Here is a 55,233-nt window from a genome sequence, read left to right as displayed (position 1 = left end):
GATCTTCCGCCACGCCCGCATCAGCCCGAACAAGCTCACGTCAGTCGCCGCAGCCATCCTCACCCTCATGATCTACACGTGAAAAAGGCTCCAGGTCAGCGAATTCCTTTTTTGCGGTGTCGCTGAGCCGGCCGAGGATATCGACGTCCTCGGTGTGCACGGCACGCAGCACCGGCTCCTTGAGGAAGTCGCCGTAGTAACTGCGCATCGTCCGGCTCGGCAGGATCTCCAGCGGATCGGACCGCATGCGGGTCAGGTGCTGCCGCTGGCTGCGCCATTTGACGTTGAGCACGACGGCCAGCAACAGCGAGTCCTTGGTCTTCCAGTGCAGATAGACCGTGCCCTTGCCGACCTTGGCCCGCCGGGCGATCTCGTCGATCGTCACCCGCCGGTATCCCCAGGCGAGCAGCAGCCCTCCGGCCACCTCCAGGATGCGCTGACCGCGTTCGGCCCGTTCCAAGTCCCCGCTCCTTCCCCGTTCGTGACCAGATTTCGAATCTGGTCACGGGGTCAAAGTACGGCCGGAACTGCCGGGTCGGTAGGCGGAATTCGGCCACGCGCGGGAGACGCCAAGGGAGTTGGGCGCCGAACCTGTACGGGGCCCGAACGGCCGGGGATCATGGCACCGTTCGCCGCACCCCGCGCCGACCGAACCGAGGCAGCGACGGGACCGACCCGAGGAGAACGCCGTGTTCACGTTGTTCGCCGAACTGTCCACGCCCTTGGTGGCCGACGCCTGCGTGCGGCTCGGCGTACCGCTGCGCGCCGCGCCGCCCGGAATCGGGGCCGTGGTTCCCGGCCACCGGGTCGCCGGACGCGCGCTGCCCGCCCGGCACTACGGGAGCGTCGACATCTTCCTGGAAGCGTTCACCGACTCCCGGCCCGGCGACGTCCTGGTCATCGACAACGGCGGCCGCCAGGACGAGGCGTGCGTAGGCGACTTGCTGGCCCTCGAAGCACGCGCCGCGGGGCTGGCCGGCGTGGTGGTCTGGGGGCTGCACCGGGACACCCCGGAACTGGTGGAGATCGGCCTGCCGGTGTTCAGCTACGGCCACCTGGCGCCGGGCCCGGTCCGACTCGCCGACCGGGAACCGGACGCCCTGGTCAGCGCGCGCTTCGGCCCCCACCGGGTCACCGCCGGGGACGCGGTCTTCGGTGACGACGACGGCGTGCTGTTCGTCCCCGCGGATCGCGCCGCGGCCGTGCTGGACACGGCCCGCACGATCTGGGAGACCGAGCGGGAACAGGCCCGCAAGATCCGCGCGGGCGAGCCCCTCCGTCGGCAGACCGCCTTCGATGACTACCTCGCCCGCCGCGCCGCCGACCCGAGCTACTCGTTCCGACAGCACCTCCGACGCATCGGCGGAGCCGTGGAGGAGTAGCCGACGGCCGGCCCTCAACCTCCGGCATGCGGCCGCGCTCCCCGTACGACCAGGGGTTGATTTCGCGCTACCACCCACGGGTTGACGTCAACGGCCGCCGGATCGCGGACAGTGGAATGCGTCGGGCACGGCGAGCGCACCCGCCCGACGCACTCATCCACCATCCGACGCCGAACGCCCCATGCCCGATGGAGGGAGCATCATGATCAACACCGAAGCGCGCCAAGCGATCCCCACAACATCGCCCGCGCCACTCACGCCAACAACGCTGCCCGCCCCAGCAATGCCGACCACACCGACCACACCGATCGCAGCATCAACATCGACCACATTTCACAACTCCACCCCATCCGACGGGACTTCACACCTCTCCCAGCGGCTCGCCCCCACCCACCCCACCGCTTCACCATCCCGAGCACGAACACCCGCGCATCCCGCACACCGTGCATCCGCGCCCACCTCCCCCACACGGAGCTTGGCCATGCGGGCGCCGCCGGACCGACGACGGTGAGACCTGGTAGGGATCAGCGGCCTGACAACACCGGGGTCTGTACGGCGGCCGAGGGGAGGTGACATGCCGCCGATGGCGTAATCGTCGGGTTGGCTGTTCGGGGGCGTCAGGCTGTGGACCTTGAGCACGGTCGTAACAGGAGTCCACGGCGGGAGCCCCTGTTGAACAGGTCGCGTGAATGGGTCGTTGAGCGGTGGCGCGGAAGACGAGGGTGACGGCGTTGACGAGTCCGGTCCCCGCGGCGCGGCGGGAGCCGCCGTCGTGAATCAGTCGGGCCGCCGCCGGCCGACCCAGCGGCTCTCCGGACTGGTGGACAGCAACGGCTTCGAGGCGCCGACGGTTCCCGCCTGGATGCGCTGGTTGCCCGCCCTCTACGTCCTGATCGTGTTGCTACTGGAGTTCGTGACGCCCACGCAGTGGGCGGTCAGCTCCCTGCTGATCGCCGTGCCGGTGCTCGCGGCCTTCACCCACGGCCCGGTAGGCGTCGCCGTGGTCACCGTCTTCGCCGTCGCCCTGGAGGGCGTGCTCGCGGGCACCCCGTGCTGCACGGGCCACAACATCCATCAACTGTGGGGGAATCACTATGTAGCGACGTATATCTCCACCCTCGTCGTGGGGATCATGGGCGTGGCGCTGGCCGGGTACCGGCGGAGGCAGCAGCGGCACCTGGTACGCGTCAACTCGGTGGCCGAGGCGCTGATGCGGACCCTGCTGCGGCCGGTTCCGCACCGGGTCGGCAAGGTGTTGGCGGCCGGTCTCTACCGGTCCGGAGAGATCGGCACCATGGTGGGCGGGGACCTCTACGACATCCGTGCCACGCAGGCCGGCGAGCGGGCCATCATCGGCGACGTCCGCGGCAAGGGGCTCCAGGCGGTTCGTACGGTCGCCGACATCCTCGGCAGCTTCCGCGAGGCGGCCTACGACCCCGGGGACCTGCTGGCGGTGGCCGCCCGGATGGAGCGGCGGTTGGCCCACGAGGCGGCGGAGATCCCCGACGACGAGCTCTTCGTGACCGCGGCCCTGATCGAGTACGACGCCCGGGCCCAGCAAGTGACGATCATCAACCACGGGCACATCGAGCCGGTGCTGATCTCGGGAGGGGAGGTGACCGCGCTTACCGGGCCGCCCGCCCTGCCGCTGGGACTGGGTGGGTTGTCCGCGGAGCCACCGGTGTCGTACACGCACCGCTTCGCCCGCGGCGATGTGCTGCTGCTCTGCACTGACGGGTTGATCGAGGCCCGGGACCACACCGGGGTGTTCTATCCGCTGCTGGATCGCCTCATCCAGCGGTTCGGTGGCCGGCCGGCCCCAGGGCCGGCCGATGTCATCGACTTCCTCAACGCCGATCTGCCCCGCCACACGCGCACCCTCCACGACGACGTGGCGATCCTCGCGATCGCACCGCGCGCCGAGGGGCCGGAGTAGTACTCGGGACTGTCGGTCGCCGGTGCGGTGGCAAAGGCCGCCGGTACGTCGATGGGGCGTCCCCGTCCCCAGAGAGCAAGGCGGGGTGGTGAGGAGAAGCGGGCACCAGGAGAGACGAGCGGAGGAGAGCGGGAGGGAGAGGGGGAGGGGGAGGAGGACAGGGCCGGGGGAGAGGAAGGGGAGATGGGGGCACAGGGCGGGTTCGGACTCGGGTCGCTTCCGGCCGCTGGGCGGAGGAACCTGGAAACGTAACAAGGGGGGTGCGAAGCAAGCTGTGAGGTGTCCGATGAGCACTCTCGAAGAACACATCGACATCGGTGTTCCGCTCGAAACGGCCTGGGATTGCCTGCATCGCGCGGAGAGCTATCCACGGTTCCTGAACGGCGTCCGGCAGGCCAGGCCGGAGGGCGAGCGACGGGCGCACCTGGACGTCGACGCGGGCGGCCGGGCGCAGGAGTTCGAGGTCGAGATCGTCGACCGGGAGATGGAGAACGTGATGACGTGGCAGACCACGAGCGGACCCGACCTGGCGGGGACGTTCTCGCTGCTGCCCATCGACCGGGGGCACACCCGGCTCCAGGCCCGGTTCGAGTACGACCCGGGCACGATCAAGGAGAGCTTCGGCGGGCCCCAGGGGTTCGCGCAGGCCGTCGCGATCGAGCGGGGCGTACGCAGCGATCTTCAGCAGTTCAAGGAACTGGTGGAAGCGGAGGGCAAGGCCAAGTGAGCGCGGAGTGAGGGAGGAGGGGGAGGGGGAACGGAAGCGGTCAACGTCGGCGGCGCTACTGGGTGTTCGCCGTCAGCAGCCGAACGAGAGGCCGGGCGGCGACGATGCGCGCCCTTGGCCGGGCGGCGTGCGGAGGCACGTGGCCGTAGGGACGCACGTGGCTGTGGTGACGCGCTCGTAGGGTCCGGGTTCGGTAGAGACAGACGTACTCATAGGGATGTGGCGTAGCGGCCGACGACGTCGTTGTAGAGGGGGCTTGGGCGTGGGTTTCGATCTGTGTTTCGACGTGGGGTCAGACGAGATGGCGTTCTGGCATGGGGTGTTCCACCCCGTCGAGTTCGAGGGTGCAGCGCGGTGCGATGGGGACGAGCCGGGGCTCGCGGATACGGACCCGGAAGATCCGGACGGGCTCGTCGGGGAGTTCGCCGGTCAGCAGGTTCAGGCCGGGGCCGTGTTCCCGCTGGTAGGCGACGACCTTGCCGTTGACCAGGAGTTCTATCTCGCCCTCGCGGCCGGGGCCGACGTTCACGGTGATCGAGTGGCCGCCCTGGTCGAGGTGGAAGTGGTGGCTGCGTCCCATGGTCCTCGCCTCCCGCGTCCGGGGCGGTGCGCATTCCGCGACGACGGTCGCCGCACGAGCGACCGCACCTCCAGATTAGTTCGGTGCCGGGGTGCGGGCCGGTGGGGAGGACCACCGCCGGTGGCGGGGCGGCGAGCGACAATTGTGGTGAGTGCCGCGCCGGGCGGTCCACGGAGCGCGGGGCGTGAGGCCCCGCCCGGAGGAACCAGTGCCCGGGCCGGCGGGAGACGGCGATGAACGGCTCGGTCCGGATCGGACGTGTGGTCGGGGTGCCGCTGCGGATGCACTGGAGCGTGCCCCTGCTGGTGGTGCTCTTCGCGTACGGCCTCGGGCGGCAGACGCTGCCGGTGATCGCCCCGGGACGTTCCGCTGTCGTCTATGCCCTGGCCGGGGTCGTCGGGGCCGCGTTGCTCACTGGCAGTCTGCTGCTGCACGAGACGGCGCATGCCGCGATCGCGCGGCGGAAGCAGATATCCGTCGAGGACGTGACCCTGTGGGCGCTGGGCGGGATGACCCGGATGGGGCGGCCGCAGACCGCGGCCGCGGCCTTCGCGGTCGCCATCAGCGGACCGCTCACCAGCCTGCTCATCGGGGGAATCGCGCTGGGGGCCGGCTTCGGGCTGCATGTGCTGTCGCTGTGGGCGGTGCCGGCGGTTGTGCTGGTGTGGCTGGGGTGGGCCAATGTGCTCCTGGGCGTGTTCAACCTGCTGCCGGCCGTCCCGCTCGACGGGGGGCGGGTGGTGCAGGCGCTGCTGTGGTGGCGCACCGGGGACCGGGATCGTGCGGACATCGCGGCGTCCCGGGGCGGCCAGGTGATGGGCGTACTGCTGGTGGCCGTCGGCTGGTTCGCGGTGTTGCGCGGGTTGCCGAGCGGGCTGTGGCTGGCCTTGATCGGGCTGTTCATCATGGTCGTCGCCGGGTCCGAACGGCGTCGGGCGGCGATGCAGACGGCGTTGCGCGGGGTGCGGGCGGCCGATGCCATGTCTGCTCCCGTGGTGACCGGGGCGGACTGGCTGACGGTGCAGCGGTTCATCGACGAGGTGGCCGTGACGACCGGACACTCCGTCGTCCCGCTGCTGGACTTCGAGGGGCGGCCGAGCGGCCTGGTGCAGGTCCGCAGGCTGGCGTCGATACCCGTCGCCCAGCGGGCGGAGCTGCGGGTTCGGGACGTGGCCATACCGATGTCCCAGTGTGCGGTGGCCGCGCCGGGCGATCTGCTGAGCGAGGCGATGGACCGGGTGACGCTGCGGACCGGGATGCGCATCCTGGTCGTGGACGCCGGGCATCTGGTGGGGATCATCACGGCGAAGGACGTGTCCCGGCTGATGCGGCGGCACACGCTGCGCGACGGCCGGACCGGGGCCGGGACCGGGTGAGGTCGATGTCCGGAGCACTGAGGGACGGAGCGTAACCGGCGGGGCACAACACGAGGGACCGGCGAGGGAGCGACGGCATGGACACTGCGGCGCAGTACATCACGGTGACGGCGCTCAGCCACCCCGGACTGATCCGGGAGCACAACGAGGACAGCCTGGTCGCGGGGCCGTGGACGCTGTGCGGCACGGTGACCGAGAACCCCCAGACGCTGATGTTCCCGCTGGGCAGCCCGGTGGTGGTGGCGGTCGCCGACGGCATCGGCGGGCAGCCGGGCGGCGAGGTCGCCAGCGCGCTGACCGTGGCGCATCTGGCGGCGCTGGGGCCGACGTTGGACAGCGAGGAGGCGGTGCGGGCGGCGGTGATCCGGTGCAACCGCGCGGTGTACGCGGCGGCCGAGCGGGACCGGGCACTGACCGGGATGGGGACCACGGTGGCCGGCACCGTCGTACTGCCCGAGGCTTTGTTGATCTTCAACGTGGGTGACAGTCGGGTCCTGGAAGCCGGGGAGGACGGGCTGCGGCAGGTGAGCGTGGACGACAGTCCGCCGCTACCGGCGGGGCAGCGGACCACGTCGCTGGTGACCCAGGCGATCGGGGGTGCCAGCCGCTTCGTCGCGGTCACCCCGCACGTCCGTACCGTGCCGCTGCTCACGGGCCGGCGCTACGTGGTGTGTACGGACGGGCTCACCGACCCGGTCCTGGAGGAGGAGATCGCCGCTGTGCTGCACGAACACGACGGCGGGCGGGCCGTCTTCGAGCTGTGGAAGGCGGCCATCGAGGCGGGCGCGCCGGACAACATCACGTTGGCGTTGGTCGGGGTCGGGGGGTGAGGGACCGGGCCGCGGAGGCTCAACGGGTCACCGCGCGTGGTCAGTTGACCGGCGAGGGTGTCCGATGATGCGCGGACCTCGGCCGGGTCGGAGCGCGCGGACGGGGTCCGCGTGGGGCGGTCGTGCACGGCTCCGCACCCCTTCCCCTTCCCCTTTCCCCTCCTCTTCTTCGCCCTCTTCCCTTTCCCTCGTGCCAACTCCCGTTTGCTCGCCTGTTGTTGGCCGGATTTCGACTCCGCCCAGCGCCCGGACTTCCGCTCCGAAGCGTCAGTCGAGGAGGCCCGCTCCGGCACGCCATCCGCGGGTCCCTGCCCCGCAGTGCCGTTGGGGGACGCCCGGCTCAACATGTCGCTCGGGCGCCCCGGTTCCGGATCGCAGGCATCTGGTCACCCGCTCTGACCTGAATCGTCACCGGCCGATGCCCGCCCCGAATTGCCACCCGACGGCCCCCGCCCCGGCCCGCCGTCCGGCCCGCCGCCCGATCCGCCCGTCCCCCGCCTCTCCCGAAGCGCCACCCGACGGGGGCTTAACCGCCGTAGCCGTGCGGGTGTTCACGCGTGGGCGCTGAGCACTCCGCCGTTGCTGAGCACCAGGTAGATGCCGTTGGCGACGGCCCCGTCGTCGTGCCCCTTCGTTTCCAGCGTGCCGTCCACCGAGCCCTCGTGGCCGATGATGTCGGCGCGGTAGTGCAGTTCGCCGACCTTCGTGACCTTGACGGTCCAGCCGCCCGCGACCTTGAAGGTGCCCGGCCCCTGGTGGCCGCCGCCCATCCAGGAGTGGACCTGACCGTCCAACGTGAGCACGACGAACATGTCGTTGGCGTCGAGCCCGGTGTCGCTGCCCTTCGTCTCCAGCGTGGCCAGGACCGAACCGCGGCTGACGATCTTGGCGCGGTATTGCTGGGCGCCGATCTTGTAGATCTCGGCCTTGCTACTGCCGTCCGCCAGCGGCTGGGTGCGGACCGGCGAGCCCGCCTTGGCCGTTGTGCCGTGCGAGCCGCCCGACCGCTTGCCCTCAGCGCCCGCCTTGGCCTCGGCCCGGGTGTCGGCCGTGGCGTCGGGGACCGCCGAGGCGTCGGCGCCCTGTGCTCCGGCGGCGGGGCCCGTGCCGTTGGACTCGGGGGCGGTGGTGTCGGTGCTCACGTGGGCCGCGGGCTTCGTGCCGCCGGCGTCCGAGCCGGAGCAGGCGGTGAGGGTAAGGGCGGCCGCCGCGGTCAGGGCCGCGGCGGCGATGCGCAGGGTGCGGCGACGAGCGGTGCGGACGGTGGTGTTGGAGTTCATTGCGGGTCCCCCGGGGTGGTCGGTGCCGTTGTCTCGTTGGTACGTCACCCACTCTGGCCAGGGCCGCTATCGCCAGGCTGACGCTCCGCTAACACCCGGCTAACCGCCGCTCATTGGACATTTGGGCGTATCGTCCGGGCGCGGTCTACCGCGGTAACAGCGGCGATGGTCAACGGCCGGCGGCCATCGGTGAGCAACCGGCGGGCCGAAGAACCGAGGGTCCCAGGGGCCGAACGACCCCACGGCCGAAGAGCCCGAGGGGCGAAGGGCCGAAGGAGACAGTGGACCAGGGAGTCAGGGAGTCAGGGAGTCAGAGAGTCAGAGAAAAGCCTCGACAGTAGCCCCCTAGCCCCGATCGCGGCGCAGTGCCGGCAATCCCAGTCGCCGCCCGGTGTCGTCGTCGAATTCCGCGCAGAAGGTACCGATTGTGTCCTCAAGGTGGGAGAAGGAGCGTGCCGCGAACAAAACCGGCTGATAGCTGGAAATGCGGTACTGCGTACTGGCTGTGGCACATGCGTCCAGTTCGCGCACTTCTCGCCCGTCGTGCGCCCCGATCTCGCCGTACGAGGAGAGCAGTGCCGCGCCGAAAGCCTTGGGTGCGCCGGATTCGCTGACCAACCCGAATTCGAGGGTGTACCAATACACCCGGCTCAGAATGTCCAGCGCCTCGTCGGTCCGGACCCGGTTCGCGGCCCGGCCGAACATCCGGTACAGCTCGGCGATGCGCGGTGACGACAGATGGATGCCGTGCCCGAACACGTCGTGCAGCACGTCCGGTTCGGGGGTGTAGAGGGGCGCGGCCGGATGGCGTACGAACTGCACCGCGTGGAAGTAGCCGTGCTCCATGGCCCCCAGGAACCGCTCGCTGGGTACCACCCCGCCGGCCAGCGTGAGCGCGAACCCGGTGCGCGCCGTCAATCCGGGCGTGATGTCCGCGTGCTGAGGGATCCCGTCGGCGGGGATCTCGGTGTCCGCGAGGGCGTCCAACACCGGCCGGCAGGCGTGCGCCTGGTGCTTCGGTAGCAGCGCGTCGTAGACGGTGCGCCAGGTCCGGTGCTCGTCGTCGGTGTACTCGACGCCCGGATACGGCGCCCCCACCGGGTGGTTGTCGGCGCGGGCCGCCAGGGCGTCCCGACGTCGTCGGTATTCCCGGTCGCGGCGCCCGGGGTGGTCGTCCGCGCGGCCCATTCGTCCCTCGGTGGAGACGGGGGTCCGTTTCCGTGGCGAAGTCATACCGCTGACCATGCCCAGGGGCCCGGCGGAGATCACCTCGGGCGGCGGACGGGGAGCGGGCGGGCGCTTCGCCTTCAATGTCTCAATGCATGACGGTGTTCGGCATCATTATTGCTTCGTTTCTTGACGATCGGGGCTTCGGTGACGTTCACTCAGCCATTCATGGGCCGAGTCAGGGCGGCCCCTGTGGAGGTACTTTTCATGAGGCCGAAGAAGACAATGGGCGCAGTGAATGTGACGAATGCAACAATGCGTCGCGGCGTCCTCGTCAGCGTGTTGACGCTTTCCCTCGCCGTGCCGCTGGCGGCCTGCGGAAACGATCATCAGGAACCGTCCCAGGGGAAGGACCACATCGGCCTCCTCCTTCCCGAGAACAAATCCACGCGCTACGAGAAATTCGATCACCGCATCATTTCCCGGCGCATCGCGGCGCTCTGCCTCCAATGCAAGGTGGACTACGGAAACGCCGAGTCCAGCGTCGACGCCCAACACTCCCAGTTCGACGACCTGGTGAAGAAGGGCGTCAAGGTCATCGTCCTGGACCCGGTCGACGCCCAGGCCGCCAAGGCGTGGGTGGACTCCGCCGCACGTCAGGGCGTGCAGGTCATCGCCTACGACCGACTCGCCGAGGGCAACGTGGCGGCGTATGTCTCCTACGACAACGACAAGATCGGCCGGCTCCAGGGCGAGGCAATTCTCGCCGCGCTCGGACCGCGTGCGGCGAGCGCCGATGTCGTCATGTTCAACGGCTCCCCGGACGACCCCAACGCCCCGGCCTTCAAGAGGGGCGCACACGCCGCCCTCGACGGCAAGGTGCACAAAATCGTCTACGAGAAGGACGTCCCCGAATGGTCCGAGGCGACCGCGAAGAAGGAGATGGCCGACGTCATCAACTCCCGTGGCCCGCGCGGCTTCGACGCGGTCTACTCGGCGAATGACGGCATGGCCGGCGGTATCGCCGAGGCGCTGAAGTCGGCCGGCGTGAAGAATGTCCCGCTGGGTGGCCAGGACGCCGAACTTCCCGCACTGCAGAGGCTGTTGGACGGCACCCAGGCGTTCACTGTTTACAAGGAAGTGCGGCCGGAGGCGGAGACCGCCGCGGAACTGGCCTTCCGGCTGCTGCGCGGCCAGAGCATCTCCACCCTCGCCTCCACCACCGCCGCGAACCACAGCAGGTCCGACATTCCGGCGAAGCTGTTCAAGGCCACCCTGGTCACCAAGGACAACCTCAAGGACACCGTCGTCCGGGACGGCGTGGTGCGCAGCGACCTGCTCTGCACCCCCGCCCTGGCCGCGCAGTGCGCCTCCGCCGGCATCGGCTGAGCCGCCTCGGGGCCGGTCGGCGCGCACCGACCCGGCCGGCCCCGGGCGCACCGGTCACGCCGAGCGGTCCGCCCCGTCGATCCACGCGTACGCCGCCCGCGCGGTGAACTCCCGCTGCCCACCGGGGAACATCAACCCCGCGCCGGCGAAGGCCGGATCGCCGACGCTCCCGGACACGTAGGGCACCGCGATGCACCGCATCCCGGCCCGCCGCGCCGCCAACACCCCGGGCGCGGCGTCCTCCACCACCACGCACGCTGCGGGTTCGGCCCCCAGCCGGCGCGCGGCCTCCAGGAACACGTCGGGCGCGGGCTTGCCGTGCGGCACCTCCTCCGCCGACACCACCGTGGTCAACAGCGCGTCCAGCCCCGTCCCGGCCAGCACGGCCTCGATCGCGGCCCGCGACGAGCCGGACGCCACCGCCATCGGATGCCCGGCCCCGGCCAGTCGCACCACCAGCTCCCGCATCTGCGGGAACACGTCCGTGCCGGCCCGGGCCAGCTCCAGATAGGCGCGGTTCTTCCCGGCCAGCAGCTCCTCCACCGGGGCGTCGATGCGGTACTCCCGCGCCAGCGCCGTCAGCGTCTCGCGGGTGCCGATCCCGATGAAGCGCAGATGGTGTTCCCAGGTGAAGTCCGTGACGCCGTACCCGGCCAACACCCGCCGCCCGGCCTCGAAGTAGTTGGGCTCGCTGTCCACCAGCGTCCCGTCGAGGTCGAAGATCACCGGTGCGGGCCCGCCCGCCGTGCCGTCCGTCATCGCTCAGCCCGCCTGCGCGGCCGTGCCGCCCACGGACTCGACCAGCGGCAGCATCCGGTGCGGCACCCGCTCGCGCAGCGCCACCTCCGTCCGCGTGCGGACCACGCCCGGGAGCTTGATCAACCGCTGGATCACGTCCTCCAGGTGTGCCGCGTCCCGGGCCACCACCCGCGTCAGCAGATCGCCGCCGCCGGTCGTCGAGAACGCCTCGATGATCTGCGGCACTTCGGCCAGCGCGGTGGCGACCTCCTCCAGGTGCCCCTGTGTCACCTCGATGTGCACGAAGGCCAGCACCGGGTGGTCCAGCGCGGCGGGGGAGAGCCGCGGGCTGTAGGCGGTGATGACCCCGTCCCGCTCCAGGCGGTCCAGGCGCGCCTGCACCGTCCCGCGGGCGACCCCCAGCACCCGGGCGTACTCCCGCACGCTCGTCCGCGGCTGCTCCAACAGCAGTTTCAGGATCTTCGCGTCCAGTGCGTCCACGGCCATCGGCCCACGGCCTCCTTGAGGTCGACGGTGTCGAAACGACGGTCGGGGCGCGCGGGGTAGATCCATTATGCGGCCGCGCGGCCCCTCCCGTCACCGTACCCAAGGACGATCTTTCGTGCCGATTGGCCGCTTTAGGTTGGAGGCGCCCGACCCGACGCAGGGCCCCGCCGACCCCTGGAGCACTGATGACGCACGACGCACCCGCGCCCCACACCGACGACGACCTGACCGCGGTGGCGGCCGAACTGGTCGCGATGGCCGCCGCGGACCACGCGGCCACGGCCCGTGCCAACGCCCCGGACTTCGCCGACCAGTTGGCCTGGCGCCGGCTCACCGCCCGGCACGCCGACCGCCTCACCGAGATCCTGGACGCCCACGGCTGGCCCACCGCGGACCGCTTCGGCCCGGACGCGGCCCGCGCGGCCTGGTTGGTCGCCCAGCACGCCGACCGTCAACTGGACGTCCAGCGCCGCGCGCTGCGGCTGCTGGAACGCGCCGTCGCCGACGGCCTCGCGGCCCCCCGCGACCTGGCCTTCCTGCACGACCGCACCCGGGTCAACGAGGGCCGCGAGCAGCGCTACGGCACCCAGATCGCCGGCGTCCGGGATGGCGCGCCGATCCCGTGGCCCTGCGAGCACCCCGAGGAGATGGACCGGCGGCGCACCGAGGTGGGCATCCCGCCCTTCGACGAGTACGTCGCCCGGTTCGCCTGAGCGCCCCGGCGCGCCCGGCTCCGGTCAGGTCACGGTCAGTGTGGCCTTGCCCTCGGCGGCCGAACTGCCGCCCACGTAGACGTCGATGGCGCCTGGCTCCAACCGGAACTCGCCGTGCGGGGCGTTGCTCCAGAACCCCAGGTCCTCGGCCGCCAGCCGGAACCGCACCGTCCGGCTCGCGCCCGGCGCCAGCGTCACCCGTTGGAAGCCCGTTAGCCGGCGCACCGGTTGGGCGATGCTGGCGGCCCGGTCGTGGACGTAGAGCTGGACGACCTCGTCGCCGGCCCGGGAGCCGGTGTTGGTGACGGTCGCGGTGACCTCGACGGAGTCGCCCGCGCGCAGCGCGTCGGCCGCGATCCGCGCGCTGCCGAGCCGGGGCGCGCCGGTGCGGAAGGTGGTGTAGCTCAGGCCGTACCCGAACGGGAAGAGGGGCCCGTCCGGGAGGTCGAGGTACTTCGACGTGAACTTGTCGTTGGGGTTGTAGGGGCGGCCGGTGTTCTCGTGGTTGTAGTGGATGGGGAGTTGGCCGACCGACCGCGGGAGCGAGACCGGCAGCTTGCCGCCGGGGTTCACCTTGCCGAACAGCACATCGGCGAGGGCGTTGCCGCCCTCGATGCCGGGGTGCCAGGCCAGGACCACGGCCGGGGCGCGGTCCACCCAGCCGCCGATGGTCGGCGGCCGCCCGCCGACCAGCACCACCACGAACGGCCGGCCGGTCCCGGCGATCGCCTCGACCAGCCGCTGTTGCGCCCCCGGCAGCCCGATGTCGCTGCGCGCGGACGCCTCCCCGCTGAGCGCCGCCGGTTCGCCCACCACCACGACGGTGGCCTCGGAGGCGGTGGCCGCCGCGACCGCCTCCGGGATGCCGCGCACGTCGTCGCCCTGCGGATCGACGCCGCGGGCGTGCCGGACCGTGCCGCCCGGCACCGCCCCGCGCACCGCGTCCAGCACCGTCCCGGCCGGGAACTTCTCGGCCGCCGCCGGCAGCACCCACGTCCCCAACAGGTCGGTGGAGTCGCCGAACGGGCCCACCACCGCGAGCGACCGGACCGAGCCGCGCAGCGGCAGCACCCCCCGGTCGTTCTTGAGCAGCACCATCGACCGGCCCGCCGCCGCCCGGGCCGCCGCCCGCGCCGCGGCGGACGGCTCGCCGATCGCCTTCGCCTCGTCGACGTACGGGTGCGCGAACAGCCCCAGCGCGTACTTCAACCGCAGCACGCGGGCGACCGCGTCGTCCAGTCGGCGTGCCTCGATCCGGCCCTCCCGGAGGAGCCGCTTGCCGTGGGTGACCAGGGTGGTGCTGGTCATCTCCATGTCGACGCCGGCGTTCAGCGCGAGCCGCGCGGCGTCCGCGCCGTCCTCCGCGACCCCGTGCGGGAGCAGCTCCTGCACGCCGTTCCAGTCGCTCACCACCATCCCGTCGAAGCCCCACTCCCGCTTGAGAACGTCGGTGAGGGTGTGCGGATTGGCGTGCGCCGGGACCCCGCCGACGAGGTTGAACGACGCCATCACGGTCGCCGCCCCGGCGTCCAACGCGGCCTTGAACGGCGGCAGATAGAGGTTCCGCAGCCGGGACTCCGACACGTCCACGGTGTTGTAGTCGCGCCCGCCCTCGGCGCCCCCGTACGCCACGAAGTGCTTGGCGCAGGCCGCGATCCGGTCCCCGGCGGAGAGCCGGTCGCCCTGGTAGCCACGCACCTTGGCGGCGGCGAACACCGACGCCAGATACGGGTCCTCGCCGTTGCCCTCGGCGATCCGGCCCCAGCGCGGCTCGCGCGTCACGTCCATCATCGGGGCGAAGGTCCAGTGCACCCCGTTGGAGCGGGCCTCCGCGGCGGACACCTCCGCGTCCCGCGCCGCCACCCGCGGATCGAAACTGGCCGCCTGGGCCAGCGGGATGGGGAACGTGGTCCAGAAGCCGTGGATCACATCGAGCCCGTACAGCAGCGGGATGCCCAGCCGCGACTCCTCGACGGCGATCCGCTGGAGGGCGTTGCAGGTCCGCGCGCCGAAGATGTTCAGCACCGAGCCCAACTGCCCCTTGCGGGCGGCCTCTTCGACGGCCTTCGTGCCCGGCCCGCCCGGCCCGGTGTCGTAGACCCACGGGAGCTGCTGCAACTGCCCCAGCTTCTCTTCGACAGTCATACGGGCCAGCAGGTCATCGACCTTGCGGTCGTACGGCCCGGGCCGGCGCGGGGCGGTCTCGGCGGCGGGAGCGGCCCCCGCCTGCGCGGCCCGGGGAGGCGGCTGCGCCCGGGCCGCTCCGGCGTTCGCCAGACCGGTGGTCGCCGCGGTTCCGCCCGCGGCGGCCAGTAGGGAACGACGTCGCAGCCCACCCATGCCTTCACCTTTTTCATCCATCGAGGGGTAAAGGTTCTCTCAAGGCGCCAAGAGCTGAAGTGACGGTAGGTGGTGGGCAGTTGCCCGTCAAGGCGTCGTGCGCCCCACCGCGTCCGCCCGGACTGGCCGTGGCCCGCCGACGTGGATCAGGATGCGGGGATGACGGAGAACCACACCGACCTGACCCCCTGCCGGCTCGACTCCTACACCCGCGACGACGTGACCGTGATCCTCGGCGACGGCCCCGACCCCTTCGGCGTCGACAGCGCGGGCCTGACCTGGCTGCCCAAGGAGGAACACTTCGGCATCCGGCTCGGCGACCGCCTGGTGGCACACGCCGGGCTGCGCCGGCTCCCCCTCGTGCTCGGCGGGGCGGAGACCTCGGTGATCGGCGTCGGCGGGGTGGCCGTGGCCCCCGACGTGCGCGGCCGGGGCCTGGCCCGCCGGGTGGTGGCCGCCGCGCTCGATCACGCCCGCACCATGGGCCCGCCGCACGCCCTGCTGTTCTGCCGCCCGCCGCTGGTCGCCCTCTACGCGCGCCTGGGCTGGCGGGAGGTCCGGGAGGAGGTCCGGGTCGAGCAGCCCACCGGCCCGGTCGTGATGCCGCTGCGCACCATGTGGACCCCGCTGCGGGACGGGGCCACCTGGCCGCCCGGCCCGGTGCGGCTGCTCTCCGCACCGATGTGAGGCGCGCCCCGCGCCTCCGAGAGGCGCGTGGGCCGCTCCCAGGGCCAACTCCAGTGCCCGGCCCGACGCCCGAACTCGCCAACCCCCGGCGCCGATCGACCGGAAGGCAGCGCACGCGCGGGGTCCGGTCCGGCACACTCCCGGCATGACGATCGCCCGGATCAACCCCCAGGAGCTACACCCGACACCCGGTTACCACCACATCACCGTGGTCGAGGCCGGCCGCACCGCCTACCTGGCGGGGCAGTGCCCGCTCGACCGCGACGGCGCCGTCGTCGGCCCGGGGCTGGCGGCACAGATCGACCAAGTCGTGGCGAACGCGCTGGTCGCCCTGGCCGAGGTGGGCGCCGGGCCGCAGCACGTCGTGCGCTCGGTGATCTACGTGCGGAGCGAGCGGACCGCCGAACTGAGCGCCGCCTGGCGCCGGCTCAACGACTCGGCCCTCGGCCCCGCCTTCACCACCGCCAGCACGCTCCTGGGGGTGGCACAACTGGGCTTCCCGGGCCAGCTCGTGGAGGTGGACCTCACCGCGGCCCTGCCTGACTGAACCGCTTCCCGCCACCCGGCCCGGCGGACGCCCCGCAGGGTGGTCCGATGGCCCGCTTCCGGCCGCCGTGATCCGCTCCCGACTGGGCCATTGGCCCAAGATGTTCATCCACTGTTGAACAATCGGCTACCCGGATGCTGAGATGGACGCGTCGATGGCGCTGCGGATCCCCGCGGCGCCTTTCTCATGTCGTGGTGCACCGGCGGGCCTGCCGTGGTGCGCCGGTGTACCGAAAGGGCGGGGGAACTTGCTGAAGAGGGCGTTCGTGGCGCCGGACCCGGGGCGTATGCGGCTGCGGTTCGCGACCCGGGCCGTGGTCGGGATCGGGCTCGCCGTGGCGCTGTGCGGGGCGGCCGGGCTCTCGCTGGTGGCCTCCGTCACCGGCGGCCTGGCCGCGATGCTCGCCCTGTTCACCGTCGCCGACCCGACGGTGCGCGGGCAGGCCGTGACGACCGCGCTGCTGCCGGTCGTCGGTCTCCCGGTGCTGGCGCTCGCCGCCGTGCTGCACGACCTGCCGCTCGTCCGCGACCTGGCGTTCCTCGCCGTCGTCGGTGCCGGGGTGTACGCCCGGCGCTGGGGCCCGCGCGGGCACTCGCTCGGCGTCTTCGCCTTCATGACCTACTTCGCGGCGCAGTTCCTGCACACCGTGCCCGGCCAACTCCCCGAGCTCTACGCCGCCATGTCGCTCGCGCTCACCGCGTCGTCGCTGGTGCGGTTCGGCGCGTGGTGCTACGAGCGGCGGTCGCCGGCGCCCGCCGCGGTGGCCGTCCCGGCCGGCGGCACGGGCCTGGCGCGGATCACCACCCGACAGGCCGTCCAGGCCACCGCGGGCGCCGCCGCCGCGCTCGCCGCCGGGCACCTGCTGTCCGACCAGCGGTGGTACTGGGCCGTGGGCGCCACCTGGTGGGTCTTCGTCAACACCACCTCGCGCGGCGAGACGCTGATCCGCGGCTTCCGGCGGTTCCTGGGCACCGTGCTCGGCGTCGTCGTGGGCTTCGCCGTCGCCATGCCGCTGCACGACCAGCCGGTCGCGGCCGCCGCGGTCGTCGCCCTCAGCGTCTTCGGGATCTTCTACACCGCCGCCGTCTCCTACACCTGGATGATGCTCGCCGTGACCGTGCTGGCGAGCATGCTGTACGGGCTGCTCGGCGTGCTTGATCCGGCGCTGCTCGCGCTGCGGGTCGGCGAGACGGTCGTCGGTGCCCTGGGCGCGGTGCTGGCGGTGCTCCTGGTGCTGCCGGTGACCACCCACGCCATCACCGACGAGCGGGTCGAGCGGGCCCTGCGCTGCGTGCACGCCTGCACCGCGGCGGCCGCCGCCCGGCTCGCGGGCGATCCGCAGGCCGATCCGGCGCCGCGGGTCGCCGAGTTGGAGGCGATCCTCGACCGGGTACGACTCTCCCTCGTTCCGCTCGTGCACCCGCTCAACCCGCTGCGGGCGCGCAAGCGGCGGGCCCGACAGGTGCTCGCGTTGCTCGACGACTGCGCGCGCGAGGTGCGCGGGCTGGCGTCCGTCGCCGCCGACCCGGAGGCGTCGCACGACGACCGGCTGGCCGCGGCCTGCTGGCGCGTGGAGACCGCCGTCGAGGCGCTCACCGACGCCCCGCTCGACGGCCGCCGCGAGCGGACCGCGGCGGCCGTGGCGCCGCACACCGGCGACGGCGGCCCCGTCCTCGCCCATCTCCACGCCCTGGAACAGGCCCTGCTCGCGCTCGCCGTCCCCTTGAACCGACCGGCCTCCGGCAACGGAACCGACCGGCTCCCGGCGGGGGCCTGACGGAAGCCACCGGCGCCTCCCGGCCAACGCCGGTCCCCGCGCCCGCCCGCCCTGTTAGCGTCGCCGGGACAACGGGGCACCGTCCGGAGGGCGAGGACCGCGACGGGCCGGACGGCCCCCACCGCGGCCGCCCGCCACCACGGCCGGACGGCCCCGACGGGCAGGCAGCGGACGAAGGGCGGCGACCAGTGGCGACGACGGAACCGGCGGCGGACTCGACGACGGAAGCGGCACGGCGGACCTCCGGCCGACCGGCGCGCGGAGGCCAACTCCGCGCCTACCTCGGCTCCTTCACCACGGCCGGCGGCGCCGGCATCACCACCGCGGCCGTCGACCCGGTGACCGGTGCGCTGACCCCACTGCACTCCACCGACGCCGTCCCCAACCCCTCCTACCTGGTCGCCGCCCCCGACGGCCGGCACCTCTACGCCGTCAGCGAGACCCCGAACGGCGCGGCCGCCGCCTTCCGTCTCACCCCCGAAGGCCCCGAACTGCTCGCCCCCGCCGCTCCTCTCGGCGGCGCCGACCCCACCCACCTCACCCTCACCACCGGCCACCTGGTCACCGCCAACTACAGCTCCGGCGACGTCAGTACGCTCCCCGTGCACGCCGACGGCACCCTCGGCGGCCCCCCGAGGGTCCTCGCCCACCGGGGCAGCGGCCCGCGGCCCGACCGTCAGGAGGGCCCGCACGCCCACGCCGTGCGCCCCGACCCCAGCGGCCGTTGGCTGCTCAGCGTCGACCTGGGCACCGACTCGGTCCGGATCTGCGCCCTCGACCCGGCCAGCGGGACGCTCTCCGTACGGGACGAGACCCGACTGCGCCCCGGCAGCGGGCCCCGGCACCTCGCCTTCCACCCCGACGGCCAACTCGCCTGCGTCATCAACGAGCTCGCCCCCACCGTCACGCTCTGCCGCTGGGACGCCGCCCGGGGCCGGCTGACGCCCCTGGGGGAGACCCCGCTGCTCCCCGAGGGCGCCGCCGCTGCCGGCGACCCGACGTACCCGTCCGCGCTGGTCCTCTCCCGGGACGGCCGCTTCGGCTGGGCGGCCAACAGGGGCCACGACAGCATCGCGGTGCTCTCCCTGGACGCCCAAGCCGGCACCGCGACCCTGGTCACCACCGTGCCGTGCGGCGGCCACTGGCCCCGCGACCTCGCGCTGCACCCCGACGGGCGGCACCTCTACGCGGCCAACGAACGCTCCGGCGACATCACCTGGTTCGCCCTCGACCCGCGGACCGGCGTGCCCGAGCGGGCCGGCTCGGTACCGGCACCGGCCGCCTCCTGCGTGGTCTTCGCCTGACCCGGCCGACCGCTCACCCCTGGGGGAAGCGCCCGCCGAAGTACACCTGGGTCTCGACCAGTCGTCCGTCGCGCACCGTCATCACCTCGACGTTGCGGTGGCGTTCGCCGGTCGTCAGCTCGTAGGCGTAGCGGACGAAGACCTGGTCGTCGTCGAACGGGACCGCGTCGAGGAGCTCTTGGGAGCGGAAGCGGTGCGCGGTCGGGAAGCAGACGTCCAGGAACGCGGCCCGGTCGAGGTGGTCGTCCTGCGGGCTGGTGAAGACGAACTCCTCGGCGAGCAGCCGCTCCATGGCCGGCCGGTCCTGGGCCCGGTAGGCGGCGAAACAGGCCCGGACGACGTCCTCGGGCACGGCGGTGTCGGACACGGCGTTCCTCCTGCTGGGCGGGGCGTGGTCGGGCGGGGCACCCGACGGTAGACGATGCGCACGGGTCGGACCCCTCGGCCGGGTGGGCGGGCGCGGGAGAACAGCGGGCGGCGGGGGAGTCGGGCGCAACGCGGAGGGCCGCCCCGGCGCGCTCGGCGCGGGACGGCCCTCGGTGAACGGGTTTCGCGGAGTCCTACCGGGCGGCCGCCCCCAGGCCCTGGCCCGGCAGCGTGATCCCCATCGCCGCCGCGTAGTTCGACAGCACCAGCCGGCCCACCGCGCCGTACGCGCCGAGCGCCTCGGCCGAGGCGCAGCCCGCCTCCGCCGCGGCCGCCCCCAGAAGGCCGTCGGCGAGTTCGGGGCCGATCAGGTACGGGGCCAGTGCCAACTGCTGCGCGCCGGCCGTGCGCAGCTGGTCGGCGGTGCGGGCGATGGCGCCCTCCTCGTCCAGGCCGGCGGCCAGCACCGGCACGGCCAGCCGGGCGGAGAGCAGCATGCCGGTGATGCCGGCGGCCTGCACCGCCTCCTCGCCGCCGACGGTGGCGAGGATGATGCCGTCCGCGGCGGTCGCGACGGTGAACAGCCGGGCCCGGTCCGCGCGGGCCAACCCGGCCTCGGACAGCCGGACGTGCAGCGCCTCGGCCAGCAGCGGGTGCGGGCCCAGGACGTCGGTCAGTTCGGCCCCGGACGCGCTGTTCATGATGGCCTGGCGTATCCGGCGCAGCAGCGCGCTGTCCGGGCCGGCGAGCAGCGGGACGACGACCGCGGCGGGGCCGGGGTCGGACTGTCCGGTCTCGGCCGCCCGCGCCTGCTGTTCGGCGGCGGCCTGCGCCAACACCGCCTCCAGGGACGGGAACTCGTCGTCCCCGCCGTCGACGTAGCCGATCCGCGCGTCGAGGCCGGGCAGTTCGGAGCGGGCGATGCTGGAGACCTCCTCCGCCAGGCCGCGCGCGGCGGTGGAGGGGGTGCCGGGCACGGCGAGCACCAGGGCGGGTGCGCCCTCGGGTGCGGCGAGCGGCTCCGGCTTGCGGTGGCGGCCGGAGGGCCGGTTGCGCGGCGTTCGTACAGGCAGGCCGGGTGCGCCTCCCGGGCTCGGGGAGTCGATATCGATACGGGGCGAGCCAGGTGCGGGCCCAGTGGGGGAACTCATGGCGCCGCATGCTAACGCCTCGGCATGCCCGGCCGCGGAGGGAGGGTTCCGTCGCGAGGTATCCGTCCCGTTTTATCCCGCGCGTCGTGGCGACGGGCCCGTCACATGCCCTGTGATCTGCAACAACTTCCCATCGACGGGCAGTGCCAGGCGGTCCGCGGCGAGCGCCGCGGCGAGCGCCAGCGCCCCGTCCAGCGGGCTGCCGGCGGCCGGTTCGAGGCGGGCTCCGGGCAGCCGTTCGGCGAGCGCCTCATGGAGCGGGGACAGCAGCGGGGTGCCCAGGTGCAGCAGCCCGCCGGTGAGCGCGACCGTGGCGTCCGGGCCGGGCGGGCAGACCGCGGCCGCGGCGTCGGCGATGTGGCGCGCGGCGTCGGCCAGGATGCCGGCGGCGACCGCGTCCCCGGCGGCGCAGCGCGCCACCTCGGGGGCGAACGAGGCCAGTACGGCGGGTCGGTCGGGGCGCGGGTAGAGCGCGCCGGGCAGCCCGCCGACCGGCCCGAACTCGGCCCGCGCGCGGGCCAGCAGCGCCGGTGAGCCGCCGGGCCGCCCGTCGTGCGCGCGCATCGCGGCCTCCAGCCCGGCCCGCCCGATCCAGGCGCCGCCGCCGCAGTCGCCCAGCAGATGGCCCCAGCCGTCGGCCCGGCGCCAACCGCCGGCCGGCGTCAGGTCGGTGCCCAGCGCGACCAGGCCGGTGCCCGCGGCGACCACCGCACCGGGCCGCTGGCCGAGCGCCCCGACATAGGCGGTCACCGCGTCCGTGGCGAGCGCGAGGCGGCGGACCCCGAAGGCGGCGGCGAGGGCGTCGGGCAGCCGGGCGCGCAGCTCGTCGCCGAGGATGCCCATCCCGGCGGCGCCGACGCACACCGCGCCGAACCGGTCCGCGCCCACCTCGCGCGCCAACTCCTCGCCGGCCGGCAGGAGTTGGTCCAACAGATGGTCGGCGTCGATGCCCGCCGGTCCGGTGCGGACCGGCTCGCGGGAGGTGATCGTCGCCGCCGGCCGGGCCCCGTCGGCGCCGGCGCGGGCCACCGCGATCCGCAGCCCCGAGCCGCCCGAGTCCACCCCGAGGACGAACGTTTCGGCCGCCGGGTCAGGGGACTCAGCCGAGTCCACGGGCGTCCTGCTTGAGGGCGGTGTCGACGGTCAGCGCGGTGGCCACCACCAGGCTCAACAGCGGGTCGGGCAGCGGCCGGTGGATCTGCAGCACGTAGTTGTCCGCGGTGGTGAACATCGTCTTGGCCAGGCCCTCCCAGGTCTTGGTGATCCGGGCGACCTCGGTGTCGGTGTGGTCGACGATGGCGAAGTTCCAGGCCCGCCAGTTCTCCGCCTTGATGGCGCCGACCTGTTGGCCGTTGACCAGCATCGCGAAGTTGATCTTCCCGATGGCGTTCTGCTGGACGATCTCGCCGACCGGCTGGCCGTCCGGACGCGCCACCAGCACCTTGGACTTGATCAGCTTCGCGGGCCGGGTCAGCGTCAACTGCGGCTGCCCGTAGGCGTCCCGGATCTCCAGCCGGTGGGTCATGTACTGGTCCAGGCTGGAGACCACCCGGAGCATCTTCTTCGCGGTGCTCTGGCCGATCTCCACGACCGAGCCGAGGGTGTTGCCGTGCTGGTCGTAGACCGCGTACTCGTTGCTCACCTCGATGAGCTTGGCCTTCTGGTTGACCACCAGCACCGGCTCGGTGAACAGGCTGCCGCCGCCCGCCCCGGTCGGCGCCACCCCGGCCTGCTGCTGCACCTGGTGCTGGATGCCGGCCTGCTGGCGCGCCTGATGGAGCGCGTCCGCGCCGTACGGGCCGGGCTGGCCGTGGGGGGCGCCGCCGGGCTGCTGGCCGTACGGGGCCTGGGCCGGGGCGGGTTGCTGCTGCGGCGGGTACTGCTGGGGCATCTGTGCCTGCGGGCCCGGTTGGGGCGCCTGCTGCTGGGGCATCTGCTGCGCCGGCTGCGGCTGGCCCGGCTGCCCGGCCTGCTCCTGGGAGTGCGCCTGTTGGCCGGGGTGGGTGTGCGCGGTCCACTGGGAGCCGTCCCACCAGCGGAGTTGGTGGGGAGTGCCCTGCGGGTCGGCGTACCAACCCGCAGGGATGTTCGTCTGCGTCATGCCGGGAACACTATCGCCCGGCTCCGGACGCCGGTCCGGCTCAGGGCAGTCGCCAGTCCACCGGCTGGGCGCCCTGCCGGACGAGGAGGTCGTTGACGCGACTGAACGGCCGCGACCCGAAGAAGCCGCGGTCGGCGGACATGGGGGAGGGGTGCGCGGACTCGACGGACGGCAGATCACCCAGCAGCGGCCGAAGGTTGCGCGCATCGCGCCCCCACAGCACCGCCACCAGCGGGCCGCCGCGCGCCACCAGGGCGCGGATGGCCTGCTCGGTGACCTGCTCCCAGCCCTTGCCGCGGTGGGCCGCGGGTTTGCGCGGCGCGGTGGTCAGCGCTCTGTTCAGCAGCAGCACGCCCTGCTGGGTCCACGGCGTGAGGTCGCCGTTGGACGGTCGGGGCAGCCCGAGGTCGGAGTGCATCTCGCGGAAGATGTTCTCCAGGCTTCCGGGCAGCGGACGGACGTCCGGCGCCACGGAGAAGCTCAGCCCGACCGCGTGCCCCGGTGTGGGGTAGGGGTCCTGACCGACGATGAGCACCCGCACCTCATCGAAGGGTTGTTGGAAGGCCCGCAGGACGTTGTTGCCGGCCGGGAGGTAGGTCCGGCCGGCGGCGATCTCCGCCCGCAGGAAGTCGCCCATCGCGGCGATCTGTCCGGCGACCGGCTCAAGTGCCTTGGCCCAGCCTGGTTCGACGATGTCTTGGAGAGGTCGTGCAGCCACGGGATCACCCTACTGGCCGACGCGCCTCTCCCCTCAATTCCCGGCCACCGGCGCCTCATGCCACCGCCGCCGCCCGTACGCAGAGCACGTCCGGCAGGTGGCCGGCGAGCTGCTGCCAGCTCTCGCCGTCGTCGGCGCTGGCGTAGACCTCGCCGTTGCGGTTGCCGAAGTACACCCCTGCGGGGTCGGCGTCGTCAACGGAGAGGGCGTCCCGCAGCACCGTGCCGTAGTGGTCCTCCTCGGGCAGCCCGGCGGACAGCGGCTCCCAGCTCGCGCCGGCGTCGGCGGTGCGGAAGACCCGGCAGCGGTGCTCGGCCGGCACCCGGTCGATGTCGGCGGTGATCGGGAAGAGGTAGGCGACCTCGCCTCTTCGGGGGTGTGCGGCCACCGCGAAGCCGAAGTCCGAGGGCAGGCCGCCACCGATGTCCGTCCAGCTCGCCCCGGAGTCGTCCGAGCGGTAGACGCCCCAGTGGTTCTGGAGGTAGAGCCGGTCGCGGTCGACCGGGTCCTGCGCGATCTTGTGCACGCACTGGCCGAACTCGGGGTGCTGGTCGGGCAGGAAGACCGCCTTGACGCCCTTGTTGGACGGGGCCCAACTGGCGCCGCCGTCGTGGGTGCGGAACACCCCGGCGGCGGAGACCGCGACCGTCACCGTGGCGGCGTCCCGCGGATCGGTGACCACGGTGTGCACGGCCAACCCGCCGCCGCCCGGCACCCACTTCTCCCGGCTGGGGTGCTCCCACAGCGCGCGGACCAGCTCGAAGGTCTCGCCGCGGTCCTCGGAGCGGAACAGGCCGCCGGGCTCGGTGCCGGCGTAGACCACCTCGGGCGCCGCCGGGCCCGCGGGGTGCAGCTGCCACACCCGCTCCAGCGAAGTCCCGGTGTCCTTCGGGTATGTGACGGGTGGACGGGTGGGCTCGTGCCAGGTCTCGCCCAGGTCGTCGGAGTGGAAGACCGACGGGCCCCAGTGCGCGCTGTCGGCGCCGGCCAGCAGCCGGGGCCGGGCACCGCGGGTGTCGATCGCGAGGGAGTACACCGCCTGCGCGGGGAAGTGCGCTCCGCTCAACTGCCATGTGCCGCGCCGTCGACGGCCGATGAACAACCCTTTGCGGGTGCCCACCGCGAGGAGTACGTCTGTCATGCCGGAACACCTCCGGGACGCCGTTGTCTCAGATGCCGTCAGTGTGCACCCGACCACTGACAACGGCGGTCCCGAACGGTGTCGACGCAGGTCAGACGGCCCGGTGGTACTGCGGCGGCACGTGCACCGCGGCGCCGAGCTCGCGGGCGGCGTGCTGGGCGAAGCTGGGCGAGCGCAGCAGCTCGCGGCCGAGCAGCACCGCGTCGGCCTGGCCGTCCGTGACGATCTTCTCGGCCTGCTGGGCCTCGGTGATCAGGCCGACGGCGCCCACCGGGAGCCCGGCCTCCTTCTTGACCCGCTCCGCGAACGGCACCTGGTAGCCGGGCCCCACCGCGATCCGCGCGTCCGGGGCGTTGCCGCCCGAGGAGGTGTCCAGCAGGTCGACGCCGTGCTCCTTGAGGTCGCGGGCGAACCGGACGGTGTCGTCGGCGGTCCAGCCCTCGCGGTCGTCGCCGTCGTCCTCGCTGAGCCAGTCGGTCGCCGAGATCCGGAAGAACAGCGGGAGTTCGTCGGGCCAGGCCGCCCGCACGGCGTCCACGATCTCCAGCGCCAGCCGGGTGCGGTTCTCGTAGGAGCCGCCGTAGGCGTCGGTGCGGCGGTTGGTGAACGGGGAGAGGAACTCGTTGATCAGGTAGCCGTGCGCACCGTGGATCTCGACGACCTGGAAGCCGGCGTCCAGCGCCCGGCGCGTGGTCGCCGCGAACTCCTCGACGATCGTGGCGAGCTGCTCCGTGGACAGCTCGGCGGGGGCGGTGTGGCCGTCGTCGAACGCCAGCGGGCTCGGGGCGACCGGCTGCCACCCGTACCCCTCGCCGGGCCGGATCGGGGCGCCGCGGTCCACCCAGGGGCGCTCGGTGGACGCCTTGCGGCCGGCGTGCGCGATCTGGATGCCGGGGACGCTGTTCTGGGCCTTGAGCGCGTCGGTGATCCGGCGGAACGCGGCGGTCTGGGTGTCGTTCCACAGCCCGAGGTCGTAGGGGCTGATCCGGCCCTCGGGGCTGACCGCGGTCGCCTCCGCCAGGATCAGGCCGGTGCCGCCCGCCGCCCGGGCCACCAGGTGCTGGAAGTGCCAGTCACCGGGGGCGCCCTGCTCCGGTCCTTCGGGGGCCGCCGAGTACTGGCACATCGGCGCCATCCAGAGGCGGTTCGGGATGGTCAGCGCGCGGAGGTTGAGGGGCTCGAAGAGTGCGCTCACGGCAGGCTCCTGTACCTGGACGACGGAACGGCGGGGCGGGGCCCGACCGAGCCCCTGCTCATACGATAGGCGTCGTACTACGGCAGATGTCAAACTACGACGGCCCTCGTACAATGGCTTGGCAAAGGCCGCCGCCAGCGGGGAACGCCGCGGGCGGGTGCGCCACAGCCCACTCGATCCGCAGGTCAGGAGCGGTCATGTCGCCCGAAACACCCGCCGCCGGGGCCGCCTCGGGCGCCCGGTCACTGCCCCATCCGTCCCGCGAGGACATCCGGCTCGCCCAGGTGCTGCACGCGCTCGCCGATCCCATGCGGCTGCGCATCGTCTGCGTGCTGGCCGCCGCCGACGACGAGTTGAACTGCGCGGACATCGAGCTCCCGGTGAGCAAGTCGACCTGTACGCACCACTACCGGGTGCTCCGCGAGCACGGCGTGATCCAGCAGGTCTACCGCGGCACCGCCAAGATGAACGGCCTGCGCCGGGACGACCTCGACACGCTCTTCCCCGGCCTGATCGACGGCGTCCTGCGCGCGGCCGGCCTCCAGGACCACCGCCTCAAGGAAGCGCGCTGAAGGGAAGAGCGCTGAGGCGAAGCGCGCCGAACGGGCCCGCGGTCGCCCCGGCTCAGCGCCCCACCATCGTCGACCGCGCCGCCCGCAACAGCCCGTCCCAGTCGGCCAGCTTGACCGTGCCGCGCCCCAGCCCGCGCCCCCGCTCGGCCTCCGCCGCCTCGATCGCCAACCAGCCGCGCCAGGGCACCGGCCGCGCCCCGGCCCGCTCCAGCGCCGCCACCGGATCCGCCGCCACCGGACGCCGCGCCAGTGCCGCCGCGTCCGCCAGCAGCGAGGTCGCGGTCTCCTTGGCGCACGGCCGGTTGGTGCCGATCACCCCCGTGGGGCCGCGCTTGATCCACCCCGCCACGTAGACGCCCGGATCCGGCGCCCCGTCCCGCAGGACCCGCCCGCCCGCGTGCGGCACCGTCCCGGTCGCCTCGTCGAACGGCAGCCCCGGCTGCGGCAGCCCCCGGTAGCCCACCGACCGCAGCACCAACTGCCCCGCGATCTCCTCGTGTTCGCCGGTCCCCTTGACCCCGCCCCGCCCGTCGGGCGCGGTCCGCTCGAACCGCACCGCCCGCACCCCGGTCGCCGGGTCGCCGAGGACCTCCACCGGCCGCAGGAAGAACCGCAGATGGATCCGGCGCGCCCGCCCGGTCCCCGCCGCCCGCTCCACCGGCCGCTCGGCCCAGTCGCGCAGCACCTCCACGTTGCGCCGCGCCGGGGCCGGCAGCGCACCGGGGTCCCGGTAGCCCGGGTCCAGCGCCAACTCCTCGGGCCTGACCACCACTTGGGTACCGGGCAAGGCCCCCAGCTCCCGCAGCTCCTTGGTGGTGAACTTGGCCTGCGACGGCCCCCGCCGCCCCACCATCCACACGTCCTCGACCGAGCTGTCGGCCAGCGCCTTGAGCGCCTCCTGCGGCATGTCGGTCGCGGCCAGCTCGGCGGCGCCCCGGGACAACATCCGTGCCACGTCCACCGCGACGTTCCCCACCCCGATCACCACCGCCGAACGCGCCGTCAGGCGGAAGCCGTCGGCCTCCGCGTCCGGGTGCGCGCTGTACCAGGCGACGAAGTCGGTGGCCGGATGGCTGCCGGGCAACTCCTCCCCGGGGACGTTCAGATGTCGGTCCGTGGCGGCGCCCACGCAGAACACCACCGCGTGGAACATCTCCCGGAGCTGCGCGAGCCCGACCCCGCCCCCGCCCACCTCCACATTGCCCAGGAAGTGCACCCGGGGGTGCTCCAACACCGTCCGCAGGTTGTTCTGCAGCGACTTGATCTTCTCGTGGTCGGGCGCCACGCCGTACCGCACCAGCCCGTACGGACACGGCAGCCGGTCGAGGACGTAGACGTCGAGGTCCGGGACGGACTCCTGTCCGACCAGGGTCTGGGCGGTGTAGACACCGCTCGGTCCGGAACCGATCACAGCGACACGAAGCACGGGTGGCCCCTTCCGCGGAGTACCCCCAGGATCGCACCCGGGAGCCTGCGGCGGGAGAGCTGCGCTATCGGGGTTGCTCCCGGTCGGATGAGCGTGCCGCGCCCGTTGGCCGGGTGAGCTGGGGGCTAGGTTTTTGGTTGTGTCGGAAAGTGAGTTTTATACCGATAACCACCGATATAAAGCGCAAGGCGGGGCATCGGAGTGGCCCGACTGGGAGCTTCAGGCGCACGGTTCGGCCGCGTCCGAACTCGGCCCCTGGTTCAGCGCTCGCCTGACCTTCCCCCACGGCGCCCGGATCGACGTCCTGGTGACCGCCACCGGTGACCACCTCACCGTCGAGGACGTCCGCGCCGACCCGCCCCTGACACTGGACGACCTGGCCGCCCTCGCCCACTGGATCGAGGGCCCGCTCGACGACGCCTGCCGCGCCGCCACCGGCCGCCCGCCGAAGTCCGCGCCCGCCCCCGAGGCGCCCGCCGCGCCGGAAGGCGGCGAAGACCCCGTCCGCCCCCGGGAGGCCCACCCGCACCCGCCACCACCGGCGGGCGAGGTCGTCCACGGCGAAGGTGCTCTCTGCGGTACGGGCGCCGGCACGGAACCGCGGGCCGGCGCGGCGGACGGGGCGCCAGGCGGGGCGGCGAGCGGCGCGACGGTCGAGCCGGCCGCCGACGAGCCGTCCGGGACGGCAACTGCCGCCGACGGCAGCTCAGAAGCGGACGCCACCCCGGACCGGGAACCGGACGCCGCGGCCCGCTCCACCGTCCTCGTGCGCTCGCGCGCCGGCGAACGGCGCAAGCTCGCGGCGGCCGCCTACCGCGCGGCCCAACAGGAAGGCCAGGACCCCGTCCTCGCCGTCATGAACGCCACCGGCCGGAACCGCCGCCGCGCGCTACGCCTGATCGCCGGCGCCCGCGACGCCGGACTGCTGACACCGCGCCACAACAAGCGCTAGGCGCCGCGGCAACGGGCCCTGGATTTCCGCCCGTTCGCACCACCGCACCACCGCATCGCGGACCGGCACGGATTCGCCCGGACCGCCCCGTGCTACACGTCGGGGTGCCCCCGCGTCGTCGACCCCTCGGGGGGCCGTTCGCCCGGTGGCACGCCCATCTCCCAGTCCAGTCCGTACCGTTGGAACAGCTCGGCGCGCAGCCGGATCCGCGGCATCTGCGCCCCCGGGAGCAGCATCGGCACCACCGAACCCATCAACAACGCCCGCAGCATCGGGTAGTCGACATCCGGATCCGCCGACCCGTAGGCCACCACCGTCTCGCGCAGCAACTGGGCCAGCCGCTGCTGCTCGGGGCACTGGATGAAGCCCGAGGCGGTCAGGATTCCGGCCATGTGCGTCCGCATCAGCAGCGGTTCGTCGTGTGCCAGCCCCAGGATCGCGTCGATGGCCCGGGCCAACAGCTCCCGCCCGGCGTCCGGCCCGGTCGGCAGTGGTGCGCGCCCCAGCGCGGCCTGGAGGGTGCGGTGCATCAGCCGGTGCACGGCCGACTGCAGCAACTGGTGCTTGCTGGGGAAGTAGTACGAGATCAGACCACGGGCCGCCCCCGCGCGCTGCGCGATGTCGCCGAGCGTGGTCGCGTCGTAACCCCGCTCCCTTACCAGCTCGACCGTCGCCTGCAACAGACGCTCGCGGGAGCGCCGTCGCAATTCTTCATTGACCGATGCGCTGCGGGGGGACATGCTGTAACTCCTGCGTTGACTGGCTGAGAGCCAGTATACTCAGCACAGGTCGGAACCCGCGCCCGTAGGGGCGGGGGAGCCGGCTGAGCTGCCTGATTCGGGCGATGCGGGGGATCGTCCGAATCGGGAAGCGTGAGGGCCGGAACGGCCGTCGTGCACTGCGTGGTTGGCAGTTGCGCGGCGGGCGTTCCGGCCCTTTGTGGTGGCGCGGCGGGTCAGGCCAGGGCGCGTTGGGCGGGGGCGGCGACCTCGGGGTCGTCGAGGTGCCAGTGCAGGTCGCGGACGTCCGGCTCCAGGGAGAGGCGGGCGATGACCTGTTCCAGGGCCTGGGCGAGGTCGCCGGAGACGGCGGCGGTGGCGCGGATGCCGGTGGTGTCCTCGGCGTCGCGGCTGGCCCGCAGGCTGATGGGGGTCAGGCCGGAGGCGCTGAGCGCCTGGAGCAGCAGGGCGCGGATGTGCGTCTCGGCCTTGCGCTCGCAGACCACGTGCACGGTGGCGTGCACCGCCTCGTCGGGGTCGGACCCGGAGGCCGGCGCCCGGTCCAGCAGTCGGCCGGCCGGGCGCAGGACGAGGTGGACGCCGAGGACGGCGAGGGTGCCGATGGCGGCCAGTTCGAGCCGTCCGGAGGCGGCCAGTACGCCGACCGCGGCGGAGCACCACAGGGTGGCGGCGGTGTTCAGCCCGCGGACCCCCGCGCCGTTGCGGAGGATCACGCCGCCGCCGAGGAAGCCGATGCCGGAGACGACGTACGAGGCGACCCGGGTCGGGCTGCCGGAGTCGCCGACGGCCGTGCTGTAGAGGACGAAGAGGGTGGCGCCGGCGGCGACCAGCGCGTTGGTGCGCAGCCCCGCCATGCGGGCCCGCCACTGGCGCTCGACGCCGATGAGCGCTCCGCAGGCCACGCCGGCGGCGAGCCGGATCATGAAGTCGACGAGGGACAGGGTGTGCATGGCAGCGCCTCCTTCGGGGCTGGTGGGGTGTGGCGGGCAGGGGTGACGGGCGGCCGAACGGTCAGTGGCCGAGGGCCACTTCGACGACCTTGATGACGACCAGGACCATCGCGACCAGCAGATAGGTCCGCAGCGCGGTCAGGCCGACCTTGTGGCCGGTGGAGAGGACCGGCTTGGGCAGGGTCTCCAGCGGCGGCATCCGCCAGTCGTCGCGGCCGGTGCGGTCCACCGGCCGGCCGCCGAACGCCCAGCCCTTGCGGCGGCGCCGCAGTTCCGCGTACCCCAGCGCCAGCACCCCAGCCGCGCCGCAGCCGGCCATGATGCCGAGGATGGTGGAGGCGCCGATGTCCGGGAAGAGCACGGCGGCGGTGAGGATGACCGAGAGGGTGACCAGGACGCCGACGACGGCGGCCGTGAAGGCGTTGGTGCGGCGGCCGTTGACCCACGGGCCGAGCACCGTGCGGTCGTTGCACAGCAGGAGCAGGAAGACCGACGCGGACGGCAGCAGCACCCCGGCCAGCGTCTGCACGCCCTCGGTGAGCAGGCCGAGCGGGGAGCCGGGGATCAGCACGATCGCGGCGGCCGCGGCGACCAGGCCGGCGTAGACGGCGTAGAAGCCCTTGGCGCCGCCGATGCCGCGGTGCAGCGAGTGCTTGATGCCGAAGACGTCGCCGATGGCGTAGGCGGTGGACAGGGAGACGGCGAAGGCGCCGATGATCGAGGCGTCGAGCAGGGCGATGGCGAAGAGGACCCCGGCCAGCTTGCCGGCGTGCGCGGCCAGGCCGTGCGCGATGCCGGCGGTGTCGGTGAACGCGCCGACGCCGTGGGTGCCGGCGAAGGCGGCGGCCGTGCACCCCATCAGGGCGGCGGCGCCGATCACCACGATGGCGATGCCGATCCACAGGTCGGCCTTCTCGTACGACATGAAGCGCGGGGTGATGCGCTTGTCGATGACGTAGGACTGCTGGAAGAAGAGCTGCCAGGGGGCGACGGTGGTGCCGACGATGCCGATGATCAGCAGCATCACGGTGGACAACTGGCCGGGGCCGCCGGGGAGATGGGGGACGACGAAGTCGTGGGCCATCTGTCCGGTGGACGGGTGGACCATGAAGTAGAGCGGGACGAGCAGCAGCGAGGCCGCGCACAGCCCGATGGCGATCCGCTCGAACCGCCGGAACGATCCGGTGAAGGCGGAGGCGATGATCACGGCGGCGGCCAGTACCACCGCGCCGACCTTCGGCAGGCCCAGGTAGCCGGCGGCCAGCGTGATGCCGATGAACTCCGTGACCAGGGTGAGGGCGTTGAGGAGGAAGAGGTCGATGACCGAGAACGCGCCCCAGAACTTCCCGAACCGCTCCAGGATCAGTCGGGCGTGCCCGACGCCGGTGACGGCACCGAGCCGGAGCACCATCTCCTGGTTCACGTAGAGCACCGGCACCAACAGGAGCAGGGTCCACAGCAGATGCGTGCCGTAGTTCTGGCCGGCCTGGCCGTACGTGGCGAAGGCGCCGGCGTCGTTGTCGCCGACCATCACGATCAGACCCGGGCCGACGATCGCCAACAGCGTCTTGAGCTTGGCGGACAGGCCCCGGCGCGGGGCGGTGTCGTCGTGCCGGATGGTGCCGAGCGCACCCCGGATGTCGCCGAGGTGTGCCTCATCGAGGACGGCGGTGGGCGGCGCCGTCGGGGGCGCGGCGGGGGCCGTGGGGCGGATGGTGGTCTCGGTCATGGCTACCTCCCAAGTCCCCCTTGAGGGGGCGGAGTTGGGGGCACGCTGCAGCCATCCTCCCTGCGCGGGCACGCAGCACGACCTCCCGTGCCGGCGGCGGGCCGTACGGGGCGTGATGCGGCGGGAGGCCGCGCAGGGAAGGTGGTTACCGCGTGCCGGAAGAATGCGAGGGCAGGCGGAGCAGGGGCCGATGATGGCCCGGACTACTGCATTCCATGTCTCTCGCCTCCTTCCGGTCGGGGCGCCTGGGTGCGCCGTCGTCGATCCGGTAAGGAGCGGACCAGTCGCCGTCGACTGGTTCACCCCCACTCGTCAGAGCTTTGGCACGTCACGGCGTAGCCCCGTGCGGGGCAGCCACCTGGGGTCACCCCTTGGGCCGGGGAGACCTGTCCTGATCCGGAGCGTCTCTCGACGGGTGGGATCAGTGGCCTGTGTCCGTGACGACGCCTCACCGAACGAGGTGACCGCTGTCAAAACCTCTAGGAGCTTAGACCTGCCGGCGGAGGTACTTGCGCGAATGTGCAAGCTTTTGACCGACTCTTAACCAAGCGGCCACCTTTGAACTCCGCCGCCCCGGTCGAGCCGCTGGACACCGCCCGGCTCCCGGGTGAGCATGATCCGCATGTCCGAGCACCTCCAGCCCGACGAGGCGGGCGACCGCGGCACCCCGACCGAGTGACTGGACCTCATCGAGGCGCTGTTGGCGCCCGCGATGGCGGGGCTGGACGAGGCCGGGCGGCGGCTGCGGCCGGCCTGGCGACGGGTCACCCGCGGCGAACCCCGCTGGCCGTCGACGCTGGCGGTGCTGGTGGCGGTGGTGCTCCAGTGGCGGCTGCCGGAGCGGCTGGCGATCCATCCGGGGTGGCTGTTGCCGGGGCTGGAGACGGTGCTGCTGCTCGTTCTGGTGGCGGCCGACCCGGTCCGCATCGAGCGGGTCTCCCGGCTCTACCGGTGGGCGGGTCTGGCGTTGATCGCGCTGATCAGCGCGGCGAACGCCTGGTCCGCGGTGCACCTGGTGATCGGTCTGGTGCGCGGCACGGAGGGCGAGGACGCCGCGGCGCTGCTGGCCACCGGCGGCGCCATCTGGGTCACCAACGTCCTTGCCTTCGCGCTCTGGTACTGGGAGTGGGACCGCGGCGGGCCGGTCGCCCGGGCCCACGCGGTGCGCCGCTACCCCGACTTCCTCTTCCCGCAGATGGCGACGCCGGCGCTGGCCCCGGAGCACTGGGAGCCGCGGTTCGCCGACTACCTGTACCTGTCCTTCACCAACGCCACCGCGTTCAGTCCGACCGACGTGATGCCGCTCACCCGTTGGGCGAAGCTGCTGATGCTGTTGCAGTCGGCGGTCTCGCTGCTGACCGTCGTGCTCGTGGTGGCCCGCGCGGTGAACATCCTCAAGTGACGTGCCGTCAGGCGCCGTTGGCCGCGAAAAACCCGCGGCCCGGTGTGTGAAGGTCGCGTTGCGAGGGTATGGCGACGTCATGACGGGGCGATGAGACCGCCATGAGAAGTCGATGAACATGTGCGTGAAGAGGCAAACGTTTGGCGAAGCCTTGACCGCGCGGGCCGTGACCAATCGATGACGCGTCTCTGGCCTGCGGTTTTGTTCCGCGGCGTCGAAGATCCCGAAAACAATCTCCGCCCGGAGTCAATTCTTTCCCACGTCATGGTTAGACTCCGCGGTCGGTTTCCCGGTGCGGCCTGCCCAAGTGACCCGTCGCGACTTTCACAACGTGTTCGAATGCTGGATTGGGGTGCACGACGGGCGAACCCGTGCCTGGTCAGCGGCATCTGTAGGGGCGAATGTCCGAGGGTCTCCACCCACCGGCACCGAACAAAGGCATATCGATGTCGTCGCCCCTTCTCGAATCGTCCTTCGAGCCGTCAGAGCCCGCGGTGGTGCGGGCCGTATACCGCACCGCCGGCACCCCGGCCCCGCGGACCCTGCTCGACGTGCTCGACGCCACCGCCGCCGCGCACCCCCAGGCGCTCGCCCTGGACACCGGCGCCGAGGCGATCACCTACCACGACCTGTGTAGCGAGATCGAACGACGCGCGCGACAGCTCCGGCAGCAAGGGATCGGCCCCGGGGACCGGGTCGGCGTCCGCGTGCCGTCCGGAACCGCCGAGCTGTACCTCTCGATCCTCGCCGTCCTGCGCAGCGGCGCCGCATACGTACCGGTCGACGCCGACGACCCCGACGAGCGGGCCGCCACCGTCTTCCGGGAGGCCGCCGTCTGCGCCGTCCTCGGCCCGGACGCCCCGCCGCTCGGACTGGCCAGGCCCGCCGGGGCGCAGCGCCTCCCGGCCCCCCAGGACGACGCCTGGATCATCTTCACTTCGGGTTCGACCGGCGCGCCCAAGGGCGTCGCGGTCAGCCACCGTTCCGCCGCCGCGTTCGTCGACGCCGAGGCCGGCCTCTTCTGCCAGGACCGGCCGCTGGGCCCCGGCGACCGGGTGCTGGCCGGGCTGTCCGTCGCCTTCGACGCCTCCTGCGAGGAGATGTGGCTGGCCTGGCGGAACGGTGCCTGCCTGGTCCCCGCCCCCCGCTCGCTGGTCCGGGCCGGACACGAGCTCGGCCCGTGGCTGGTCGAGCGCGGCATCACCGTGGTCTCCACCGTCCCCACCCTCGCCGCGCTCTGGCCGGACGAGTCGATGCACCGGGTCCGCCTGCTGATCGTGGGCGGCGAGTCCTGCCCCGCCGGGCTCGTCGACCGCTTCGCCGGCCCCGGCCGCGAGATGTGGAACACCTACGGCCCCACCGAGGCCACCGTCGTCGCCTGCGCCGCCCGCCTCCAGCCGGGCCAACCGGTCCGCATCGGCCTGCCGTTGGAAGGCTGGCAACTCGCCGTCGTCGACCGCGAGGGCCGGCCGGTGTCCTACGGCGAGGAGGGCGAGCTGATCATCGGCGGTGTCGGCAACGCCCGCTACCTCGACCCCGCCAAGGACGCCGAACGGTACGTCCCCGACGACGTCCTGCAGACCGACCGCGCCTACCGCACCGGCGACCTCGTGCGCGCCGAGCCCGAGGGCCTGCTCTTCGTCGGCCGCGCCGACGACCAGATCAAACTCGGCGGCCGCCGGATCGAACTGGGCGAGATCGACGCCGCGTTGGGTGCCCTGCCCGGCGTCCGCGGTGCCGCCGCGGCCGTCCAGACCACCCCGGCCGGCACCCAGGTCCTGGTCGGCTACGTCGTCCCCGAGCAGCGCACCGGCGACGGCTCCAGCTTCCAGCAGGACAAGGCCCGCGCGCTGCTCAAGGAGAGACTGCCGGCACAACTGGTGCCCGTCCTGGCCGAGGTCGAGAGCCTGCCCACCCGCACCTCCGGCAAGGTCGACCGCAAGGCGCTGCCCTGGCCGCTGCCGTCCACCCCGGCTGACAACGACCCCGGAGGCCCGGCCCCGGCCCTGCACGGCACCGCCGCCCGCCTCGCCGGCGTCTGGGAGGAACTCCTCGGCGTCCGGCCCGGGTTGGACAGCGACTTCGTCTCCCTCGGCGGCACCAGCCTGGTCGCCGCCCGGATGGCGTCCCAGCTCCGCGCCCACCACCCCGGCGTCTCCGTCGCCGACCTCTACCGCCACCCGGTGCTCCGCGACATGGCCGAGCACCTCGACTCGCTCGGCGGTCCGGTCGACGAGGCGCGCCCGGTCCGCCCGGTCCCGCGCCGCGCCGCCGCCGTCCAACTCCTGGTCCAGACCGCCCTGTACGGCGTCGCCGGGTTGCGCGGACTGGTCGGCCTGGCGCTCGCCGACAACGTGCTCGGGCTGCTCGCGCCGCAGGCGTGGGCCCCGCACACCGCCTGGTGGCTGGTGATCGTGGGCTGGGTGGTGCTCTTCAGCGCCCCCATGCGCTGCGGGATCGGCGCGGTGGCCGCCCGGGCGCTGGCCGGCTCCATCAAGCCCGGCGCCTACCCGCGCGGCGGCGCCACCCACCTGCGGCTGTGGACCGCCGAACGCACCGTCGCCGCCTTCGGCGTCCCCTCCCTGCTCGGCACCCCCTGGGCCCGGCTCTACGCCCGCGCCCTGGGCTGCACCACCGGGCGCAACGTGGCCCTGCACACCATGCCGCCGGTCACCGGCCTCGCCGAACTCGGCGACGGGTGCAGCGTCGAGCCCGAGGCGGACATCTCCGGCTGGTGGCTGGACGGCGACACCCTGCACATCGGCGCGGTCCGCATCGGCGCCGGTGCCCGGGTCGCCCACCGCAGCATGCTGATGCCCGGCGCCGTCGTCGGCCGGGAGGCCGAACTCGCCGCCGGCGGTTGCCTGAGCGGCGAGATCCCCGACGGTGACCGGTGGACCGGCTCCCCGGCCCGCCCGGCCGGCGCCGCCGAGCGGATCGCCGGCACCGCCTGGCCCGCGCCCCACTACCGGCGCTCCCGCCGCTGGACCGCCGCCTACGGGCTCACGCTCCTCGGCCTGCCGCTGCTCGCCCTGCTCACCGCCGTCCCCGCGCTGGTCGGCGTGTACTTCCTGGTCCGCAACAGCGGCACGCTGCCCACCGTGGCGGTCCGCCTGCTCGCCGCCGCCCCCGTCTTCGCGATCGTCACCACCCTCTGCTCGATCCTGGTGACCGCCGCGACGGTCCGGCTCCTCAGCCGCGGTCTCACCCCGGGGCTGCACCCGGCCAGCGGCGGCGTCGCCTGGCGCGCCTGGCTGATCACCCGCCTCCTCGACGGCGCCCGCGGCAGCCTCTTCCCGCTCTACGCCAGCCTCGGCACCCCGTACTGGCTGCGGCTGCTCGGCGCCAAGGTCGGCAAGCACGCCGAGATCTCCACCGTGCTGCCGCTGCCCTCCCTGCTGCACGTCGAGGACGGCGCCTTCCTCGCCGACGACACCCTGGTCGCCCCCTTCGAACTCCGCGGCGGCTGGCTGCGGTTGGGCCCCGTCCGGATCGGCCGCCGGGCCTTCGTCGGCAACTCCGGCATCGTCGACCCCGGTCACGACGTCGCCGACCACAGCCTGATCGGCGTGCTCTCCAACGCCCCCGCACAGGGCGAACCCGGCTCCTCCTGGCTCGGCCGGCCCGCGATGCCGCTGCCCCGGGTGGCGACCGAGGCCGACCCGGCGCGCACCTTCGCGCCGCCGCGCAAGCTGGTGCTGGCCCGGGCCGCCGTCGAACTGTGCCGGGTGCTGCCGCTGATGTGCGGAGTGGCGCTCGCCGAGGGCGTGTTCCTCACCGAACAGGACGCCTTCACCAACGGCGGCCTCGGCCTCGCCGCGCTGATCGGCGCCCCGCTGCTGCTGCTCTCCGGCCTCGTCGCGCTGCTCATCACCACCGCGGCGAAGTGGCTGCTGGTCGGCCGGTTCACGGTGAGCGAGCACCCGCTGTGGTCCTCGTTTGTCTGGCGCAACGAGCTCTACGACACCTTCGTCGAGTCGCTCGCCGTGCCGTCGATGGCCGGCGCGTTCACCGGCACCCCGGTCCTCAACTGGTGGCTGCGCACCCTCGGCGCCAAGATCGGCCGCGGGGTCTGGCTGGAGACCTACTGGCTGCCGGAGACCGACCTGATCACCGTCGCCGACGGCGCCAGCGTCAACCGCGGCTGCGTCCTGCAGACCCACCTCTTCCACGACCGGATCATGCGGCTGGACACCGTCCGTCTCGCCGAGGGCGCCTCGCTGGGCCCGCACGGCATCGTGCTCCCCGGCACCGACGTCGGCGCCCGCGCCTCGATCGCACCGTCCTCGCTGGTCATGCGCGGGGAGAGCGTCCCCGCCCACACCCGCTGGGCCGGCAACCCGATCGCCGGCGAACGCCCGACCCGTCCCGCCGCGGCCCGCGCGAAGGGGGGTGCGGCCGCGTGACCCGATGCAGTCGGCGCGCCCTCATCCGAGGCGCCGCCCTGCTGCCCCTCGCCGCGACGGTCGCGGACGGCCCCGGCGGACCGTTCGCCGACCGGTACTTCCCGCGCCACGGCACCTACGCCCACGACACCGTCTCCTACGACCTGCACCTGGCCTACCGCCCCGCCGACGGCGGTCTGGACGGGCGGGCCCGCATCGAGGCGGTGGCCAACCAGCCCCTGGACCGGGTGGAGTTGGACCTGTCCCGGCTCTCCGTACACAGCGCCCGGATCGACGGGACCCGGGTCCGCAGCCGCCAGCAGAACGGGAAGCTGTACCTGGAGACCCCGCGCTCGCTGCCCACCGGCACCCACTTCACCATGGACGTCGGCTACCGCGGCCGGCCCAAGCCGGTGCGCTCCCCGTTCGGCCCGATCGGCTGGGACCGCACCGGCGACCCGCACAACGGGACGATGGTCGCCTCCCAGCCACTGGGCGCCCCGTCGTGGTTCCCGTGCAACGACCGCCCCGACGACAAGGCGGCCTTCACCTTCCGGATCGGCGTCCCGCCCGGCCAGCACGCGCTCGCCAACGGCACCCTGCTCGAACGCCGGCGCAGCGGACGGCACGAGTGGTGGACCTACCACCACCCCGGCCCCATGGCCCCGTACCTCGCGGCGCTCTACACGGGCCGCTTCCGGCACGACAGCGACACCGTCCGGCCCGGCGCGGACCACCCGTCGATCGCCCTGCACAACTCCTACCCCACGTGGATGGCGGAGGAGGCGGCCCATGACCTGGCCCGCCAGCCGGAGATGCTCCGGGCGTTCAGCGCGCTCTTCGGCCGCTACCCGTTCGAGGCGTACGGCGCGGTGATCGTCGACGCCGAACTCGCCGCGCCGGTCGAGAACCAGACCCGGTCGGTGTTCGGCAGCAACCACATCGACGGTCAGCGCGGCTCGGAGACCCTGGTGGCGCACGAGATCGCCCACCAGTGGTTCGGCAATAGCGTCAGCCTGCGCGACTGGCGCGACATCTGGCTCAACGAGGGCTTCGCCACCTACGCGGAGTGGCTGTGGTCCGAGCACATCGGCGAGGACTCGGCCGACGAGATCGCCCACCACGAATGGCGTGCGCTGCGCGGCCGCCCCCAGGACCTGCGGATCGCCGACCCCGGCCAGCGCCGGATCTTCGACGACCGGATCTACGTCCGGGGCGCCTGCGCCCTGCACGCGCTCCGCCGGGCCGTGGGCGACCAGCGGTTCTTCGAGGTGCTCCGCGGCTGGCACGGCGCCCACCGCGGCGCCAGCGCCGGCACCGCGGCGTTCCTCGCGCACGCCGAACGCACCGCCGGCGGCCGGGCCCGCCCGCTGCTGCACTCCTGGCTCTACGAGAAGCCGCTGCCCACGCTGGCGACCTGACCGGGCACGCCCCCGGTGGCGGACGGCACCCCCGTCCGCCACCGGCACGGCGTCCTCAACCCCGGCGCCGCACCTTCAGTGCCGCGTCCGTCCGCTCGACCGGCCGCCCGTCCGGACCGGTCTGCTGTCGCACGGACTCCTCGCTGAGCTGCACCTCCCACGCGTCCGCGGACAGCGCGAGGGCCGTCAGCACCTCCTCGGGCGTCGGGAACTCCTCCGCGGTGTGCTCGGGGTCCTGTTCCCACGGGGGCGGCCCGGCGTGCCCGACGATCAGCAGCGTCCCACCGGGCGCCACCGCCGCCGCGGCGGCCCGCAGGATCCCCGCGCGGAAGACCTCGCCGGGGTGGTGCAGGAACTGCGCCGACACCAGGTCGAAGCCGCCCTCGGGGAACGAGGCGGCCAGGTCGCGCCGCTGCCAGTCGACGCGGTCGGCGACCCCGGCCGCCGCGGCGTGCCGGGCGGCCCGCTCCAGCGCCACCCCCGACACGTCGACCGCGGTGACCCGCCAGCCCTGTCCGGCCAGCCAGATCGCGTCCGCGCCCTCGCCGCACCCCAGGTCCAGCGCCGTCCCCGGGGCCCGGTCGGCGACCTCGCGGACCAGGACGACATTGGGGTTGCCGCTCCAGATGCGGTCGCTCTCGGCGTACCGCGCGTCCCAGAACTCCTCGTCGGGGACGGTCGTGCCGCTGTCGTGCGTCATGGATGTGCTCCTCTTCATCCGGTCACGACAGAGCCTCGGCCCGGGTGGGCCGAGGCGGCAAAGACCGTTGCCGATCCGGCAACTCGTGAGCGCTGTCCCCGTTGGTGTCTCCGTTGGCCGTCCCGTGCGGCGGCTCCGTCAGATCTCGCCCTCGAACGTCCCGCCCACGTCGTGGGCGATGTGCACCGCGGCCTCCTCGGCGGACGCCGCGCCCCCGTCGATGCCGACGTCCCGGGCGACGATGTCGTTGCTCCCGCCGCCGCGCCAGAAGCCGTCGTCGGACAGGACGATCCGCCCGGCCCGCTCCTCGCCGACCTGGTCGTCGTAGGGCTCGCCGGCGCCCCCCGGCAGGTCCCCGATGCCGTCGCCGTCCGGCGCGCAGACGTCCGGGAGCTCCAGGGCGAGCCGGTGGGCCAGGGACTCGCGGTCGTGCTGCTCCTGCGCGGTGCAGCCCTCGTGGTTCACCACGAACGGCCGCTCCGGCGGCGAGTATCCGGTGTCCAGCGCCTCGTCGAGCCCCGGCTCGTCCAGGGCGTCCTCCATGTCGAGGTCGTTGGGGTTGTCCTGCGGATCGGATCTGGGCGGCTGGTAGACCTCGTCGCCCATGGCGTCGTCGGACATCGCCGCCCTCCTGTTCTCTCTCCGCCTCCGCGTGGGGTGCTGTGTGTGGTGCCCGCTATGGCAATTGTCCGCCTGCCGGTGCCCCTCGTCCTCAGGAGCGCCGGTCCTCGGTGCCCAGCCCCAGGGACTCGGCGATGCCCTGCACATTGCCGTACCGGTGGTGGGTGGGCAGTTGCTCGGCCATCGTGACCAGGCGGTCGGGGGCGTGGTTGCCGCGCAGGGTGCGGAGGATGTCCCGGCGCTCCGCCGGGTAGACGCTGCGGCCGAGGTACTGCGCCAGTTCGGAGCGCAGGCCGACATCGCGCTCGGACATCCCGTGCGGAGTGCCGCCGCGGTAGACGCTCTCCGGCGACGGCGCCGCCATCGGCTGGTCCTCGCCGGGCGGCTCCAGCTCGCGGTTCTCGTCCGCGCGCAGCGAGCGGTCGGCCGTCATCTGGCTCCGAAGCTGCTTCTTCATCATGTCGTCCCGGGCGGGACCGGTCTTGTCCATACCGTGTTCCATGACCATCGCTGCCTCCGTTGCCTTCGGTTCCAGTCTCCCTTTTCCCTCCGGGCTGACAACACGACGGCGGCGCGGTACGGGCGCGGACGGCGGCCCGGCCCGGAACGCGCGACCGCCCGCCGCCCCGGGCGTCCGGGAGCGACGGGCGGTCGATGCGCGACGCCGCGGAGATCCGTCAGAAGCGCCCTAGTCCTGGGCCTCGGCGGCCACCGGCTTGGGGATCAGGAACGACGTGCCGATGGCGAGCGCGAGGATCACCACGCCGGCGATCATGCCCGCGGTGTAGCCGCCGGGCGAGGTCGGATCGGCGGGCGCCAGCGCGGTCTTCACCGCGTACAGCGCCGCGAAGCTGAGCCCCGCGCCGAGGTTGAAGGCGCCCGCGTTCAGGCCGGGCAGGAAGCCGGGGTTCTCGCCGGGGGAGAGGACGATGCCGAGCCCGTTGAGGACGATGTTGGCGACGCCGGCGTAGGTGATGCCCACCAGCAGCGAGGTCACCAACAGCAGCACGTGCGAGTGGCCGTGCATGGTCAGCAGCATCAGCACCACCGACCCCACCGCACCCACGAGCCCCAGCCGTAGGATCTTGCCGTAGCCGAAGGTAGCGGCCAGCCGGCCGGCCACCGGGCCCATCGCCAACCCGGCGAGCGCGTACGGCGACAGCGTCCACCAGGCGGACTGCTCGGCCGACATCCCCAGGCCCGCCTGGGCGTCCTGCGCGAAGGCCGGGATCAGCCCGTTCATCACCGCGAACACGCCGGTCATGGTCAGCACCGTGGTCAGCAGCAGTGACCAGGTGGCCCGCTGCTTGAGGTGCCGGGTGGCGACCAGTGGGTGTCCGCTGCGGTCCTCGGTCCGCCAGAACAGCGCGAACGCGGCGGCGGCCACCACGACCAGCACGGCGATCAACGCCCAGTTGGCGGCGGCGAGTTTGCCCGCCTCGTTCAGCGCGATCAGCAGCGCGCCGACCGAGACGACCAGCAGCGTCACGCCCGGCCAGTCCATCTTGGACGCGGCCGCGGCCTTGGACTCCGGGGTCAGGGTGGCCACCAGGGCGGTGGCCACGGCCGCGACGACCGCCATCGCCCAGAAGACCGACGCGAAGCCGTAGTGGTCGGCGAGGTAGCCGCCGGCCAGCGAGTCGATGCCGGCGATACCGCCGTTGACCGCGGTGATCACGCCGAGCAGGGTGCCGTACTTCTTCGGCTCGTGGACCTCGACCCGCAGCATGATCAGGCACAGCGGGACCACCGGCCCGCTCACGCCCTGGATGATCCGCCCGGCGAACAGCATCGGGACGCTGGTCGCCAGCGCGGCGACCACACACCCGACGGCCATCAGGCCGAGCATCCCGGCCAGCACCCGGCGCCGGCCGAGGACGTCGCCCAGCCGCGGCAGGAACAGTGAGAACAGCGCCGCGGAGGTGAAGAACGCGGTCTGGGTCATGCCGATCTCGGCGGAGCTGGCACCGAGCGAGTCCTCGATGCTCTTCAACGCGGGGCTGAGCATGCTGGCGTTGAGCTGGAAGGCGAAGCAGGCCGCCAGCAGCGCGGTGACCAGCACGCCCACGCGGACGCCGGACCCGCCCGAAACCCCGGTGGTACGCGGTGCGGTGGAGACGTTCATGCGCGGCCTTCGCCGATCCGCTCCAGGGCGTCCACGACGAGGTTCCAGAACCGCTCGTGGTCCAGCGTGACCGCGACCTGGGTGTGGCAGTCGGCCGGCGCCGGCGCGCGGAAGTCGGTGACGGTCATGCCCAGGGTCAGCGCGCCGCGCAGCTCGATGTCGACCGGCGCCTTGCGGACGGTCATCACGTCCGGGTCGATGACGTACGCCACCGCGCACGGGTCGTGCACCGGCGGGAACTCGAAGCCCTGGTTCTCGCGGTACGCCTCGCGGAAGAAGTCCAGCAGCTCCAGCACGAACCGGGACGGCGTCGTACCGACCGCGGCGATCTTCGCCTCGACCTCCGGGGTGGCCAGCGCCTGGTGGGTGAGGTCCAGGCCGACCATGGTGACCGGCCACTTCTCGTTGAAGACGATGTGCGCGGCCTCGGGGTCGATGATGATGTTGAACTCGGCGACCGCGCTCCAGTTGCCCTCGTGGTAGCCGCCGCCCATCAGCACGACCTCGCGCACCCGCTCGGCGATCCGGGGCTCCTTGCGCACCGCCATGGCGATGTTGGTCAGCCCGGCCGTCGGGACGATGGTGATCTCGCCCGGCTCGTGGGACATCACGGTGTCGATGATCAGGTCGACCGCGTGCCGGGGGTCCACCTCGAAGGCCGGCTCGGGGAGTTCGGGCCCGTCGAGCCCGGTCTCGCCGTGGATCTCGGGGGCGATCTCGACTGACCGGACCAGGGGGCGCGGGTTGCCCGCGGCGAACGGCACGCCGGTGATGCCGGCGATCGTCGCCACCGACAGCGCGTTGCGGGTCACCTTCTCCAGCGTCTGGTTCCCGACCACGGTCGTCACGGCGACCAGTTCGACGTCGGGGTTGCCGTGCGCGAGGAGCATGGCGATCGCGTCGTCATGCCCCGGGTCGCAGTCGAGGATGATCTTTCTGGCCAACGGGAGAGCCCCTTTGCTCTACGGAACGGTGAAGCGGGGTGAACTCGATCTCTGGGGCACGCCGCGGCAGGCAGCTACCTCGGGAAAACGTTCTCCGGAAATTTCGCTCATGGCCCGCGGAGATGTCAATGAAACCTCAAGGAAGTGTGAGACAGCTGACCCGCATACCCGCTGGTAAGAGGCGGTACCCAACTGATACGTGTGTGCACGGGCGGTGATAACGATTGCCGCCGACGTCGAGGACGACGGCGCCCGCGCGGCCGGTGTCCCGTAGCGGAAGGGCGCGCCGCCGTGGCCGAAGTGACCTTGCGGGACGTCGCGCGGGCGGCGGGCTGCTCCGTCGCCACCGTCTCCCGCGTCCTGGCCGGCACCCGCCCGGTCGGCGCCGAGACCGCCCGCGCCGTGCGGCAGGCCGCCGACCGCCTGGGATACCGCCCCAACGAGGTCGCCCGGGCCCTGCGCAACCGCGTGACCTGCACCGTCGGCCTTGTCCTCCCGCAGATCGCCAACCCCTTCTTCCCGTCCCTGGTACGGGAGTTGGAGCACGCGCTGCACGCCGAGGTGCGGGCCGTGCTGCTCGCCGACTGCGACGACGACCCGGAGGTCGAGGCGGCCCGGATCGCCGCGCTGTCGGACCGCCGGGTCGACGCCCTGCTGGTGATCCCGGTCGACGAGCGACGCAGCCGGGAGGCGGTGGCGGCCGCCGCGGCGCGGGTGCCGCTGGTGCTGCTGGACCGCGACTGCGGCCCCGGCGTCGCGGACTCGGTCGCCGTCGACAACGCGGCCGGAATGGCGCTCGTCCTGGCCCACTTGGCCGCCACCGGCCGCCGCCGTCCCTGCTTCATCGGCGCCGCCGGGACCGCCTCGGCGGCGGCCGAACGGCGCGCGGCCTATGTCACGAGCGCGGCCGCCCTCGACCCGACCGCCCCGGAGCGTGCGCTGCTCGGCGACTTCTCCGTGGAGTGGGGCCGGGCCGCCGTCGACCGGCTCTGGCCCGCCCGCCCGGACGCGGTGGTCTGCGCCAACGACCTGATCGCGGCCGGCGCCCTGCAACGGCTGCGCCAACTCGGCGCCGACGTCCCCGGCGAGGTAGCCGTCACCGGCTTCGACGACGTCCCGCTGGCCGGCCTCGCCGATCCGGCGCTGACCACGGTCCGCCAGCCGCTGCCCGAACTGGCCGCGGAGGCCGCCCGGTTGCTCCTCGACCGCCCCACGGGGAGCGCGGTTCCCGGCCCCCGCCGCCCGATTCGCACCGTCCGTCTCGCACCGGAACTGGTGGTCCGCGCGTCCAGCGCGCCGCCCGGGGCCTGAACGGCTCACGTCCGACCTCTTGACCGTACGCGGTCACGGCGTTAAGTCTAGACCAACCCCCCGCACACCCTCGCGTCAACCACCCCCCTACGCGAAAGGGTTGACATGAACAAGAAGAGAAAGCTCGCCGCCTCCATAGGCGCCGGCATCGCCCCTCTCCTCGTCCTCACGATGTCGGTGAGCCCGGCCAGTGCCCACGGATACGTCTCCTCACCGCCCAGCCGGCAGGCCCAGTGCGCCGCCGGCACCGTCGACTGCGGACCCATCAAGTGGGAGCCGCAGAGCGTCGAGGGGCCCAAGGGGCTGACGAGTTGTAGCGGCGGCAACAGCCAGTTCGCCGACCTGGACGACGACTCCAAGCCGTGGAAGGTCACCCCGGTCCAGAGCACCCAGGACTTCACCTGGCGCTTCACGGCCCGGCACGCGACCGCCAACTTCCAGTATTTCGCCAACGGTCAGAAGGTCGCCGAGATCGACGGTCACGGTGCCCAGCCGCCGGCCGAGGTCACCCACAGCGTCAACTTCGGCAGCCTCAAGGGCCAGCAGAAGGTCCTCGCGGTCTGGAACATCGCCGACACCGCCAACGCCTTCTACGCCTGCATCGACGTCAACGTCGGCTAGCCCGCCCCCACCCACCGCTCTCTTCTCCCTCTTCTCCGCTCACCGTCCCCCACGTCGCCCCGCGACCGTCCCCGGCCGCGGGGCGACGGCACTCTCAGGCGCACCCGTTACGATCGGCGCATTCAAGGGCCGATGCGGGTGGCCGCAGCCGGGAGGACGAGATGGGTCTGTTCCGCCGGGGACCGAAACGGGATCCCCGCGACGTCGCGCGCGACGACGAGTTCGGCTTCTTCTCGGAACGGGAAGGCCGCGTGTTCAGATCCGAGGTCCGGCAGGCGTTCGCCGAACGCGGTCTGGAGGTCACCGCCTACGCCGGAGTGGTCACCGACTCCGCTGGCCGCCAGTTCGGCCTCGGCAACCTGGCCGCCGTCTGCCACCGCGACCGCCGCGGCGAACGCTGTTGGCCCGCACTGATCCGCGACCACGTCGGCAAGGTGCTGCGCACCATGGACGGCCCGCAGCCGCTGGAGATCCTCTCCCACGACGAGATCCGGGCCTGCCTCTACCCCCGGGTCGTCGCCCAGGAGACCCTGCCCGCCTCCGACTCCTTCCGCTACGGCCGCGAGCCGGCCCCGGGACTGTGCGAGGTGCTCGCCCTCGACCTGCCCGAGGCGGTCCAGATGCTCAGCGAGGACTCGCTCACCGATCTCGGGGACGTGGCCGAGCTGCGGATCCGGGCGATGAACAACCTGCGTGCCCTGCCGGTCGAGGGGCACGAGACGGTGCGCCGCGGCGACGGCTCGGCGTTCGAGGTGCTGCTCGGCGACTCCTTCTTCACCGCGAGCCGGGTACTGGTGCTGGACGAACTCGTCGAGCGGCTGACGGGCACCGCACTCACCGGGGACGGCGCCCTGGTGGCCCTGCCCTTCCGCCACCAACTCGCCTTCCACCGCATCCACGACGCCCAGGTCATCCCGGCGCTCCAGGCCATGGCGCAGTTCGCGGCCGCCGGCCACGAGGACGCGGCGGGCGCGATCAGCCCCCGGGTCTACTGGTGGCGCCGCGGCACGATGACGCCGCTCAGCGAGCCGGACGGCGACGGGCTGCGGGTGGTGGTCGACGTGGAGTTCCAGGACATGCTGGAGCGGTTGGTGCGGGACGAGCCGTAGCCGCCCCGACCGTCCGGGACCGCGCCGCGAAGTTTTCCGCGAAAACCTCGCCCGGTGGGGAACCTCGGCCGGCAGTGGGCCGTTTGTCGGAGTGAGGCCCCGCGCGTTCCCCCGTGCGCGGGGCCTCACCACTGCCGTCGGACTGCCGTCGCCGGCGCACCCGTTGGGCGCGTGCGCCGTCATCCGCCGAGCGTCGCCCGCTCCGCGTCCGTGAGGAGTCGGGAGCGGATCAGGAAGCGCACGCCGTCCGGCGCCTCCAGCGAGAAGCCGCTGCCCCGCCCTGGGACGACGTCCACCGTCAGATGGGTGTGCCGCCAGCGGGCGAACTGGTCGGCGGACATCCAGAAGCCCACCGGTTCGGGCACGTCGGCCACCGTCAACTCCGCCAGCAGCACGTCCGAGTCGCCGGTGCGGAACTCTCCCTCCGGGTAGCACATCGGCGCACTGCCGTCGCAGCAGCCGCCGGACTGATGGAACATCAGCGGTCCGTGTCGCGCGCGCAGCGACCGCAGCAGCGCGGCGGCGGCGTCGGTGAGCGCGATCCGCGCGGCGTCCTGCGGCGGGCCGGTGCCCTCGTCGTCCATGGTGTCGCCCCTTCCTCGGTCGGTGGCGGCGGGCCCCCGCTGCCGGGCGGGGGAGTGCCCGCCCGGCAGCATGGCAGAAGCCCGCCGTGCTCCGGAATACGGCCGATCAACTCCCGTGCGGTGCCGGGCGGTTGAGCAGCGCCTCGGCGATGGCCACCTGGGCCGGTTCGAGGGCGTGCTCGCCGTCCTCGACGTCCCACAGGGCGTTCTGCAGGACCCGGCCGAGCGTCCAGGCAACGGCCCGCTCCCGGTCCACGCCGACCACCTCGGTCAGCAGGTCGAACCGCCGCAGCACGGCCCGCCGCACGTCACCGGTGGCCACCACCTCGTCCCACCGGTTGTGCAGCGCGGGCAGCAGCTCGAACCCGGGGTCGCCGGCGAGCGGTTCGGGGTCGATGGCCAACCAGGGCTCCCGCCGCCCGGCCAGCACGTTGTCGTAGTGCAGGTCCCAGTGCAGCAGGCGGTCGCCGGCCTCGTCGAGGAGCTCGGCGACGGTGGCCGCGCAGTGGCGCACCAACCGCCGCTCTGAAGGGTCGCCGAGCGCCGGGACGGCCCCCGGGGTCTGCTCCACCATGGCGGCGGCGACGTCCGCGAGCCGCCGCAGGCCCACCGGGGCGGGCACCGCCACCAACCGGGCCATCAGCTCGGCCAGGATGCCCAGCGCCTCGCTGTCGTCGGGCACCGCCGACAGCGGCCGGCCGGCGTCCAGCCGCTCCAGGAGCTGGGTGGCGCTGGCCTCGTCGTGGTCGAGCAGGTGCACCATGCCGTTGCCACGCCAGGCCAACAGGCTCGCGGCGGCGCCGGCGTTCTCCTCGCGCGGCTGCTGGAGCTTGAGCGCGGCCGGCGTCCCGTCCGGGCGCCGCACCGGCAGGACGAGCGAGGCCATGCCGTACCGGACGGGACCGTCCGGACTGAGCGCCCAGCGGTCGAGGAACTCCGCGCCCAGCGCCGGCAATGTGGTCAGCCAGGCGCGCTCCGCGGCGCCGTGCGCACCGTAGGACGCGGTGAACGCCTCGGGGACGTCGATCGGGGTCGACGTGGTCATCAGGGATTCTCCTTCGTGGATCCGGATCCGTGCGGGTGCGGTAACGAAGGAGGTGGTGGGGGCGCCCGGGCCGCGGGCCTGCGTCAAAGCATGCCCCCACCCTAACCCGCCCGGGCCCGGGCGGGCTCTGCCGTCACCTCGGCCAGGGGGACGACGGTGCGGGGCGACGCCCGGAGCCCGTCGGCCGAGGAGGGCCGCGCGCCCGGAGACGCCGCCGGCGCCCGCCGGCCGACGCGAACTGGTCGTGGAGGGAAGGGAGATGACGGCCGGTCGGTGGCAGGCCAGCGCCCGGCGCTCCGTGCGAGCGGTGGTCGGGACACCCGGCGCGGCCCCGGGCGTCGGTTACGTCGTGCCGTTCTGCGTGCTGGTCCGCTCGCCGTTCCGAGTGCCGTTGGGGCCGTCGTCCTGGAGGGGGATGCGGGCGCCCGCCCAACCCTGCACGGCCGGTTCCTCAAGCGAGTGGACCCACCAGTCGGCCAGCGTGGTCTCCGGTCCGGGCGGATGGGGGCCGACGCCGATCACCCGGAGTCCGGCGGCGGCGGCCGCCTGGATGCCGCAGTGCGAGTCCTCGACGGCCAGCGCACTGGCCGGGTCGACCCCGCAGAGCCGGGCCGCGGTCAGATAGACGTCCGGGTGGGGCTTGGGTCTGGTGCTGGCGTCGGGCACCACGATGTGGCCGAAGAACCGGCGCAGCCCGGCGAAGTCCAGGCAGGACTCGACGACTTCCAGCGGGCAGTTGCTGGCCACCGCCAGCGGGGCGAACCGGGCGGCCGAGCGCACCAGTTCGGGGGCGCCGGGCATCGTCGTCGGGTTGGCGGCGACGAGTTGGCGGAAGCGGTCGAGCAGCGAGGCCGTCAACTCCTCGGTCAGGTCGGGCCGGCCGACCGCATCGGCCATCAGCCGGCCGCACGCGGTGTAGTGCAGACCCCGGGCCTGTTCCGCGAACCCGGGGGCGGGGGCGTAGCCGTATTCGCGCAGCACCGCGTCACGGGCGTCCACCCAGTGGCGTTCGGTGTCCATCAACGTGCCGTCACAGTCGAAGACGACGGCGGCGGGGGTCCAGGAAAGGATGCGGTGTGCTGTCATCCGAGGTTCCGTTCCGCTGGGCCCGGAGGGCGGCGATGTGACCGGGTGGCCTTTCGAGGCACGACTGCGTCGGTGCACGGCCGCGGCAGCGGGCTTGAGGGTTCCCGACGGGGGGCGGCTCCCGCGCACGGGAGATCAACGCGCGCTCCGCGTCGGAAAATAACGATCGTTACGCTACGGACGGCGACGCAGCGGGGTCAATAGATCGATAAAAGTCCATATTTTATGCCCTATGTGTAACTCAGGGTGCCGTAGGCCGTTGGTGTGCCGCCCTGGACGATGCGGAACACGCACGTCGAGTGGTGCGGGGTGCACAGCACGCGTGCGCGCGGCGCGAGTTCGGTGAACCGCACCGCCCTGAGCCGCCCCCCGCGCGGGCGCACCAGCGCGCCTCCGGTGCGGTACGCGACCGCCTGTCGCGCGGCCTCCAGGAGCACCATCCCGGGCACGTGGTCGGTGGGGTGGTCGAAGAGGAACGGGTGCAGCGGGTCGGCCGGCGCCACCAACAGCCCGTCGCCGTCCAGGGCGAGGACCGCGTCCTGGGCGTGGTTCACGGTCAGTGCGGCGACGCCGGGGCGGTGCGCAGGCGGTGGGGGCGCGGGCGGCGGGGTGCCGGCCGTGCCCCGGGCGCGCAGGGCGGCGTAGCCCGCCCCGGGCACGAACCGGACCCCGCCGCCGCCCCGGCCGAAAACCGCCCCTCCGGCGGCGAAGTCGACGTCCAGCCGCAGGCCGGTGACGGTCCCGTCCGGTGTCCGCCGGACGCCGCTCGCGCGGGCGCGGCAGGTGATCTCGGTCGCGCCGGGGGCGGCCGGCGGTTCGGCCTCCGGGGAGAGCTGGAAGTACAGGTCGGTGATGATCGCGTGGCATGCCGCGGGAACCCCGTAGAACCGCAGCGGGACGTACAGGCCGAGCTGGCGCAGGGTCTCCACCAGGATCAGCGGGCTGTGCCGTTGCGGCCCGGTGCGCGGGAAGGTCGTGTGGGCCCGCGGCCAGCACGCCGCCGCGTCGAAGGTGTCCGCGGCCGGCGCCGGGCGGACGTCCGTGAGGAGGACCTCGGCCACCGAGGTCCGGTGCACCAACTCCCGCTCGACGGTCCGGGACCAGCTGAGCGGTCGGCTCTTTTCGGCCGGGCCGGAAGGTGACGTATTCATATGACCAGGGAATATCGAAATTCGAACACCCGCACCCGTGAATTGGGGGAGGCGGGGCGCGGTACATTTCCAGCAGGTGGCACGAGAACGACATCTGAGGTGTATGTGCAGATCCGGGCGAAGACGACGCGCAGGTTCCTTCTGGAAGCGGCCGCAACGCTGTTCGACGAGCGGGGTTATGCCGGTACGAGCATCAGCGATATCAGCGCGCATTCCGGCCGCACCAGCGGCGCGATCTATTTCCACTTCGCCAGTAAGGAGAAGCTCGCCCTGGCCATCGTCGAGGAGCACTTCGCCACCTGGCCGCAACTGATCAGCCGTTATCGACAGCCCGGCGTACCGGCGTTGGAGAAACTCGTCGGGCTGAGCTTCGAGGTGGCACGGGCGTTCCGGGACGACGTCGTGGTGCGGGCCGGGGCCCGGCTGTGGGCGGAGCGCAAGGCCATCGAGACCCAGCTCCCGACGCCGTTCCTCGGCTGGATCGAGGCGGTGACCCAGCTCCTCGAAGAGGCCGCCCGCAACGGCGAACTCGCCGTCGGGACGCAGCCGGTGGTCACCGCGCACGGCGTGGTCTGCGCCTTCTTCGGGCTGCACACCGTCTCCGACGCGCTGGAGGGGCGGCGGAACATCGAGGAGCACCTCGACGACCTGTGGCTGTTGCTGCTGCGCGGCCTCCAGGCCGAGCCGGAACCGGCCGCGCTGCTGGACCGGGTGCACCGGCGGGACCGCGACACGGCGCCGGCCCCCGAGCCCGCCTAGGACTTTGTCCGGTCAGCCCCGTCGGGCAGCCCCCAGGGCGCCTCTGACGGCGGTGCCGGAGGCGGCCGTTACGGTCGGCGGCCCGCGCGCAGGAAGCGGCGCAGTTTCGTCAGCGGCCAGGCATTGATGATGTCGTCCTTGGTGAGCCAGCCGCGTTGCGCGGTGCCGATTCCGTAGCGCAGATAGGGCAGATGCGTGGTGGCGTGCGCGTCGGAGTTCACGGCGAATTTCACGCCGTGCCGCTTGGCGCGCAGGATGTCCTCGTCGCACAGGTCCAGCCGCTCGGGATGGGCGTTGATTTCCAGGGCGGTGCCGGTGCGGGCGCAGGCTTCGAATACCGCGTCGAAGTCCGCGTCGATTCCCGGGCGTTTGCCGATCAGCCGGGTGGTGGGATGGCCGATGATCGCGACGTACGGATTCTCGCAGGCGCGGATCAGGCGGCGGGTGAGCGCCCGTCGGCTCTGGTTGAAGTGCGAATGCACCGAGGCCACGCAGAGGTCGAATTCCGCCAGGAACGCGTCCGGCCAGTCGACTTCGCCGTCCGGGCCGATGTTGAGTTCGGTGCCGTGCAGCAGCCGCATGCCGCGGTGCCTGCGGTCCAGGGCCCGCACCGCGGCCCGTTGGGCGAGCATCTTCTCGTCGGTCATCCGCTGCATGTAGAGGTTCGGGGCGTGGTCGGTGACCGCGTAGTACGCGTAGCCCAGGTCGGCGGCCGCGGCGACCATGTCCTCCAGGGAGGACAGGCCGTCGGTGAGGTCGGTGTGGGTGTGCAGATCGCCCCGGATGTCCTGCTCCGTGACCAGGTCGGGTAGCTCGTCGCGCAGCCCGGCGGCGACCTCGCCGCGGTCCTCGCGCAACGGCGGTGCGATCCACGGCAGTCCGAGCCGCGCGTAGATCTCCTCCTCCGCCTGTGAGGTGACCAACTCGCCGCTCTCGCCGTCGAACAGCCCGTATTCGGACAGCTTGAGGCCGTTGCGCACCGCGATCGCGCGGGTCCGGATGTTGTGCGCCTTGGCACCCGTGAAGTACTGGAGGCCCGCGCCCCAGGAGGCCGGCGGCAGCACCCGCAGGTCCACCTGGAGGCCCTTCGTGGTGCGGACGGAGGTCTTCTTCTCGCCGTGCGCGATGACCTCGGCGGTGGACGGGAGTTCCGCCAGCGCCGTCATGAACGGCGCGGACCGCTCCGCGGCGACGAGGATGTCGATGTCCCCGATGGTCTCCCGCATCCGGCGCAGCGACCCGGCGTAGGTGCAGCGCTCGCAGCCGGCGATCCGCGACAGTTCGCCGGTGATCTGCTCGGCGACGTCCATCGCGGCGTTGAGCAGGATGCGGCCGCCGCCCGCCTTCTGCAGCAGCGCGATGCCGTGCAGGATGTTCTCCTCGGTCCTCTCGCCGAACCCCTTCAGGTCCCGCAACCGCTCCTCGTGGACGGCGTCCAGCAGTTGGTCGACGGAGGTGATCCCCAGTTCCTCGTAGAGGACCAGGGCCTTCTTCGGGCCGAGCGTCGGGATGGTGATCAACTCCCGTACGCCGGCCGGGATCGTCGTCCGGGTCTCCTCGATCACCGACACCCGGCCCGAGCGCAGGTACTCCACCACCTTCTCCGCGATCGACGCCCCGACGTGCGGGATCTCCCGCAGCCCCTTGGCGTCCAGCTTCGAGACGTCGGCGGGGTGCCCCCCGACGGCCCGGGCGGCCTTCTCGTACGCCCGGGCCTTGAAGGCGTCGCCGCCGCTGATCGCGAGGAGGTCGGCGTACTCCTGGAGCAGCGCCTCGACCTCGTCATTGACGCGGACCATACCTCCAGGATGCCCCCGGAGCGGCGGGGCGGCAGCCGGGCCGGGGTCAGGGGGTGAGGCCGGCGTCGCGGACCAGCGCCGGCCGGCTGCGCACCGGACGCGCCGGGCGTCGGGTGCCGGCCGCGGCCTGGCAGCGCGCCGAGGCGCTGATGCACCGCGGCGGTGGCCGAGCGGTACCGCTGGCCCGCTTCGTGCCCGTGCTCCACACACTGCTGCCGCACCTCGCCGGCACCACCCGGCCGCCCCAACCTCGACTCGCCCCAGAGGAATTTCGCCCCGGTTTACCCCGGCAAAAGCGATTCGTGCGCTGTTCGCCTTGCTGCATGGCAGTTTGGTGAGCGCCGTGATGCATGGCCCGGCCGGCACCCGCGGGGGAGTCTTGGAGCACCGGAAGGAGCGGGCGACACCGCACATTCCGGATCCGGTCCCACCCACAGCAGGAGGAGCGAACCGCCATGAAGTCCCCCACAACGTCCCGCACTTCGGCCGCACTTGCCCTTGCGCTCGCCTCCGTCGGCCTCTTCGGCGCCGTGGCCGTCGGGGCGGCGCACGCCCCCGGGGACTCGGCACCGGCGGCGGCCTCGGCCTCGCGGGTGGTCGTCGCGGACAGCGGATGGGGCCGGTTCGTCGCCGTCGGCGCGGCGGACCGGGCGCCGGCACCGAAGGACAGCGGCTGGGGCCGGGTGGGGGCCTGACGTGACGGCGGACGGGTGAACTCCGGCGCCCCGCCGGGTGGTTCGGCCGTCGGCGATCCGGTCGGGCAGGTGGGGGAAGTATGCGTTCCGCCGCCGACCGAACGCTCACGTCACTGGACGCTCACGGCACCGGACGCTCAGGGCATCGGATGCCGCGATACGCGGCGTCGCCGGGAGGCGGTACGGCAGCGACCGGAACCGCACGAGCGGACCTCAGCCAACGCGCCACTCACCGACCCGACTCAGCCGCGCCGCCAGGCGATCCTGATCGAGCACGTCCTCCCCGTACAGCGCCCGGACCCAACTCGCCTGGTAGACGGTGTCCAGGTAGCGCTCGCCGAGGTCGGGGGAGATCGCCACCGCCGTGAGGTCCGGGTCGGACTGCCTGGCAAGCCACTCCTGGGCGCCGCTGACGACGGTGCCGGTGGACCCCCCGAAGAGGAACCCGCGCCGGGCCAGGCGGTGACAGGTCCGGATGGTGTCCACCTCCCGGACGTGGACCACGTCGTCCACGAACGACTCGTCCAGCAGCGCCGGGCGGACGCTGGTGCCCAGGCCGGGGATCATCCGACGGCCCGGCTCGCCGCCGAAGGTCACCGAGCCGACGCTGTCCACCGCCACGATCTTCACCTGCCGGTGCAGCTTCCGGAAGTAACGGGCGCAGCCCATCAGCGTGCCGGTGGTGCCCGTCCCGATGAACAGCACGTTCAGGCGCGGGAAATGGCGCGCGATGGCCGGCGCGGTGGTGCGGTAGTGGGCCTTCCAGTTGTTCGCGTTGGAGTACTGGTTGAGCCAGACATACCGTTCGTCGGAGGCGCACAACCGCTGCACGTGCGCCAGGCGCGCACCCAGCAGACCGCCGTGCGACGCCGGCTCGGAGATGATGTGCACCTGGCCGCCCATGGCCTCCATGAACCGCTGCGCCGAGAGGTTGCAGCGCGCGTCCGTCACGCAGACGAAGCCGTATCCCTTGCTGGCGGCGATGACGCTCAGGGCCACGCCCAAGTTGCCGGAGGACGATTCGATGATGATGGACCCCGCCCGCAGGGTCCCGCTCTCCTCGGCGGCCTCCACCATTTCGGTCGCCGCCTTGAGCTTGATCGAGCCGGCGAAGTTGAATCCCTCGCACTTGAGGAACAGGGCGTGCCCCACCA

At 72.9% G+C, this 55,233-nt stretch carries 49 protein-coding genes, 2 pseudogenes and 1 riboswitch; of the genes and pseudogenes, 22 read left to right on the top strand and 29 right to left on the bottom strand.

The window, feature by feature from the left end; translation table 11 throughout:
- Nucleotides 1-40 precede the first annotated feature (40 nt).
- Nucleotides 41-460: a TetR/AcrR family transcriptional regulator gene (locus ACIQU6_RS33505; RefSeq protein WP_403485498.1), complete on the bottom strand. Its 420-nt coding sequence runs from the start codon at nt 458-460 to the stop codon at nt 41-43.
- 229 nt (nt 461-689) lie between these two features.
- Here ACIQU6_RS33505 and ACIQU6_RS33500 point away from each other — a divergent pair, with 229 nt between their 5' ends.
- From ACIQU6_RS33500 to ACIQU6_RS33490, 3 genes are all read left to right on the top strand, one after another.
- Nucleotides 690-1,382, top strand: coding sequence for an RraA family protein (locus ACIQU6_RS33500; RefSeq protein WP_403485497.1), 693 nt, complete (start codon nt 690-692; stop codon nt 1,380-1,382).
- 772 nt (nt 1,383-2,154) lie between these two features.
- Nucleotides 2,155-3,318 (top strand): PP2C family protein-serine/threonine phosphatase, encoded by a 1,164-nt coding sequence (locus tag ACIQU6_RS33495; RefSeq protein ID WP_403485496.1) that lies wholly within the window; start codon nt 2,155-2,157, stop codon nt 3,316-3,318.
- Nucleotides 3,319-3,604: 286 nt separating this feature from the next.
- Nucleotides 3,605-4,045, top strand: a complete 441-nt coding sequence (locus ACIQU6_RS33490) for an SRPBCC family protein (RefSeq protein WP_274912075.1) — start codon at nt 3,605-3,607, stop codon at nt 4,043-4,045.
- A gap of 292 nt (nt 4,046-4,337) precedes the next feature.
- Here ACIQU6_RS33490 and ACIQU6_RS33485 read toward each other — a convergent pair whose 3' ends face one another.
- Nucleotides 4,338-4,625 carry a hypothetical protein gene (locus tag ACIQU6_RS33485; protein ID WP_403485495.1) on the bottom strand — a complete coding sequence of 96 codons (288 nt, stop codon included), beginning with the start codon at nt 4,623-4,625 and terminating at the stop codon, nt 4,338-4,340.
- Nucleotides 4,626-4,858: 233 nt separating this feature from the next.
- Between ACIQU6_RS33485 and ACIQU6_RS33480 the strand changes: the two genes are divergently transcribed.
- Nucleotides 4,859-6,001, top strand: coding sequence for a site-2 protease family protein (locus tag ACIQU6_RS33480; RefSeq protein ID WP_403485494.1), 1,143 nt, complete (start codon nt 4,859-4,861; stop codon nt 5,999-6,001).
- Nucleotides 6,002-6,078: 77 nt separating this feature from the next.
- On the top strand, nt 6,079-6,831 hold the full coding sequence (locus ACIQU6_RS33475) for a PP2C family protein-serine/threonine phosphatase (protein ID WP_403485493.1): 753 nt from the start codon (nt 6,079-6,081) through the stop codon (nt 6,829-6,831).
- A gap of 551 nt (nt 6,832-7,382) precedes the next feature.
- Here ACIQU6_RS33475 and ACIQU6_RS33470 read toward each other — a convergent pair.
- A complete protein-coding gene (locus ACIQU6_RS33470) occupies nt 7,383-8,111 on the bottom strand; it encodes a hypothetical protein (protein ID WP_403485492.1) in 729 nt (242 codons plus the stop codon).
- Between the two features lie 345 nt (nt 8,112-8,456).
- Nucleotides 8,457-9,344, bottom strand: coding sequence for a phenylalanine 4-monooxygenase (locus ACIQU6_RS33465; RefSeq protein WP_403485491.1), 888 nt, complete (start codon nt 9,342-9,344; stop codon nt 8,457-8,459).
- A gap of 249 nt (nt 9,345-9,593) precedes the next feature.
- Between ACIQU6_RS33465 and ACIQU6_RS33460 the strand changes: the two genes are divergently transcribed.
- Nucleotides 9,594-10,667 carry a sugar ABC transporter substrate-binding protein gene (locus tag ACIQU6_RS33460; RefSeq protein WP_403485499.1) on the top strand — a complete coding sequence of 358 codons (1,074 nt, stop codon included), beginning with the start codon at nt 9,594-9,596 and terminating at the stop codon, nt 10,665-10,667.
- 54 nt (nt 10,668-10,721) lie between these two features.
- Here the strand turns inward: ACIQU6_RS33460 and ACIQU6_RS33455 are convergent, their stop codons facing one another.
- Nucleotides 10,722-11,426, bottom strand: a complete 705-nt coding sequence (locus tag ACIQU6_RS33455; protein ID WP_403485490.1) for an HAD family hydrolase — start codon at nt 11,424-11,426, stop codon at nt 10,722-10,724.
- 3 nt (nt 11,427-11,429) lie between these two features.
- Entirely contained in the window at nt 11,430-11,912 is a 483-nt protein-coding gene (locus ACIQU6_RS33450; protein WP_403485489.1) for an Lrp/AsnC family transcriptional regulator, read from the bottom strand.
- Between the two features lie 185 nt (nt 11,913-12,097).
- On the opposite strand from ACIQU6_RS33450, the gene ACIQU6_RS33445 reads away from it, so the two are divergent.
- A complete protein-coding gene (locus ACIQU6_RS33445) occupies nt 12,098-12,625 on the top strand; it encodes a DUF6624 domain-containing protein (protein WP_403485488.1) in 528 nt (175 codons plus the stop codon).
- A 24-nt stretch (nt 12,626-12,649) separates the two neighbouring features.
- On the opposite strand, the gene ACIQU6_RS33440 is transcribed toward ACIQU6_RS33445, so the two are convergent.
- A complete protein-coding gene (locus ACIQU6_RS33440) occupies nt 12,650-14,965 on the bottom strand; it encodes a glycoside hydrolase family 3 N-terminal domain-containing protein (protein WP_403485487.1) in 2,316 nt (771 codons plus the stop codon).
- 159 nt (nt 14,966-15,124) lie between these two features.
- Between ACIQU6_RS33440 and ACIQU6_RS33435 the strand changes: the two genes are divergently transcribed.
- From ACIQU6_RS33435 to ACIQU6_RS33420, 4 genes are all read left to right on the top strand, one after another.
- On the top strand, nt 15,125-15,652 hold the full coding sequence (locus tag ACIQU6_RS33435; RefSeq protein ID WP_403485486.1) for a GNAT family N-acetyltransferase: 528 nt from the start codon (nt 15,125-15,127) through the stop codon (nt 15,650-15,652).
- A 145-nt stretch (nt 15,653-15,797) separates the two neighbouring features.
- Complete coding sequence (locus ACIQU6_RS33430; protein ID WP_403485485.1) at nt 15,798-16,199, top strand: RidA family protein; 402 nt, start codon at nt 15,798-15,800, stop codon at nt 16,197-16,199.
- Between the two features lie 247 nt (nt 16,200-16,446).
- Nucleotides 16,447-17,976: an FUSC family protein gene (locus ACIQU6_RS33425; protein WP_403485484.1), complete on the top strand. Its 1,530-nt coding sequence runs from the start codon at nt 16,447-16,449 to the stop codon at nt 17,974-17,976.
- A gap of 188 nt (nt 17,977-18,164) precedes the next feature.
- Nucleotides 18,165-19,280, top strand: coding sequence for a lactonase family protein (locus ACIQU6_RS33420; RefSeq protein WP_403485483.1), 1,116 nt, complete (start codon nt 18,165-18,167; stop codon nt 19,278-19,280).
- Between the two features lie 13 nt (nt 19,281-19,293).
- Here the strand turns inward: ACIQU6_RS33420 and ACIQU6_RS33415 are convergent, their stop codons facing one another.
- From ACIQU6_RS33415 to ACIQU6_RS33385, 7 genes are all read right to left on the bottom strand, one after another.
- The gene (locus tag ACIQU6_RS33415; RefSeq protein WP_403485482.1) at nt 19,294-19,647 is read right to left on the bottom strand and encodes a nuclear transport factor 2 family protein; all 354 of its coding nucleotides are present in this window, start codon (nt 19,645-19,647) and stop codon (nt 19,294-19,296) included.
- A gap of 193 nt (nt 19,648-19,840) precedes the next feature.
- Entirely contained in the window at nt 19,841-20,797 is a 957-nt protein-coding gene (locus ACIQU6_RS33410) for a hypothetical protein (RefSeq protein ID WP_403485481.1), read from the bottom strand.
- A gap of 72 nt (nt 20,798-20,869) precedes the next feature.
- Complete coding sequence (locus ACIQU6_RS33405; RefSeq protein ID WP_403485480.1) at nt 20,870-21,910, bottom strand: N-acetylglucosamine kinase; 1,041 nt, start codon at nt 21,908-21,910, stop codon at nt 20,870-20,872.
- Nucleotides 21,897-22,898, bottom strand: a complete 1,002-nt coding sequence (locus tag ACIQU6_RS33400) for a phospholipid scramblase-related protein (protein ID WP_403485479.1) — start codon at nt 22,896-22,898, stop codon at nt 21,897-21,899. Before ACIQU6_RS33400 ends, ACIQU6_RS33405 begins: the two co-directional genes overlap by 14 nt.
- A 40-nt stretch (nt 22,899-22,938) precedes the next feature.
- Nucleotides 22,939-23,616: a uracil-DNA glycosylase gene (locus ACIQU6_RS33395; RefSeq protein WP_274912057.1), complete on the bottom strand. Its 678-nt coding sequence runs from the start codon at nt 23,614-23,616 to the stop codon at nt 22,939-22,941.
- A gap of 55 nt (nt 23,617-23,671) precedes the next feature.
- Nucleotides 23,672-24,757, bottom strand: a complete 1,086-nt coding sequence (locus ACIQU6_RS33390) for a WD40/YVTN/BNR-like repeat-containing protein (RefSeq protein WP_403485478.1) — start codon at nt 24,755-24,757, stop codon at nt 23,672-23,674.
- A 91-nt stretch (nt 24,758-24,848) separates the two neighbouring features.
- Complete coding sequence (locus ACIQU6_RS33385) at nt 24,849-25,952, bottom strand: NADH:flavin oxidoreductase/NADH oxidase (protein ID WP_403485477.1); 1,104 nt, start codon at nt 25,950-25,952, stop codon at nt 24,849-24,851.
- A 197-nt stretch (nt 25,953-26,149) separates the two neighbouring features.
- Here ACIQU6_RS33385 and ACIQU6_RS33380 point away from each other — a divergent pair, with 197 nt between their 5' ends.
- A complete protein-coding gene (locus tag ACIQU6_RS33380) occupies nt 26,150-26,524 on the top strand; it encodes an ArsR/SmtB family transcription factor (protein WP_403485476.1) in 375 nt (124 codons plus the stop codon).
- Between the two features lie 52 nt (nt 26,525-26,576).
- Here the strand turns inward: ACIQU6_RS33380 and ACIQU6_RS33375 are convergent, their stop codons facing one another.
- Nucleotides 26,577-27,950: an FAD-dependent oxidoreductase gene (locus ACIQU6_RS33375; protein ID WP_403485475.1), complete on the bottom strand. Its 1,374-nt coding sequence runs from the start codon at nt 27,948-27,950 to the stop codon at nt 26,577-26,579.
- A 139-nt stretch (nt 27,951-28,089) separates the two neighbouring features.
- On the opposite strand from ACIQU6_RS33375, the pseudogene ACIQU6_RS33370 reads away from it, so the two are divergent.
- Nucleotides 28,090-28,431: pseudogene (locus ACIQU6_RS33370) on the top strand (DUF6214 family protein); the annotation flags it as partial.
- Nucleotides 28,432-28,731: 300 nt separating this feature from the next.
- Nucleotides 28,732-28,902 (top strand): annotated as a pseudogene (locus tag ACIQU6_RS33365) (DUF6214 family protein); the annotation flags it as partial.
- Nucleotides 28,903-28,994: 92 nt separating this feature from the next.
- Here the strand turns inward: ACIQU6_RS33365 and ACIQU6_RS33360 are convergent.
- The 3 genes from ACIQU6_RS33360 to ACIQU6_RS33350 all read right to left on the bottom strand — a co-directional run bounded on the left by ACIQU6_RS33360 (nt 28,995) and on the right by ACIQU6_RS33350 (nt 32,321).
- Nucleotides 28,995-29,642, bottom strand: coding sequence for a TetR/AcrR family transcriptional regulator (locus ACIQU6_RS33360; protein WP_403485474.1), 648 nt, complete (start codon nt 29,640-29,642; stop codon nt 28,995-28,997).
- Between the two features lie 215 nt (nt 29,643-29,857).
- Nucleotides 29,858-30,592 (bottom strand): MgtC/SapB family protein, encoded by a 735-nt coding sequence (locus ACIQU6_RS33355; RefSeq protein ID WP_403485473.1) that lies wholly within the window; start codon nt 30,590-30,592, stop codon nt 29,858-29,860.
- Nucleotides 30,593-30,653: 61 nt separating this feature from the next.
- Nucleotides 30,654-32,321 carry an NRAMP family divalent metal transporter gene (locus ACIQU6_RS33350; protein WP_403485472.1) on the bottom strand — a complete coding sequence of 556 codons (1,668 nt, stop codon included), beginning with the start codon at nt 32,319-32,321 and terminating at the stop codon, nt 30,654-30,656.
- A gap of 296 nt (nt 32,322-32,617) precedes the next feature.
- A riboswitch (M-box (ykoK) riboswitch) is annotated at nt 32,618-32,788 on the bottom strand.
- A gap of 233 nt (nt 32,789-33,021) precedes the next feature.
- On the opposite strand from ACIQU6_RS33350, the gene ACIQU6_RS33345 reads away from it, so the two are divergent.
- The 3 genes from ACIQU6_RS33345 (at nt 33,022) to ACIQU6_RS33335 (ending at nt 39,529) form a co-directional block, all read left to right on the top strand.
- The gene (locus ACIQU6_RS33345) at nt 33,022-33,723 is read left to right on the top strand and encodes a hypothetical protein (protein WP_403485471.1); all 702 of its coding nucleotides are present in this window, start codon (nt 33,022-33,024) and stop codon (nt 33,721-33,723) included.
- A 446-nt stretch (nt 33,724-34,169) separates the two neighbouring features.
- Entirely contained in the window at nt 34,170-38,129 is a 3,960-nt protein-coding gene (gene pls / locus ACIQU6_RS33340) for an epsilon-poly-L-lysine synthase Pls (protein ID WP_403485470.1), read from the top strand.
- A complete protein-coding gene (locus ACIQU6_RS33335) occupies nt 38,126-39,529 on the top strand; it encodes a M1 family metallopeptidase (protein ID WP_403485469.1) in 1,404 nt (467 codons plus the stop codon). Before pls ends, ACIQU6_RS33335 begins: the two co-directional genes overlap by 4 nt.
- Nucleotides 39,530-39,584: 55 nt before the next feature.
- Here the strand turns inward: ACIQU6_RS33335 and ACIQU6_RS33330 are convergent, their stop codons facing one another.
- From ACIQU6_RS33330 to ACIQU6_RS33310, 5 genes are all read right to left on the bottom strand, one after another.
- Nucleotides 39,585-40,229, bottom strand: coding sequence for a class I SAM-dependent methyltransferase (locus ACIQU6_RS33330; protein WP_403485468.1), 645 nt, complete (start codon nt 40,227-40,229; stop codon nt 39,585-39,587).
- 138 nt (nt 40,230-40,367) lie between these two features.
- Nucleotides 40,368-40,850, bottom strand: coding sequence for a DUF5709 domain-containing protein (locus tag ACIQU6_RS33325; RefSeq protein ID WP_403485467.1), 483 nt, complete (start codon nt 40,848-40,850; stop codon nt 40,368-40,370).
- Between the two features lie 91 nt (nt 40,851-40,941).
- Nucleotides 40,942-41,358 carry a DUF2795 domain-containing protein gene (locus ACIQU6_RS33320; protein WP_403485466.1) on the bottom strand — a complete coding sequence of 139 codons (417 nt, stop codon included), beginning with the start codon at nt 41,356-41,358 and terminating at the stop codon, nt 40,942-40,944.
- 180 nt (nt 41,359-41,538) lie between these two features.
- Complete coding sequence (locus ACIQU6_RS33315) at nt 41,539-42,975, bottom strand: MFS transporter (protein WP_403485465.1); 1,437 nt, start codon at nt 42,973-42,975, stop codon at nt 41,539-41,541.
- Nucleotides 42,972-43,919 (bottom strand): nucleoside hydrolase, encoded by a 948-nt coding sequence (locus ACIQU6_RS33310; protein WP_403485464.1) that lies wholly within the window; start codon nt 43,917-43,919, stop codon nt 42,972-42,974. The genes ACIQU6_RS33315 and ACIQU6_RS33310 overlap by 4 nt, the downstream gene beginning before the upstream one ends.
- A gap of 291 nt (nt 43,920-44,210) precedes the next feature.
- Here ACIQU6_RS33310 and ACIQU6_RS33305 point away from each other — a divergent pair, with 291 nt between their 5' ends.
- From ACIQU6_RS33305 to ACIQU6_RS33295, 3 genes are all read left to right on the top strand, one after another.
- Nucleotides 44,211-45,230 carry a LacI family DNA-binding transcriptional regulator gene (locus ACIQU6_RS33305; RefSeq protein ID WP_403485463.1) on the top strand — a complete coding sequence of 340 codons (1,020 nt, stop codon included), beginning with the start codon at nt 44,211-44,213 and terminating at the stop codon, nt 45,228-45,230.
- A 105-nt stretch (nt 45,231-45,335) separates the two neighbouring features.
- Nucleotides 45,336-45,851, top strand: a complete 516-nt coding sequence (locus ACIQU6_RS33300; RefSeq protein ID WP_403485462.1) for a lytic polysaccharide monooxygenase auxiliary activity family 9 protein — start codon at nt 45,336-45,338, stop codon at nt 45,849-45,851.
- A gap of 161 nt (nt 45,852-46,012) precedes the next feature.
- On the top strand, nt 46,013-46,960 hold the full coding sequence (locus ACIQU6_RS33295; protein WP_403485461.1) for a hypothetical protein: 948 nt from the start codon (nt 46,013-46,015) through the stop codon (nt 46,958-46,960).
- A 179-nt stretch (nt 46,961-47,139) separates the two neighbouring features.
- Here the strand turns inward: ACIQU6_RS33295 and ACIQU6_RS33290 are convergent, their stop codons facing one another.
- The 4 genes from ACIQU6_RS33290 to ACIQU6_RS33275 all read right to left on the bottom strand — a co-directional run bounded on the left by ACIQU6_RS33290 (nt 47,140) and on the right by ACIQU6_RS33275 (nt 50,826).
- Entirely contained in the window at nt 47,140-47,544 is a 405-nt protein-coding gene (locus tag ACIQU6_RS33290; protein WP_403485460.1) for a DUF779 domain-containing protein, read from the bottom strand.
- A 106-nt stretch (nt 47,545-47,650) separates the two neighbouring features.
- Nucleotides 47,651-48,589, bottom strand: coding sequence for an aminoglycoside phosphotransferase family protein (locus ACIQU6_RS33285; protein WP_403485459.1), 939 nt, complete (start codon nt 48,587-48,589; stop codon nt 47,651-47,653).
- A 342-nt stretch (nt 48,590-48,931) separates the two neighbouring features.
- A complete protein-coding gene (locus tag ACIQU6_RS33280) occupies nt 48,932-49,675 on the bottom strand; it encodes an HAD family hydrolase (RefSeq protein ID WP_403485458.1) in 744 nt (247 codons plus the stop codon).
- 230 nt (nt 49,676-49,905) lie between these two features.
- Complete coding sequence (locus tag ACIQU6_RS33275) at nt 49,906-50,826, bottom strand: ScbA/BarX family gamma-butyrolactone biosynthesis protein (protein WP_403485457.1); 921 nt, start codon at nt 50,824-50,826, stop codon at nt 49,906-49,908.
- 99 nt (nt 50,827-50,925) lie between these two features.
- Between ACIQU6_RS33275 and ACIQU6_RS33270 the strand changes: the two genes are divergently transcribed.
- On the top strand, nt 50,926-51,585 hold the full coding sequence (locus ACIQU6_RS33270) for a ScbR family autoregulator-binding transcription factor (protein WP_403485456.1): 660 nt from the start codon (nt 50,926-50,928) through the stop codon (nt 51,583-51,585).
- A gap of 68 nt (nt 51,586-51,653) precedes the next feature.
- On the opposite strand, the gene polX is transcribed toward ACIQU6_RS33270, so the two are convergent.
- Entirely contained in the window at nt 51,654-53,384 is a 1,731-nt protein-coding gene (gene polX, locus ACIQU6_RS33265) for a DNA polymerase/3'-5' exonuclease PolX (RefSeq protein ID WP_403485455.1), read from the bottom strand.
- A 455-nt stretch (nt 53,385-53,839) separates the two neighbouring features.
- Between polX and ACIQU6_RS33260 the strand changes: the two genes are divergently transcribed.
- Nucleotides 53,840-54,079, top strand: a complete 240-nt coding sequence (locus tag ACIQU6_RS33260) for a hypothetical protein (protein ID WP_403485454.1) — start codon at nt 53,840-53,842, stop codon at nt 54,077-54,079.
- 213 nt (nt 54,080-54,292) lie between these two features.
- Here the strand turns inward: ACIQU6_RS33260 and sbnA are convergent.
- The coding region (gene sbnA, locus ACIQU6_RS33255; protein WP_403485453.1) for a 2,3-diaminopropionate biosynthesis protein SbnA at nt 54,293-55,233 on the bottom strand (941 nt) is incomplete at its 5' end.

The sequence above is a fragment of the Streptomyces sp. NPDC090442 genome (assembly GCF_044769405.1).
Taxonomy (GTDB): domain Bacteria; phylum Actinomycetota; class Actinomycetes; order Streptomycetales; family Streptomycetaceae; genus Streptomyces.
This window is presented reverse-complemented; position numbering and strand designations above follow the sequence as displayed.

Excerpts from the sequence above, each read along its gene's own strand:
- ACIQU6_RS33490 (WP_274912075.1), top strand. The coding sequence starts at position 3,605 with ATGAGCACTCTCGAAGAACACATCGACATCGGTGTTCCGCTCGAAACG.
- ACIQU6_RS33485 (WP_403485495.1), bottom strand. The coding sequence starts at position 4,625 with ATGGGACGCAGCCACCACTTCCACCTCGACCAGGGCGGCCACTCGATC.
- ACIQU6_RS33480 (WP_403485494.1), top strand. The coding sequence starts at position 4,859 with ATGAACGGCTCGGTCCGGATCGGACGTGTGGTCGGGGTGCCGCTGCGG.
- ACIQU6_RS33475 (WP_403485493.1), top strand. The coding sequence starts at position 6,079 with ATGGACACTGCGGCGCAGTACATCACGGTGACGGCGCTCAGCCACCCC.
- ACIQU6_RS33470 (WP_403485492.1), bottom strand. The coding sequence starts at position 8,111 with ATGAACTCCAACACCACCGTCCGCACCGCTCGTCGCCGCACCCTGCGC.
- ACIQU6_RS33465 (WP_403485491.1), bottom strand. The coding sequence starts at position 9,344 with ATGACTTCGCCACGGAAACGGACCCCCGTCTCCACCGAGGGACGAATG.
- ACIQU6_RS33460 (WP_403485499.1), top strand. The coding sequence starts at position 9,594 with ATGCGTCGCGGCGTCCTCGTCAGCGTGTTGACGCTTTCCCTCGCCGTG.
- ACIQU6_RS33455 (WP_403485490.1), bottom strand. The coding sequence starts at position 11,426 with ATGACGGACGGCACGGCGGGCGGGCCCGCACCGGTGATCTTCGACCTC.
- ACIQU6_RS33450 (WP_403485489.1), bottom strand. The coding sequence starts at position 11,912 with ATGGCCGTGGACGCACTGGACGCGAAGATCCTGAAACTGCTGTTGGAG.
- ACIQU6_RS33445 (WP_403485488.1), top strand. The coding sequence starts at position 12,098 with ATGACGCACGACGCACCCGCGCCCCACACCGACGACGACCTGACCGCG.
- ACIQU6_RS33440 (WP_403485487.1), bottom strand. The coding sequence starts at position 14,965 with ATGGGTGGGCTGCGACGTCGTTCCCTACTGGCCGCCGCGGGCGGAACC.
- ACIQU6_RS33435 (WP_403485486.1), top strand. The coding sequence starts at position 15,125 with ATGACGGAGAACCACACCGACCTGACCCCCTGCCGGCTCGACTCCTAC.
- ACIQU6_RS33430 (WP_403485485.1), top strand. The coding sequence starts at position 15,798 with ATGACGATCGCCCGGATCAACCCCCAGGAGCTACACCCGACACCCGGT.
- ACIQU6_RS33410 (WP_403485481.1), bottom strand. The coding sequence starts at position 20,797 with ATGAGTTCCCCCACTGGGCCCGCACCTGGCTCGCCCCGTATCGATATC.
- ACIQU6_RS33400 (WP_403485479.1), bottom strand. The coding sequence starts at position 22,898 with ATGACGCAGACGAACATCCCTGCGGGTTGGTACGCCGACCCGCAGGGC.
- ACIQU6_RS33390 (WP_403485478.1), bottom strand. The coding sequence starts at position 24,757 with ATGACAGACGTACTCCTCGCGGTGGGCACCCGCAAAGGGTTGTTCATC.
- ACIQU6_RS33380 (WP_403485476.1), top strand. The coding sequence starts at position 26,150 with ATGTCGCCCGAAACACCCGCCGCCGGGGCCGCCTCGGGCGCCCGGTCA.
- ACIQU6_RS33360 (WP_403485474.1), bottom strand. The coding sequence starts at position 29,642 with ATGTCCCCCCGCAGCGCATCGGTCAATGAAGAATTGCGACGGCGCTCC.
- ACIQU6_RS33355 (WP_403485473.1), bottom strand. The coding sequence starts at position 30,592 with ATGCACACCCTGTCCCTCGTCGACTTCATGATCCGGCTCGCCGCCGGC.
- ACIQU6_RS33350 (WP_403485472.1), bottom strand. The coding sequence starts at position 32,321 with ATGACCGAGACCACCATCCGCCCCACGGCCCCCGCCGCGCCCCCGACG.
- pls (WP_403485470.1), top strand. The coding sequence starts at position 34,170 with ATGTCGTCGCCCCTTCTCGAATCGTCCTTCGAGCCGTCAGAGCCCGCG.
- ACIQU6_RS33330 (WP_403485468.1), bottom strand. The coding sequence starts at position 40,229 with ATGACGCACGACAGCGGCACGACCGTCCCCGACGAGGAGTTCTGGGAC.
- ACIQU6_RS33325 (WP_403485467.1), bottom strand. The coding sequence starts at position 40,850 with ATGTCCGACGACGCCATGGGCGACGAGGTCTACCAGCCGCCCAGATCC.
- ACIQU6_RS33320 (WP_403485466.1), bottom strand. The coding sequence starts at position 41,358 with ATGGTCATGGAACACGGTATGGACAAGACCGGTCCCGCCCGGGACGAC.
- ACIQU6_RS33315 (WP_403485465.1), bottom strand. The coding sequence starts at position 42,975 with ATGAACGTCTCCACCGCACCGCGTACCACCGGGGTTTCGGGCGGGTCC.
- ACIQU6_RS33300 (WP_403485462.1), top strand. The coding sequence starts at position 45,336 with ATGAACAAGAAGAGAAAGCTCGCCGCCTCCATAGGCGCCGGCATCGCC.
- ACIQU6_RS33295 (WP_403485461.1), top strand. The coding sequence starts at position 46,013 with ATGGGTCTGTTCCGCCGGGGACCGAAACGGGATCCCCGCGACGTCGCG.
- ACIQU6_RS33290 (WP_403485460.1), bottom strand. The coding sequence starts at position 47,544 with ATGGACGACGAGGGCACCGGCCCGCCGCAGGACGCCGCGCGGATCGCG.
- ACIQU6_RS33285 (WP_403485459.1), bottom strand. The coding sequence starts at position 48,589 with ATGACCACGTCGACCCCGATCGACGTCCCCGAGGCGTTCACCGCGTCC.
- ACIQU6_RS33280 (WP_403485458.1), bottom strand. The coding sequence starts at position 49,675 with ATGACAGCACACCGCATCCTTTCCTGGACCCCCGCCGCCGTCGTCTTC.
- ACIQU6_RS33275 (WP_403485457.1), bottom strand. The coding sequence starts at position 50,826 with ATGAATACGTCACCTTCCGGCCCGGCCGAAAAGAGCCGACCGCTCAGC.
- polX (WP_403485455.1), bottom strand. The coding sequence starts at position 53,384 with ATGGTCCGCGTCAATGACGAGGTCGAGGCGCTGCTCCAGGAGTACGCC.
- ACIQU6_RS33260 (WP_403485454.1), top strand. The coding sequence starts at position 53,840 with ATGAAGTCCCCCACAACGTCCCGCACTTCGGCCGCACTTGCCCTTGCG.